The sequence below is a fragment of the Paenibacillus campi genome (genome assembly GCF_034659835.1).
GTDB classification, from domain to species: Bacteria; Bacillota; Bacilli; order Paenibacillales; family Paenibacillaceae; genus Saccharibacillus; species Saccharibacillus campi.
The window spans coordinates 57,672-115,342 of the sequence record NZ_JAXSQZ010000008.1; the positions used below are offsets into that span (position 1 = coordinate 57,672).

The following is a 57,671-nucleotide window of genomic DNA, read 5'->3' on the forward strand; positions in this document are numbered from 1 at the left end:
TGCTGTTACAGGAATATGTGCGCAATCGCACAGTGCCAGGCGAATTTAACAGTGCGTTAAATATTGAAGCAAGGGAAATGAAACCGCATATTGGCGGTGATTATCAACTGACGGCACGGTTTGAGTCTGAGCCGCAGGAGAAATTGTTTGGCATGGGGCAATATCAACATCCGTATCTTGATCTGAAAAATTGTACATTGGAGCTGGCGCATCGTAATTCACAGGCAAGTGTGCCGTTTGCTGTGTCCAGTCTTGGATATGGCTTTTTGTGGAACAATCCGGCGATCGGTCAAGTTACATTCGGCAAAAACGTGACCGAATGGCTTGCTTATTCCACTAAAGTGCTCGATTACTGGGTTACGGCAGGTGATACACCAGCGAATATTGTGGAAGCGTATGGTGCTGCAACCGGTACGGTGCCGATGATGCCGGATTATGGGATGGGCTTTTGGCAATGTAAGCTGAGGTATCAGACACAGGAAGAACTGCTGTCGGTAGCACGGGAATATAAGCGCAGAGAGCTGCCGATTTCCGTCATCGTAATCGACTTTTTCCATTGGCCGAAACAAGGGGATTGGCGGTTTGATCCGGAATATTGGCCTGATCCAAAAGCGATGGTACAGGAATTACAGGAAATGGGCATCGAGCTGATGGTGTCGATTTGGCCAACTGTCGATAAAACGAGTGAAAACTACAATGAAATGTTGCGCAAAGGCTATTTGATCCGGACGGAGCGCGGTATTCGCACATCGATGGATTTTGTGGCGGATTCGGTTTTTTACGATGCGACTCATCCTAAAGCGCGTGAATTTGTGTGGAGCAAAGCGAAAGCTAATTATTATGATTACGGTATTAAAGTGTTTTGGCTGGATGAAGCAGAGCCGGAATATACGGTATATGATTTTGAAAATTACCGTTATCATCTGGGGCCGAATGTGCAGATTGGTAATATTTATCCAGTATATTATGCGCAGACATTTTATGAAGGCATGACGGCGGAAGGTCAGGAAAATGTCGTCAATTTGCTGCGTTGTGCTTGGGCAGGCAGTCAGCGTTATGGGGCGCTTGTCTGGTCAGGTGATATCGATTCCAGCTTTGCTTCGCTGCGCAATCAGTTTAAAGCAGGACTGAATATGGGATTGGCGGGCATTCCGTGGTGGACGACCGATATCGGTGGCTTCCACGGTGGTGATCCGACCGATCCGGCGTTTCAGGAGTGCGCGATTCGCTGGTTCCAATATGGCGCTTTTTGCCCGGTATTCCGTCTGCATGGTGATCGGGAGCCGCATTCCGAACCACTTGGTACAAGTGGCGGTGGATTGTTTGGCAGTGGGGCGGACAATGAAGTGTGGAGCTTTGGTGATGAAGCGTACGATATTTTCAAAAAGTATATGTTGCTGCGGGAACGGTTGCGTCCGTACATTACGGAATGTATGCGTGCTGCTCATGAAAAAGGCACACCACCGATGCGTCCGTTGTTTTACGATTTCTCACAAGATCGCGAAACATGGAATATCGAAGATCAGTTTATGTTTGGGCCTGATCTGCTCGTGGCACCTGTGCTATATGAAGGGCAACGACAGCGGAAAGTATATTTGCCTGCCGGTGCGACATGGAAGGCAGTCACTACGGGTGAGACGCATGCAGGCGGGCAATGGCTCGCATGTGATGCGCCGATCGATAGCATTCCGTTATTTGTGCGTGATGGTGTGGAGTTGCCGTTGTAATCGTCATAGGAATACTATAGTAATCGATCATTTGAACAAGCTGCTGGATCAACTCCGGCAGCTTGTTTGGTTTGTAGAACGTATCAGTATGCATGTAATGATGATCGGAATGTGTATGCATACTGCCAATATAATTCCTTTTATGCATGTGTATGAATGTGTATAACTGCGTTGGGCTATTTTGTATGATCATATGTTATATGACTTACACTCGACGTATTGGATTGGCATCGACCAGACCATAGCGGGACAGGCATAATCTGCCCAACCATTGCACGATCCGATCGGTCGTAAAGCCCATCATACCGAGGCAAATCAAGCCGACAAAAATCCAGTCTGTACGGAAGTACAGCCGTGCATTCCAGATGAGAAAGCCGATGCCTTCGTTGGCGGCGATCATTTCCGCTCCGATAATCGCCATATACGATGTGCCCATCGCTAGACGAATGCCGCTAAATATATAAGGCACTGCTGTCGGAATTAGCACATGCAGCAAAATTTGCCATTCCGATGCGCCCATACTGCGAGCGGCACGGATTTTATCTTCTTGCACCGCCAGCACACCGGTCAGTGTATTCATCACGACAATGAACACGGTCGCATAGGTGATCAAGGCGATTTTGGACTGTTCGCCAATCCCGAACCAGACGAGAAACAATGTAATAAAGGCAATCGGCGGAATAAAACGGATAAAATGCAGCACAGGTTCAGCGAACAGCCGAATGATCCGCACTTTGCCAATGATTAAGCCGAGCGGAACCGCAATCAGACTGCCGAGCAGCCAACCGCTAAGGACGCGGTAAAAGCTAATGCCGACATATTGCGCCAGTGAACCGTCTGCCGCCAATTCTACGGCACCTTGCCACGTTTCGATCGGGCCGGGCACAATGTCCGGGCCATATTGCCATGCCGCCACCTGCCAGACGAGCAGCACCAAGATTAGCAACAACGGCATGCGAACCCATTGATTGGACAAGATCGATAATAAACGATGGATCATCATAACACCTGCCTATTACTCATCAAAATGAGCCTGAATATGTTGCAAATGTGCATAAAATTCCGGTAACGACAAATCGCGTGGATAGGGCAGCGGAATATCGTGCAATTCCGCAATGCGGGCGGACGGGCCTTCTGACATAATACCGATCCGTTGCCCCAGCAGTACCGCTTCTTGAATGTCATGGGTTACAAACACAATCGTTTTGCCGGTTTGCCGCCAGATATTCACCAGTTCACGCTGCATCGTGCGTCGAGTCATCGCATCAAGTGCGCCAAACGGCTCATCCATCAGTAAAATATCCGCATCATTAGTCAGCACGCGTGCAAGTTGTACCCGTTGCTTCATACCACCGGATAGCTCGCCCGGATACTTGTCCGCATGTTGCGCCAGTCCGACCATGTGTAAATAATGGTCGGAATATGCACGGCGACGTGCGCGGGGTACTTTTTTCATTTTCAAACCAAACTCGACATTTTGGCGTACGCTTAGCCAAGGGAATAGCGCGGCATCTGCCTGCTGAAACACGACCGCACGATCGCTGCCTGGCTTGTGAATATCAACGCCGTTCGTTTGCAAAGTGCCGGATGATTTGCTTATAAAGCCGGCGATCATATTCAGCAATGTCGATTTGCCGCAACCGCTTGGACCAAGCAAAATGAAAAATTCGCCACTGCGCACCGTCAAATCGATATCTTTAAGTACATAATGCACATCGCCTGTGCGCGGCAGATAGCTTTTGTTCAACTGCCGAATCGTGATAGTGCTACCGCAAGCGACCGCTTTTGGCGCCACTGTAGCTGTAGAGGTCGGATAAGTGTTGGGCTGTGCTTGTTGAAAGGCGGGAGTCGTCATAGTTGCTGATTCTCCTTTGTTTGTAAAATAAAGCGAAGCGTTATGTTCAGCATTATCCGGTTGTAGATGTGTACTAGACCGTCTGCGTTCAAAACCGCTACCCGAGAATCGCCTCGGGCAGTCGGTTGAAGTCCATCTACACGTTTAGCTTGCTTCCGTTGCTTGTGTACGTTACGCGATCTGGAAATGCTTGTTGCAGCGGTTTTAAATTCAGTTTGTCATCGAGTTTAAAGTCATATTTAATGATGCCTGTGCGCACCATATATGCTTTTTGCCGGGTTAGACTTTGGTAAGCTGCCGGGGTAAAGCCTAGCTCCCAGGCATTCGTTTTTAAATCTTGCAGTGTCGCTGCACGTGGTTGTTTCACTTCGGAATACAAAATGTCCGCTGTTTTGTCCGGATTGTGGTCGATAAATTGCTGCGCTTCTTGCACGGCAATGAGAAAACCTTTTACCGCTTCAGGATGAGCTTGGATCAATTCATTCGGTGCAATCAAGCCGGAAGCAAGTCGCAAACTCGTTTTGGACATATCGCTTAGTTCATGTACGTCCGGCAGCTGTTCAAATTTGGCTAACATTGCGGCATTGGTTACCCAGGCGGCATCAATTTCGCCTTTTTGCAGCGCCACATAAGCTTCGTCAAAACCACCTTGACCGATCTGCTGCACATCGTTAGCCGTCAGCCCATGTTCAGTTAAATACAATTCCCATAAATAGGGCAGAAATGTTCCGCGCAGAAAACTTACCTTTTTGCCTTTGAGCTGGGACGGTTCGGTAATATCGGAGCGCACGAACAGTTTCCATTGCGCGGCATTAGCGTCTGTACCTGTACCGGTAGAGGCGATGATCGAATACGCGCCTTTGCTGACGGCGTTGAGCACCGGATAATCGGCACCAAACGCGATATCCGACTGTTTAATAAAGAGCGAATTAATACCTTCGGCTGGTGTGGCAAATGTAATAATGTTAGCATCAATACCTTGTTTGTCGAAGAATCCTTCTGTTTTGGCGATCCGGAATACCGGATTGGATAGCGTATCTGCAATATTCAGCTTTAACCTACCGTCTGCGCTCACTTGCTGTGAACCGCTATTGGCACAGCCAGCCAGTACCGGCAGGAGCAGCAGCAACGTCAGCGTCACAGACCAGCTGTTCAAGCTGTTCCAGCGACGTCGGTAGTTATCGATCAAAAATACGAATCGGCTCATGCGCTTGTCTCCTCTAAGCGTGGTCGCTCGTTAATGTCGGCTACGCAAAATGCGCCATCTCCATAAGCTTGTGTGCCTGCCACAGCAACGACAACTTCGTCCTGTCGCCCGGCAGGAGCGGCACCCGGTACGCGGAATGTAGCGACATCGAGCCGTTCAATCGGCTGTTCTGCAGGCGGCTGTAATTGTGGAATCCAGTGATATGGTACACGATATGCACGATAAACCATATTGGAGTTCCGTTTGTTTTTGTAAGGGGAAATGTATTCCCACACTAGCTCATGCTCGGCAGTCACTTCCAAAATTCGTCCGTCCGCACCTTCGGTAATGAGTGTATTTCCATTTTCCAGCCGTTGTGCCGAGCTAATATACGGGCTATAAAATTGATAAGAATCTAGTGGAGCAGTAAAGCCTGCCTCGGTTGGTGTAAACTGCCATACGATTTCCAGTGTAACCGGATTGATTTCCAGTACACGTGAATAATCACGTAACGCATGTTTGACCCCATCTGGTGAAGAAGGATTCGGCGCCCCATAACCGCCCCAGCCGCCATTATCAAAGACGAGCAAATGACCTTCACCCGGTAATCCTTTCGGAATAATATGCGCGTGATGTTGCCCGATAATCCAGCCGAGTTGCTGTAATTCCGGTGCGGAATAATCCGGGCCGAGCTGCCAGACAATGTTGCCAGTACGTTTGTCGATAATGGCGATAATATTCGTTTCCCGCGCATCCCAAATAATGTTATCGGGATGGAAACGCTCATCACCGGCATCATAAAATTTGTTCGGCCCGACCAATGACATGGAATTGATATGCATCCAATCCCCGGCACCGGAAGCCTCGCCAAAATAACGTGTATTTGGATCACGATACAATGTTTCACGCGCTGCCGGATCAAAGCCCAATTCCTCAAAATGTTCACTGCACACCCATTCCCAGACGATATTGCCGTCGGCATCGACTTCGATAATAGCATCGTCAAGCAGTTCTTTGTCCGAAATGTCCGGGTTGTGTACATTTTTATGGACAAGAATGAGTGTATTGCCGCCTTGCGTTTTCGGCTCCTGACCTGGTGCATAATAGCCGACTGGACTGCCTTCACGCTGATAATCATGATGGGCACGCGCCATCCACTGAGGCGTATTGTCCGGGTCTTCAATATACTCGTAACTGTTAAAACGCCAGACGATATTGCCTTCCCAGTCGACTTGCACCAGATCGGCTTCATCTTGAAATGAATACCGTGGATCACGCTCTGCCGTGCTGCCTAGCACATAGCCACCTGGCAATATTTTGTTCGGAAAACCGCGTAGCCCTTGCCATAGCCGGACTTCGCGCCCACTCATATCAATTAATAGTGCCCCTGTATCAGCCGCTTGATAAATCGTATATCCGCTAGCCGCTTTGCTTGGGTTATACAATGTCGTGCCTGTCGGATAAATGCTCGGATGTCCCATAATTCAATCGCTCCTCTAACGTGAATAATCTGCCAATCTTGTATTTACTTCATCTATACGCTAATGCAACTAGGCGAATGCAACGACACCGACCGATCAACCAATTTGCAAATTTCTAGCGGTCTTTAATAACTGAGAAAGCGCGGTTTCGTTTGTGTAGTTTGCTTGCGATCCGTTTGAGCGGTCACTACATTGTTTGCTATCGGTGTGCTCGATCGAGTATCCGTTGTCGCCATATCAGCTGCCTGTCCATTAACTGCTGCCAATTCCAAAATAGCCTGTGAAAATCCATCCAAACGTTCGGTCATCTTACGATACAGCGCACTTTGCTGTTCCAGCTCCTCCCGGCGCAAATCGCCAAAGAGAAGCGTCATACACGCGGCACCGATATTGCGATGCCGTTCATAAAAGGCGCGACCTTCGTCCGTAACCGTCAGCAATACGGTACGGCGATCCGCAGGCAATCGTTGCCGTATCGCTAGTCCGCGATGTTCTAACTTATCGCTAACTGCGGTCATCGCGCCGGAAGTGAAATCCAATGTCTCGGCAAGATCGCTTAGCCGCTGCTCGCCATGCTCGATAATTTTATGGAGAATAAACATGCCTGGTAGCGTAATGCCTTCGATCGTAATCCGATCACGTTCTTTGACAAACTTGCGTACCATTTTGCGAAAATACCAATCGGCTTCCGCCATCAACTCCAAATCAGATAAGCTCATCGTGTTGCCCCCCTATATCGCTATACATACAATTTAGCGTTAATTAAATGAACGTTAAAATAATGAGTGGTAAACGATTGGACTTATTCTATGATTAAGTATTCCAAGTTGTAAAGTGGGTTTAAACGCGTTGGAGCACAATCGGATGTGTGTATAAAAATAATCTATAGTACGCATAAATATGCACAATTACTGTACATACCGCGCTGAATCGACCATTGGCGCATCGTCTACATGTATAAATGATGCGTCCATAGCGATTCCTATCAAATATTTCAATAACAGCAATCGTGTAAAATAACGCCCTAATCTTCCGTATGCAAAACGAAAAAATATAGGCGCGATTAAAGGTAATACTAACGGTGATACGTCCGCATATTTGATTTATTATTAATAAAATACATGCGCAAAGAAGCTGCCGACATATGCCCGGCAGCTTCTGGAAAATGTTGTTTCAGATATCGTTTATCATTCCTTATTAGAATGAAGACTACAGCGCAAGTTCACGCTAAAGCCTATGACACTTGCTCTTTCACCAGCGCCGTATCTGCTGCATGCAGTGTGCTCTCGTTCACCGTCGGCTTGGATTTGCGAAACGATAAATGAAAAAACAAATTCAACACAATCGCAGTCAAGCTACCTGTAATTGTGCCATCGCTTACGATAATACGCAGTGCGGATGGCAAGCCAGCGAACAGCTCCGGTACAACTGTAGCGCCGATACCGAGCGAAATCGAGCAGGCGACGACGAGCAGATTACGCTGATCTTTAAAATCAACTTCGGTCAGCATCCGAATGCCGGAAGCGATCACCATGCCAAACAGGATGACGGTCGCTCCACCGAGTACGGCGGGCGGGATAATAGTAGCCAGTGCCGCGATTTTGGGTACGAAGCCAAGCACGATCAAAATGCCGGATGCCATAAAGATGACATTGCGGGTTTTAACACGGGATAGCTCGACCAGACCGACATTTTGCGCAAATGTATTGTACGGAAAGGCGTTAAACAGACCGCCTAACACAATCGCCAACCCTTCTGTACGATAGCCGCGCGTCATATCTTGCGGGGTCAGCTTCTGGTCGCAAATACGCCCCAGCGCCAGAAAAACGCCAGTTGACTCGACTACAATGACCATACAGACGATTATCATCGTAATGATCGGTGCAATCCGAAATTCCGGCATTCCAAACGCGAATAGCTGTGGCAAATGAAACCAGGACGCTGTGGCAACCGGTGCTATATTCACTTTGCCCAGCAGTGCCGCGACTAGCGTACCGGCGATAATGCCAAGCAGCACGGATAGGGAGCGCATAAAACCTTTAAAAAATCGATTAATGAGCAAAATGAACGCCAACACACCAAATGACAACAAAAAGTTTTGCAAGCTGCCAAAGTCAGCGCGCCCGACGCCGCCTGCCATATTTTTAATCCCGGTCGGCACGAGCGACAGTCCGATGACCGTTACGACTGTGCCGGTCACTACTGGCGGAAACAGACGAATGATTTTGCCGAGCCAGCTAGCGCAGATGACGATAAACAAACCTGCCGCAATAATCGCACCATATACCGCACCAAGTCCATACTGATTGCCAATGCCGATCATCGGTGTAATGGCGACAAACGAGCTGCCTAGCATCACCGGCAAGCCGATACCGAGATATTTCGTTTTCCACGCTTGTAGCAATGTGGCAATGCCACAGGTGAGCAGATCGATGCCAACCAAATAGGCAAGCTGTTCACTGGTCAAATTTAATGCGCGCCCGACGAGCAGCGGTACGAGAATCGCACCAGCATACATCGCCAACACATGCTGTAATCCGAGTGAAAATATTTTGCCGCCACTAATTTTGTTTTCCATGAACAACGCTCCTTTAATGATAGATCATTATTATATGTGAGTAAAAGTATCAAAATCCGAATGATTAACGTAATAGTAGCTTTATTTAGATGAATTTAAGAGATTTTTTACGAACATTTGTAAATAAATATAATTAAAAGTTCTGATATTATGCAAAATATATAATTTGATGTTACATAATATTACATATTAGAGGGTGAAAACGAACTGGAAGCAATGATGATCGATCATGATGCGATTCAATCGGTTATTTGAACAGTTCAACCGGATATTTGCACACGTGAATCGCAGAACAATTTTATAATAAAAATATCGGATCGATGCATCTGAGCTACAGCCGCCACGTAATATGGAACGGGTGTAGAGGGGGATGCTAGAAATGCGTCGAATCTATCCATTTTTGTAAGCGTTACCAAAATGAACAGGGAGCGTGAATAGGGTGAGCAATAAACAGCATCGTTTGACGACTCGGATTGTCGCTGCGGCATTAGGCATCGTACTCGTACTGCCGATTACGGAGCTTGCGACTGCGGCGGAAGGAGCGATTATGACGGAGCATGTTTCGTCCGCTACGAGTAAGCAAGCCGTACAGTTGGAGCGGCTGGATCGTGGACTGGTGGCGGCACATACGGGTGACGGCAATTTTTTAAGCTGGCGTCTGCTCGGTGATGAAGTGACCGGTTATTCGGATACAGGGCTGACGGGAACCGATTTTGCCGTTTATCGTAATGGCACATTTGTGACGGTTGTGCGTGACAGTACGAACTATTTGGATCGTTCAGGTAAGCTAAGCGATCGTTATCGCCTGTTGCCAATCATCGCTTCCCCACTGGCAAACGCTCGGAAGCTGAATGATCCGACAATGAACGATCAGGCAACCGAATCGGTGTATGCATCTGTTACGGAACCGATGCCTACCGTAGCCACTGCTACATACGGAACCGACAACGGTAGTAACGATTCGGCTGCTGAAGCTGCCCGGCAATACGGCATACCGCTCAATACTTTGCTGAAGCCGGATAAAAGCAAGCTGACCGCGCCGGTGTCCGTCTGGAATGACACCTATTATGATCTGCCGCTGCAAAAGCCGGCTGATGGCGTAACCCCTGCGGGAGAAAGCTACACCTATTCCGCTAACGATATGAGTGTCGGTGATGTAGATGGGGATGGCGAATATGAATATTTTGTTAAATGGTACCCATCCAACGCCAAAGACGTTTCGCAAAAAGGGTATACCGGCAATACGTATATCGATGCTTATCGCTTGGACGGATCATTGCTGTACCGGATCGATCTAGGCGTAAATATTCGCTCCGGAGCGCATTATACCCAGTTTCTCGTATACGATTTTGATGGGGATGGCAAAGCCGAGCTGATGATGAAAACAGCACCAGGCACCAAAATTACGCGTTACGGCGCACGCGGCAATGTCGTATCCGAGCAATACATTTCGTTGCCAAAGGCGGATCGGCAAGCAGGGTACGCCAATACCGACGATTACCGTATGAGCAGTGCGGATTATTACGACCATCTTGTACAGATGTTCCAAGGCTGGGATCAGCATCCTGAAGTGAAAAATGGTCATTGGCCTGCGACGCTGGAGCAAGCGTTTGGCATTGCCCCGAAATATAGTTATCCGTTATCATTGACCGACGCAAAAGCGCTAGCCGATTATTTTATCGATGTGTATGCACCCGCGCGCAGCACACGCAACAAACTGCGCGATTTTGAAGGTTTTATCGTGAGCGGGCCTGAGTATTTAACCGTATTTGACGGACGCAGCGGTAAAGAGCAGCAGACGGTAAATTATGAGCCGCAGCGTTATGATGATGGCTTAATGTGGGGCGATTATGCGATGAGCCGGATCGAGCCGGGCAATCGGGTCGACCGTTTCCTAGCGACTGTCGCTTATGTAAATGGGACAACACCGTCAGCCGTATTTGCACGCGGTTATTATACGCGCGCAGCGCTCGTATCGTACAGCTGGGACGGCAAAAAGCTAAGCAAAGATTGGACGGCAGATACCGGCTGGACGATTATGAGCAATCCGTTTAACGATGGCCCGCACGGGCGTGATGGCACCGATCCGAATCTGGGCGCACTCGCCGGACAAGGAGCGCATTCACTGACCGCCGCCGATGTGGATGGAGATGGCAAAGATGAGATTGTGTACGGCTCCGGTACGGTCGATCATGACGGTACATTGCTGTATAGCTCTAGCGATATCATGCCTGCTGGAAGCGCTATTCCAGGGCAAATCGCCAAGCTCGGACATGGTGATGCACTGCATGTTGCCGACATCGATCCGAATCGCCCAGGACAGGAAATTTATATGGTGCATGAAGGTGGGCCCTATGCGCCATATGGATATGCACTACGCGATGCCGCAACTGGCAAAGTGATCTATGGCGCATATACCGGTAAAGATACCGGGCGCGGCATGATCGGTGATATCGATCCAACTCGTCCTGGTATCGAGACATGGGCAACCGATCTGCGCACCGCGACTGGCACACTGATCGGTAAAAGCTATCCAGGCACCAATATGAATATTAAATGGAGCCCAAGTTTGACGACGCAAATTATCGACGGCTCGCTAGAATCGACACCAGCGATCAAAGACTGGCAAAAAGGCGTTGTGCTCGTTGCCAACGGTACGTTAAGCAATAACGGAACAAAAGGCAATCCATCGCTCGTCGCTGACATTTTCGGGGATTGGAGAGAGGAATTGCTGCTGCGCACCGCCGACAGTTCAGCGATCCGTATCTATCTCAGCTCGGAAGTGACCCAGCACAAGTTGTATACATTAATGCATGATACACAATACCGCACCGGCATTGCACGTCAAAATACGACGTATAATCAACCGAGCTACCCAAGCTTTTATTTTGCCTCGGATATGGATTGGTCGAAGGTACCTGTGCCGCAATTGAATTTTAATAAGCAACAAAAATAAAAGATTATTGCTGTTTTCATTTCATGAACCAAGTAAGATCGGAACGAGATGCGATTCCGATTTTACTTGGTTCTTTGTACCTAGTATCATATGTGTTTGAACTGTTTTTTGTAGACAAATATCCCTAAAACCGTATGAATAGTCGCTCTGATATCTAAAATAAGAAATATAAAACTTAAGTCCCATTTTAAATTTTGAATTTACGATTTAAGATTTAAATACAAAAATAAGGAAAAATTGATCTTCGGAACATTTATTCCTTTTTTTTGTAATCATGAACTGGAGGTGGAGAAAATGAAGAAAAAAGTGCGTCGTATCGTTCTGTCGAAAAAGTAATCAGTCATTAGCTTAGTGTACTTAATTAGATTTCTAAGATCGGGTATAACGTTCTGATTGGTTTAACATTCAGAACGTTATGCTCTAACAGCGAATGGAGGACATTAGCGTATGGTAAGTCGTATTAACCGCATGTCTTATAATCAATATGAAAACGTTATCTTAGCAGGCGATACGAATGGGCAAGTACATAAATATGATTTAGATTTGAATCTAATCATGTCTTCTCCTGCTACTGGCTACTCAGCGAAAATTATTTGCATGACCACAAATGACAAATACGTAATTACTAAAAATAAATATGGTGGCTTAGCAAAATGGGACTTGAAGACATTGCATCCATTGGATGTATTGGACGAATTTTACCTTAGGGATGAAGATGATCTTATGGAAGATGAAGAACCGTCTCCTTCTAATGCACGCGGGATCAATATTTATAACGGTCATATTTATTGTAGTAATGGTTACGGTCAAAATTTGGTAGTAGATATCGAAACATTTCGTGTAGTGGAATTTAGAAAAACGCTGACTGAAGGGGCATTTATTGATTGTGTAAATGTGGAGTTGCCTGATTTACATGCAATCGGTACGACAGAAGGTACAGTATTTTTAGGAGATATTGAAAAGAACTCATTTCCTGTTCAGATTAAAGCGGATGGAGGAAATATCCACGTGATCAAACACGATCAACGACATGATCGTTTTGTAGCGACACAGGATTACGGATTGGGCGAAAATGCAAATATACAATGTGGGATCGTAACTTTCGACAAACAAGGAGAAAACGTCAAAAATCACTCTTTTACTTTTGATGATGTTGAAGACCTGGCATTTGATCATGATTACAAAACGCTATATGCGGGCGGGTTTGATTGTTATCTGTATGTTTTTGATAATACGTATGCAGAACCTTCTCTGAAGCATGTGTACGGCCCTTTTGCTCATCAAATTAAAAATATTGTGTACTTGAGTGAAGAACAGATTTACTGTTTGTTGCAGTCAGGAGAAATCGTACAAATTAATGCCAAAGGTGAAATTCAAACGAAAAACGCATTCGTTACGAAATGCATTTGGGATATGAAGCCACATCCAATTAAAAAGGATACTTTTTATTGTGGAAAAGACGACGGAGTGCAAATATTCTCTGTAAAGTCGGATAAACATGGTGTCATTTCGATGCAGAGCGCACCAGCCATTTATCATGGCTTCGGATTGATTAATGCGATTCGCCCATTACCTGATGATTCGTATATTGCTATATCGAGAACAGGCAAAAAAGTGTTTAGAGCTAGACCTGACGGTACGCTCATATGGAATAGAGACGTACTAGGTATGCCGCGTGAAGTGAATCTTAATCAGGAGTATTCAAAGTTGTTGCTTTGCACAGATAAAGGTTATGTGTATGAGCTGGATGTGGAAAATGGTAATGAACAGGCTCAATTTAATTTTAACAGTAATCCGGTATTTTCCACCGGTTATACGTCAGATGGTCGCCGCATTGTAGGTTTCAAAAATGGTGTGATGCATATTTATGATGCGCAAAAACAACAGTTGCTAGCAACGATGGAATTGACCGACGATATGGAATACCCGAAAAGATGGCTGGGAGAAAAAGATGGTTTCCATTATATTGTCGGTGCTTTTGGTCTGCTGCAACTCGATCTGGATGCTTACGAAATCAAAAAGCAGTGGCTTGAACTGATTTATAATACGAAGGAAAATGCAGTGATCGTTGATGATTATGTGTATGTGTTAGGGTATGGAGAACAGATGGGCGTATACCATTTTGAAACAGGAGAAATGGTCGATCTATTGGAGCATTTTCTAGATTATCCTAAAGCGATTTCCACTTACCGAACAGAAGATGGTAGTGATGTGCTGTTTGTAGGCGGACGAGGCAATTACGTAAACGTTTATAAACTTGAAGGTAGTCAAACATTGAAAATTAGAGAATATTATTTGAACTAATTTATTTGCATAAACCACTTAATTATAGAGAAAGTGAGTTTGCGTGTGTTAAACAATTTTAAAGATATCCGTTTCTGTCTGTTACTGTTAGCCACTTTAACGTCTTCGATTGGTACCGGAATTTCATCGATTGCCATTCCGTGGTTTATTATACGAACAACGGGACAAGCTGCGTTAGGATTTGCGATGATTGGGATTACGGCGGTGATGTTTTTACTATCGCCTTATTTAGGTGGAATTATTGATCGTTTTTCACGTAAAAAAGTGCTGTTAATTACGCATAGCTTATGTGGAGGAGTTTTATTAACGATGGCAACGATCAATTTGTTTCGAGATGGGGTGCCATTATGGACATTGATTACAACGAGCTTTATCGGACAATTGTATTTCGCATTACATTTAACCGCTTTTCAAGCATTTATCCAAGAAATATTTAGTGAGACGCAATTTCGCTCGATTAATTCGATTTTTGAAATTGTGAACCAAACGGATACGATTATTGCAGGCGCAGTGGCAAGTGTGCTGATTGAGAAACTGCCGATTGCTTATTTATTGTTCATCAATGCCGGTTGTTATTTACTGGCATTGATGTTGATTTCGATGATTCCGTATTCGTTTCAAGCTGCTCATACCGATCAAACAGGAACGAAAAAAAGCCGTTTTTTTTATATGGCGGAAGGATTTCGTTATATTCAGCAAAGACCGGTTATGTTCATATTTTTGCTAAGTATTTATATTCCATTTATTCTCGTGATGGTTGATAATTTTGTGCTGCCTGTACACGTAGCTACAAATTTAAAACAATCCGCTAGTGTGTATAGTTATTACAATATTGTTTATTCGGCTGGTGCGATCGCATCTGGATTTGTGATTTCATATTTCACTTCAAAGTGGAAAGATACGAATATTATTTTGCTTTGTATGGTTTTATTTTGGCTTAGTTTGCTCGGATTGTTTCTTTTCAGATACACGCCATTGTTTTTGCTATGTGGTTTGTTTGCTGGTATCGGCAACTCTGGCACCAAAATTACAAGAAATACATTAATGATGAAAAATGTAGCGCCTGACTATTTTGGACGGGTAAGCAGTTTTTATAGTGGTTTAGGATTGTTAATCCGCACATTGTTGCTGCTTTTTTTTACGATCTTATCAACAAGTGTATCTACGACGGTTATTTATGGGATTATGGTTATTGTGATGGGCGTTGCGATTGCGGTGATGCTGTTATTCAGAACGAGACTTCAAGCCAGTTTGGACGATAGCCACAATCTACAAACTGAAAAGGAGTTGTAATCGTATGGAGGTAAAACGATGAATAGCTTTGCCGAGCAAGTAATCGAACAATTAAATTTTGTGCAAATTCCTGGTGGGGAATTTGTGATGGGCACTTTATGGGATGAAGATCATTTTAATTATTTGATGCATAACTATACGGTGTTTGTAGATTGGTTTATTAAAGAAGTACCGCAACGTTTGCTTCATTTACCGACATATGATATTTCGGAAATCCCGGTTACGTTTGCGATGTTAACGTCTTTTTTGCATGAGACGGAATATAATGTGGATCATTTGCCTGCCATATTACGACAAAACCTGATGAAAGAACCGGGGGATTTCCCGGCTTATCCAGTTACCGCGCCATTAGCAGAAGCATTCTGCGCTTGGCTAAATGAGCATAACAGCGAGTATAGATTTAGTTTGCCGACGGAACCGGAGTGGGAGAAAGCAGCTCGAGGCACAGACGGACGAGAGTTTCCGTGGGGCAACGAACAACAGCCGCCTTTTATTAATATTCGTGGTGTAGGCGACGGAAAAGTCATCGCTGTAAGGCATACTGCCAAACATGAATCACCTTACGGTCTATATGATCTGGCTGGAAATGTTGAAGAAATGACGTCTTCTTTCAATGCAGTCTATGAAGGGCTGCCTATTCAAGTACCGGATTATTTGCGTTACCGCATATTACGAGGCGGAACGGCAGAACATGATCTTGATCTGACAAGATGCGCACGGCGTCATGGGAAGCATCCTAGTACGTTCACAGGCTTTCGAGTTGTACGTAAACAAGCGGTTCCTTTACTTGCTTTGGAGCCGCAGCCTTTTTTATTACAACAGCATGATTGGGTGTTTGCGTCTATTAATAAAGTGACAGAGCATGATGTGTATATGGATTTGGATCGATATGGTGAAGGGATCGTGCCGATTCATCAATTTAGTGAACATGATCTGAAAGTGTTCAAGCGGTTGCATAGTCGTTCTGAAATTATAGTGCAAGTGGTGAGCATGAACGATGAGCAGATCATTTGTAGACGACCGGATATGACAGAAATTTGCAATATGATGTGTACACTCGGTTTTGAGCATATTCAAATGGGAGGTTTTAACGATGACAACGAGCAAATTTTGGGTTAGTGATAAGCATCAGTCTGTTATTCGAGCAGTAGCTTGGTCGCCAGATGGTCGGTGGATCGCAACAGGTTCTTATGATAAAAAAGTAAAGCTATGGGATGCCGTATCACTTGAAGTCGTGAACACATGGGAAATACATACAGATTTGATCGAAGGGTTAGACTTTTCGCCAGACAGTCGATATTTGGCATCGGCAGCGGCGGACTTTTCATGTGCGATTGTAGATTTGGAGACAGGGCTTTTATATCGTCGTTTATGGGGACATACGGACGATTTGATGTGGTGTTCTTTCTCACCAGCGAACGATCGCTTAGTGACGGCTTCTCTTGACCATACAGCCAAAGTATGGGATTTTCATTCAGGCACATTACTGTTCACACTAGGTGGACATGATAATTATCTGAATTCTGCTGCATGGTCACCGGATGGCAAGTATATTGCGACATCTGGTGATGATTCGCTCGTGATGATCTGGGATGCTGCTACAGGCGAAAAAACGTGTGAGCTTTCCGGTCATAAAGGACATATTAATTCCGTTGTGTGGTCTTCGGTAGATTTAAATCTAATTGTAACGGGCGCACACGATGGCAGAATCGTACTTTGGAATCCATTCCGTTCTGAAGTTGTTGGCGAATGTGTAGGGCATAAAAGTGCAATTAAGCGTTTAGCGTTAAGTCCAGATGGCAAATATATTTTAAGTGGTTCGTACGATCGTACGATCAAATTGTGGGATATTGCTACCGGACAGGAACTCAATACAATTGTAGGTGCGCATAAATGGGAAAATTCATTAGCTTGGAATAAAGATAGCAATGCATTTATTTGTGGTTCTTTTGGCGAATCGTTCCGTATATTTGATCCGTTCACAGGCAACGAAAAGAAGACTTCCATGCGAAAAACACATGGTGTTAATATTGTTAAGTATTCTCCAGACGATACAAAAGTATTTGCTGGAGGGGACGATTTTGTGTTGCGCGTATTTGACAAACAAAAAGGTAATGTTTTAGTTGAAAAATTAGCGCATGATAGCATTATTCAGGGCTTGGCGATTTCTCCAGATCAAAAATGGGTGGCAACTAGTTCTTATGATGGAACAATGCGTATTTTTGATGTTAACCATTTGGAAATGGTGATGAAAATCGATGCGCATGATGGCATTATTAATAGCATTACGTGGAGCCCTGATTCGACTAAAGTGATCACCGCTGGCTATGATGGCGATATGAAAATATGGAATGCTACAAATGGTAAACAACTGTTGACTTTAGTTGATGGCACAGGGTTTAAATGTAAAGCGGTCGTATGGGTTAACAATGAAATATTTTCAGGCTATAACTCCGGCTACATTCGTATTTGGGATGCGACTACTGGTGAGAAAAAAGAAGAAGTTAAAATGCATGATGCCTTAATCAATTCGATTGATGTTACATTAGACGGTAAATATGTCGTTTCCGTTTCACGCGACCTTTCGGTTCGAGTTTTTAATGTGGATACAAGGCAAGTGACTATTTTCCAAGAAAATGCTCATCGCAAATCGATCAAGTCAGTCGCTTTCTCGCCAGACAGCAAATTTATTTTAACCGGTTCTTATGATCATACGGCTACGCTTTGGGATTTTGAAACACGAGCGCCGCTACACGTCATCAGACATCATCATAGCGGTATCGCCTATGTAGCTTGGTCTCATGATAGTAAGGAGTTTCTCACAGCCTCCTGGGATACTCAAATCGGACGTTGGAATCTTCAAGGCAATATGATAGGGGTGTATCATAATTCGATCTGCTTGAATGATGCTTCTCAATATTTTGTAGAACAAGTGGAGATCAATAGCTAACGTATTGAATAGGGCAAGCTAACGATTGTGTAACCCGATCAAGTCGAAATAAGCTGGGCGCTGCTTACTGTAATAGTGGCGTCTAGCTTATTTGAGTTTGGGGAAGTGAAATGAGTCGTTGTTAATTTCTTTGAGCGCTAAATGATAGTTAGTTATATGTACAGTTTTTCATCGTTCATTTTCATTGAAGTGATATGAATACGCTATCAAATGCTACGGATCAATCTTTATTTTGAGATTGTATGTTGTAGGAAGCTAACATCTTGAAAATCGGGAAAGTTGTTGCAAGCTTTTTCAATTATGAACTTTCGCGAAAGGTTGTAATTTTCATTTGCTTTTTTGGTGCGAAAGCAGTAAAGTTTTATACTTGAGTGTCCACATTGTGGAGTGGTAAAGCTTCGGATTTTGAAGGCAAAAATGGAAGTTTGAGTAAAAAGCGATCATACAATATATAGTGCGTCAAGCGAAATATTTTTTCGTTCGTACCGATCCGGGGGAAGGGTGGGGACGGATGGCGTAGCTATGCCATTTCAAGGAAAATCGGTGCTGGAACGCTCCTTTTTCGACCGTTTAGGTAGCAGGCAATCGACCTTGACAACACAATATATAGAGGGTAAAATCAATTCCACTCCCTATATATTGAGTCACGGTGTTTGAATGTGCAGTATATGGGTAATTGCTACGTAAGAGCGCTACGGCAGCGGGTTAGCAGCGGTTTGGATCGTGCGGAACGCTTGAAAGTCCTGCAACATGGCACTACATACAGGCACTATATATTGAGTTGAGAAGGAGATGTCACCTATGCTGATTGCGTATGATTCCAAAACAGGTAATGTGAGACGGTTTATCGGAAAATTGAAACATTCATCCGTACAGGCGGTGCAGATTGACGAAGCGCTGCAACTTGATGAGCCGTTCGTATTGATTACCTATACGACCGGGTTTGGGCAGGTGCCTGAAAAGGTGAATCATTTTCTGGAACAAAATCACTCGCGTCTGCTTGGAGTTGCCGCCAGCGGTAACCGTAACTGGGGTGACAATTTCGGCAAAAGTGCAGACTTAATTTCGGAGCGCTATGGCGTTCCGGTTGTGTATAAATTTGAACTGTCGGGCACTACAGGGGATGCCCAACGATTCGTACAGGAGGTAGAAAAAATTGCGACACATTGAATTGAACAATCTATTGATGCAACGCGACGCGAACGGTTTTTTCCGATTGGATAAAGATAAAGAAGCGGTTCAGGAATATATGAAGGAAGTTGACGAGAAAAGTATGCATTTCACGGACACTGCGTCCAAAGTGCGCTATATGATCGACAACGACTACTATGAGGACATGTATGAGCATTACAGCCCGGATGCGGTTGAAGCGGTGTACGAGATTACACATAGCTATGGCTTCCAATTTCCTTCCTATATGGCAGCTTCGAAGTTTTACAAAGATTATGCGGTCAAAACGAATGATCGTGCCCAATATTTGGAGCATTACCCGGATCGCGTAGCGGTGGTCGCTTTGCATCTCGGTCGCGGTAACGCCGACAATGCCAAGACGCTGGCACGTTCGATGATGGAGCAGCGTCTGCAACCGGCAACACCAACATTTCTGAACGCAGGCAAAAGTCGTCGCGGTGAGATGGTATCGTGTTTTCTGCTGGAAATGGACGATTCGCTCAATTCGATCAACTATGTGTTAAACACTTGTATGCAGCTGTCCAAAATCGGTGGCGGTGTAGCGGTTAATCTGTCCAAGCTGCGCGGGCGCGGCGAACCGATTAAAGGAGTAGAAGGCGCAGCGAAAGGCATTATGCCGGTGCTGAAGCTGATGGAAGATGCATTCTCATATGCCGATCAAATGGGTCAGCGTAAAGGTTCCGGTGCAGCGTACTACAATATTTTTGGCTGGGACATTTTGGAGTTTCTTGATAGCAAAAAGATCAATGCCGATGAGCGTACACGTCTTAAAACATTGTCGATCGGTCTGATTGTGCCGAACCGCTTTTACAAACTGGCAGCGGACAATGAAATGTTGCACGTCTTTGCTCCGTACAGCGTATTTAAAGCATACGGCAAACATTTGGACGATATGAATATCGATGATATGTACGATACATTGCTCGCTGACGAGCGTGTGAAGAAAAAAGCGATTATGAGCGCACGTGATATGCTGACCAAAATTGCCAGCATTCAGCTTGAATCCGGTTATCCTTACATTATGAACAAAAGTAATGCCAATAAATTTCATGCTTTGAACGGAATCGGCTCGGTTAAGATGTCCAATCTGTGTACAGAAATATTCCAGTTACAAGAGACAACCGAAATTACCGATTACGGTATGGACGATATGATCCGCCGCGATATTAGCTGTAACCTCGGTTCCTTGAACATCGTTAATGTGATGGAGCTGGGCAAAATTCGTGAGTCGGTGCATGAAGGCATTATGGGACTGACCGCTGTGAGCGATATGACGAACATCGCTAACGCGCCAGGCGTCGCCAAAGCGAACCGTGAAATGCGTTCCGTCGGTCTTGGTGTAATGAACTTGCACGGCTATCTGGCGAAAAACAAAATCGCTTACGAGAGCAATGAGGCAAAAGAGTTCGTACGTACGTTTTTTATGATGATGAACTATTATTCATTGGAAAAAAGTATGGAAATCGCTCGCGAGCAACAGGCAACATTTATAGACTTTGACAAATCCGATTATGCGAGTGGTGTATATTTTGACCGTTATCTCGCTACGGATTATCGTCCGGGCAGTGGACGTGTACAGGAGCTGTTTGGCAGCATGTACATTCCAGGCCCTGCCGACTGGCAAAACTTGAAAGCGGACGTGATGAAACACGGTCTATACCATGCGTACCGGCTGGCGATCGCCCCAACGGCAAGCATTTCTTATATTCAAAATGCAACATCAAGCGTCATGCCAATCGTAGAACAGATCGAGACACGCACGTATGCGAACTCGACCACATATTATCCGATGCCTTATATGCAGCAGGATAATTTCTTCTATTACAAATCCGCTTACCAGATGGATCAATTTAAAGTGCTTGATCTGATCGCTGAAATTCAGCAGCATGTCGATCAAGGCATTTCGACCGTATTGCACGTTAGCAGTGATGTGACAACACGTCAATTGGCTCGTTATTATTTGTATGCGGCGCATAAAGGCTTGAAATCATTGTATTACACACGTACAAAGCGTCTGACTGTGGAAGAATGTATTAGTTGCTCGATTTAAGCTTAAGCTAGAGCTGCCAACGTAAATCGAATGCAGGCACAAGTGATGCTATTACATGAATAGCCAAAAAATATGCCTGTACGATGGCGTTATAGATCGGATGATGATAGGGACTATGCGGTAGGTCATGCTCCGCTAGCGTCGTCAGTATCGTCATACGTTATAAATATGTGATGACAGCATAGCCAGCAACTTGCTGACGGAAAGTGTGCAGATGATGATTCAAGGTATTTTTGAAACGCATATTAATGTTAGCGATGTGGAAGTGTCCGCCCGGTTTTATGAACGATTGCCGGGCGTTACGCTTTTGCATCATGATCTAGAGCGCAAAAGTCGTTTTTACTGGATCGGAGCGCCTGGCACATCGATGTTGGGCATTCGTGAGAACTATCCGTCTGCGCTCGTACAGCGTCAGCATTTTGCATTTGCGACAACTGTGGAGCATTTGCATACGGCTGCCGATGAGCTTGCCAGACTGGGCATTATCGCTCAAAATTTTCATGGCGAGCCAGTACAACATCCCGGTAAGCTGATCGTTTTTCCGTTTATGCCGGCGGTTTCGATTTATTTTGATGATCCTGACGGGCATTCGCTGGAATGGATTGCGATGTTGCCGCATCCGGCAAGACCGGAGCAGCCGCTGATGACTTGGGACGAATGGGAACAATTGCCGCGTTCAACATGAACGGAATAGCCCCTATTTATTTTATACAGCTTGCACAAGAATGATCGTAAGCGCGAAGCGTTACTGACTTCTTTTGCATGCTGTTCTTATGTTGCGCTTATAACGCTTTTATGCGAGTTAACATAAAGTTTTATCGTTGCTGGACATAATCATTTACGATTCAAGATTTGGCTGGTTTTAAGAACCGGTCTATAGGAAAGGGGCAACTTGCTAATGAGTGAGCCAATTAAGGCAGTCAACTGGAACCGTCCGGATGACGATTTTACGATGATGTTCTGGAACCAAAACATTATGCAGTTTTGGACGGATGATGAAATTCCGCTGTCCGATGATAAAATGTCCTGGATTCAGCTAAGCGATACTGAGCGTGAGACGTATATGAAAGTGCTAGGCGGTCTCACATTGCTTGATACGATTCAAGGCGGGATCGGTATGCCGCAAATTTTGGAGCATGTGGACGGCTTGCAGCGTAAAGCTGTACTTGGCTTTATGGCGATGATGGAGCAAATTCATGCCAAATCGTACAGCAGCATTTTCACCACATTGTCATCGACTGAAGAAATCGACAATATTTTCAAATGGGTGGAGGAGCATCCGCGTCTGCAACGTAAAGCGGAGACGGTGCGTCAATATTACAACAATATCAACACACCGAAAGAGCTGTTTCTAGCGATGTCGGCTTCCGTATTGTTGGAAAGCTATTTGTTTTATAGCGGCTTTTTCTATCCGCTCTATCTGGCAGGTCAAGGCAAAATGACGTGCAGCGGCGAGATTATCGACCTTATTTTGCGTGACGAAAGTATCCACGGTGTATATGTAGGTGTATTGGCACAAGAAATCTACAATGATCTGGACGAGCATGAGCAAAAAGATGCTTATGAGACGCTGGAAGGGCTGTTCCGTTACCTGCATGAAAATGAGGAAGGTTATACCGCCGAAGTATACGATCCGATCGGTTTGACCGCTGAGGTGAATGTATTTCTGCGCTACAATGCGAACAAGGCATTTATGAATTTGGGCTTTGATCCATTGTTTCCGGAAGAAGAAGTGAATCCGATCGTATTTAACGGCATTAGCACCCATACGAAACAACATGACTTTTTCTCCAAAAAAGGAAATGGTTATGTGCGTGCGATCAATGTCGAGCGTTTAACCGACGATGATTTCAAATTCGATCTGTAAGTTTGTTTTATAAACAAGCTTGATCCCGCTGTGGATCGATGCTCCGCGGCGTTTGATCCTAAACGATTGCGATGCAAACGAATAAAAATGAATGAATAAACGACAAAAACACTAAACAACAGGCAGCCAGTGGCCGATAAAAATAAAAGCCGATCACATAAATAAACAGGCGCCTTTAGAGATAAAAGGTTAGGTAGAGGTAGACAAAAGGGGATAAGAGAAGGCTGTTTTGCCGCGTTATAAGCGCTGGTGAAGCAGCCTTCTTACGTATGGGCAATAATAATACGTACAATTCCAGATTGTGGCATGATAGGATGATTATCCATAATGAGCTGCCTGATTAACGATGACGATGCTGTACCTGAGCGGAGAGGAGAATTGCGGAGCGATCGCTGTAATAGCAAGCGCTCTTGTCGTTTGCGATAGAATCAAATGAGCGCCAATAGCGTAGTTGCCGCAGGGATTGCAAGCACGACAAACGGTGTGAGGCAGTGCGCTATTCCAATATAAGTAAATTATGTATTGTTGGATACGGGGAGTTATGCCATACTAAATCGTGTACACTATCATCTATGCACATCATGATTCATGTATATCATGGCTGCTCAATGAGCGCAAATAACGGCAATGGTGAACGAACATAGGCGATCATAGGAAGTCGACTGGATCGGAAAAAGCGATTTCACTCGAACATAGACTGCACACATACAATAGAAACCAAACAGATACACTAAACGAACTCAATCAAAATCGGACAGGCGGTGATCAGACATGTACAGCGTAATAGTAGTCGATGATGAACCGATGATGCTGGAAGGCTGGCAGACGATGGTGGATTGGGAGGCATACGGATTTAAGCTGTGCGGCATGGCAACCGATGGGCAAGAAGGGCTGGAGCTGGCAAGACGGCTGCGTCCTGAACTGTTGATTACCGATATTTCCATGCCTGTACTGGATGGAATCGGCTTGATCAAAGCGTTGCGTGAGGAACCGGATTTATCGATGCGAACGATTATTGTAAGCGGTTACTCTGAATTTGATTATGTGCGTCAGGCGCTGCAATGCGAGGTCGATCATTATTTGCTCAAACCGGTGCTTGGCGAAGAAATGCATGAGCTGCTTGCCGAGCTAAAGCTGGTGCTCGATCAAAGTTATGCCGAGCAGCAGCGTATGCGACGACAGACGGAAGCGGCTGCTGCTGCGGCTATTTTGCGGCTGCTGCGCGCTGAGGAAGCGGTCGTACCGGAATATATTGTTCGTCTGTTAAATATGTCACCGACAGCGCAAGTACGCATCGTTGTCGGTGCAGCAGTGGAGGAGCAAGAGACGGCACAAGCGGAAGCATCATCCGTACCGACACATCAAGCTGGAAAAGAATCAATCGTACCGTTAGCGGGTGAAGCGATTCCTGCGCTAACGATACGGTCTGATGAGCATCATACACATTACGGCGACAATGAGCATGAAGCGGCTATGCTATCGTCTAGCTTGCATGTGCGACGCAGCCAGCGACAGCGTGAAGCAACGCCTGCAATCATTGCTGCTGCCAAACGTTCTAGTCAGCGATTGTCAGACGGTACGACAGCGATTGTGGATGTACATTATAAGGCTGGCGAGCACGCCCGCATCATTACCGCTAGTGTAAAGCCGAAGCCGCTTGCCCAGCATACAGCCGAAATTCGGCGCTATCAGTTGGATGAGGTCGAAGTGAAGTCGGCTGCCAATCGCTCCATCGGCATCGGGCATCATCTGGACGGAACGAAGCTAGAGCCAATCGGTTATCGTAGCGGACATATACTACATGATATGGAAGATGACAAATCTTCCGATCAGCCGCTGCGCACTATGGTGGATGATTTACCGTATGTCGCACCGATGGTAAAGCTTGCCGCCGCTTGCCGTGCCGCCGGGTATACGGCATGGACATTTGCCGATCGTCCAGGGCATACCGGATTGCTACTCATTACGGAGCCGTGCGGTCATACGCAGATGGCGTCTATGTTGGAAACGTGCAGACAGGCTGCGATATCGTCCGCTGAAGATGGTGAACAGCTGGCAACGTTGCGGCTGTATTGCAGTCATAGTGCCAGCCGATTAGACGAATTGCCCGGTTTATATGCACGTGCGATGGAACTGCGTCGCTGCTGCGGTTCTACACGCAGCATCGTAATCGATGAGGAAGTTGCTGGCAAGCGTGCGGGTATGGCAGCAGACTGCCGTCTGGATGAAGTGCAGCAGTGCGCGCTTCATTTGCTGCAAGCGGTGCAGCATGGCACTCCGGAGGAAATACGGACGGCGATCGAGCAGCTTCCGCAGCGTTGGGACGGGCAAGCCGTGCCGGACAGTATGTTGCGTGTGCTCATTCGTCACGTATTAGGTGAGCTGCTGCGCTATGCGCAGCGGCATGAGCCGAACATAGTGCTGGACAGTGCCGATTGGCTGTATCGATTGCTCGGCTCGCAAGCCGATGATCCGGCTAGTTGGAGTCTGGATACACTTAAGCAGCTTTGTTTACGTGCCGCCGAACAATGTCCTGCTAAACCTCGCTCCGCCAGAGGCACCGCCGTCAGCATCATTTCGGAGGCGAAGCGGTATATGCAGGAGCATTATCGGGAGAAATTACAACTGCAGGAGCTGGCACAGCGCTTTAATTTGAATGCGGTCTATTTTGGACAGCAATTTAAACGGGAGCTTGGTTGCAGTTTTAACGATTATGTCCACCGCCTGCGCATTGAGGAGGCGCAAAAGTTGTTGCGGCGTACCGATATGAAAGTGGCGGAAATTGCCGCTTGGCTCGGCTATCATGACAGCGACTATTTTACAAATAAATATAAAGCGCTTACAGGTGAGCTTCCATCCGTTTACAAATCGAGAAAGCAAGGATGATGCACAATGTGGTCAAGCCACAAGCCGAATCCACGGCGACAAGGAGGACGAAAACAGAGGCGGCGCTGGACGGAATCACGTACGACCGAAGTCGATAGTAGTGCGGACAAACCGGTGCGCGGATGGCGGCGATTTCTGTTTCACCGAGTGAATGATATTCCGTTAAAATACAAATTTTTGCTTATTTATTTGCTCTGTGTGCTGTTGCCGATTATCGCGATTAACAGCTTTTTTTACCAGCGCAATTCCGCGGACATTCAGGCGCGTGAAGTGGAAAATTTGCGTAAGTCGATCGATCGCGCTTCCGGCGAATTGCTAGGCATGATCAATGAAGGAATCGCGCTCAATCATTCGATCGGTATGGATAACTCGATCTATGAAGCGCTAGATCGTTCTTATGCTTCACCATCGGCTTATTATGACGAATATTATGGCTTTTTGCGCGATAAGTTAACTCGGTATATGTCGGCTAACATTACCGAAGTGCGTGTGTATACAGATAATGGGACGATTCAGACCGGGGCAAATTATTATATGCTAAGCGGCAGCACGCTCGGCAATGAGCCGTGGCTGAAGCAGCTTGCGCAATCCGGCAGTAAGATTACGGTCGCTGCCTATGATGAAACGTCCGGTTTGAATCCGGGTAAACGCATTAGCATCGTCAGTAAAATGAACACTTATGTTTCGCATGCCCGGTATGATAAATATTCTAGAGTCGATCTGGCAGTGAGCAAAGTGTATGATATTTTGAACCGGGAGCGGGACAGTTTGCAATTGCGGCTGGTCGATAACCAGAATCGTGTTGTTGCTGCTAGCGGGGAAGACAGTGTGCAAAATACAGCAATTGTGCCCAATCCGCCGTTACCTGAGCATGAAGATCATACCGGTTATGTAGTGGAGCGTAGTTTGGGCGAATTTAATTATGTAAAAGGCTGGAAATTGATCGGAATTGCTGATACGCGGCGCATTGACAATTTGTTGAATGAAGCGCATCGGTCGATTTTGCTGTTGGCGATTTTCAGTACGGTCATTCCGTCGCTGCTTATTTTTGTTATTTTGCGTTCATATCATGATCGGGTGAAACGTCTGTCTGATCATATGGAAAATATACGGCATGAGCGTTTTGACCGCATCGATATGCCGGAAGGCAGCGATGAGATCGGTGAGCTCATTCGTACATTTAATGTGATGACGATGCGGATTACGACATTGATCAATGATGTGTACAAACTGGAAATTCGGCAAAAGAGCTTTGAACTGGAACGTGTGCGCACCGAGCTGTCGATGCTACAAAGTCAGGTGAACCCGCATTTTCTGTTCAATACATTAAACGCATTGCTAGTGGTGTGTACGAAAAATGGGTATACCGATGTGACCGGCATCATTAAAAATCTGTCGCTCATGATGCGGCAGCTTCTTAGTCGTGCGGACGGATTGGTGCTGCTGGAAGAAGAATTGCAATTTACGTCGATGTATTTGCAAATTGAAAAGTTTCGCTTTGGCGATCTGTTTGATTATACATTTGATATTGATCCGGCAGCGATGCAACAGCGCATTCCGCGTATGAGCATTCAGCCGTTAGTGGAAAATGCGTGCAAACACGGTTTGCAGGCGCGCAAAAACGACCGTAGCATTCGCATTACCGCCCAGATGGACAAATACGGTCTTCATGTGATGGTGAGCGATAACGGGATCGGTATGCCGCCAGAACGATTAGAGCAGCTATTGCAAAATATGAAGTCTGACGAAGCGATGGAAGGGCATATCGGCATTCGTAATGTGTACCGTCGGTTAGAGCTATTTTATGAAGGAGAAGCGGATTTTATGCTGCATAGTGAAGCAGGCGTAGGGACAGAAGCAGGTTTTCGTATTGCCCGTGCGGAGCTGGACGGGGAAGGACATTTCCGGCGCAGACAGTCAGGATAAAGGTTACAGGAGGTGCGCTATGCACGATGTGTTACTAGTAGACGATGAACCATTTGCACTCGAAGGGTTAGAGCTAATGATCGATTGGCATAAATACGGTTTTCGCATCGATGGCGTTTGTTCCAATGGGGAGGAAGCGATCGCTTATTTGCGGGATCATACACCGGCACTGATCGTAACCGATATTTGTATGCCGGTCATGGATGGACTTGATTTGATTCGTACGGCGCGGCGGCTTGGCAATACGACGAGCACATTTGTAATCGCAAGCGGATACCATGATTTTGAATATGCGCGTCAGGCGATGCGGCTTGGGGTATCGCATTATTTGCTGAAGCCGGTAATCGGGCCGGAAGTGGATGGTGTGTTGACACGTGTGCAGCAGCAACTAGCAGAACAAAGTCGCCGCGAGCTGATTTGCCGTACGGCAGACGAATATACGATCCGTCAGCATCTTGCTACCTTGATCGCTGCGCCGGACGCGGGAGTATATGCCTACACCGAACAGGAGCTGACACAGTTGTTCGGTGCAGCGCGATGTTGGTGGAGTTATGTGTATTTGCAAAGTGGCGCGGGAAGTGGCAGTGCAGCTTATACTGAAGCGCTGCGACTCGCTGCCGAGCAAACCGATTGTTATGTACTGTCCGACCGATCCGGCTCATTCGGTATCGTCAAAGGCTGGCATGTTGATGAGGCGGCTACAGCCAGTGAGCAGACAGGGCAACTATGTCAACAGCTCAAACGATGTCTGCCTGACGACACGCGGATTGCGGCAGGGATTCCAGTGGATGATCTGCGGCAACTGCATGAATCGTATGGAGATGCACGCGCGCATAGCCGCTTGCTATTTTTTGACGAGCATAATGATAAAGCTGCTGAGACGAAGCAAGTCACAGCGGCGGAGCCACCTACCGTATCGTCGTCTTTGCTTGCCAAAGCGGAGGCGATTAGTGAAGCGGTAGAAAATGGCGATGCGACGCAGCTATGTCAGCAACTGCAACAGCAATTTGAACATTTTCGCACCGACCGCACAGCACCGGAATGGATTAGCATTTTTAGCAATGAAGTTGTGCTGCGCTGTGTATCACTGTATGCGGAACTAGGCGGAGCAAGCAGTGAACTGCTAGTACCGTCCGAGCTGGAACAAATTACGTGCGTATATAGCGGATTAAAGCTGTTGGAAGAACGGCTAACCGAATTTTGCTTGCGCTGTCAGCAAGCTGTAGCGATGCAGCAAGATACACAAACCGGTGGCGTACAAGCACAAGTAGCCGATTTTTTGCGGCAACATTATACCGAGACATGGACGATTCGCGAGCTGGCGGAGAAGTTTTATATTCATCCGGTCTATTTGGGGCAGTCTTTTGCGCGCCGTTATGGGATGAGCATTCTTGATTTCGTACATGAGCTGCGGATCGAGGAAGCGAAGCGACTGCTGACCAGTACGGAGCTTGCTTTTTGTACGGTCGCTGAGCAAACAGGTTATCGCGGGTATCAGCATTTTTTGAAGCAATTTGAGAAGCGGACAGGGTATCGACCGAGTGATTATCGGCAGCGGTATGAAGGGGTGGAGTGAGTGTTAGTGTTATAGTGTTGGTGTTATTTAATAGCTGAGCGATGTACAGACGCCATCTTTTACTGCGATATGTGTAGCGATAACGGGCATAATAGGTAGGCAATGCGCTTTGTACATCGTCAAAAGCTAAAGTGGCTATACTCGATCCGTGTAAACGGAAGGGATAGCCTTTTTGCGATGGCTATATAAAATGCGAACTTGAAAGTACATTCATCTCGTGTTTGCGTTCTTCAAACACAAGGTGCAATAAAAAGAGGTTTTTGCGCAGCAAAATACCGTACCTCTTTTGAGCACAGGAATCTACAAATTTCAACTCATCGGTAGCTTCCTGTGCGAAACGGGAGTCCGCCCCCTTATTCCTTCCCACAGTGGTGTCCATCCCACATCTCCTGCTAACACCTTAAATTTCAGGTGCACACTTCTTAAATCTGATTATTCTGAAAGCGTATACATTTAGGCATAATAAATCTAAGCAATATGCAATGCGATTCCATATCAAGGGGGAGCAAATGAATGAAAAAGATGAAACGACGGGCCTTCTTTGGTTCCATGTCGCTCGTGTTGGCACTGGGCATGGTGCTGGCAGGCTGTAACGGTGATAAAGACAATGCCGCTTCGGATGACTCCGGGCCGTTCACGATTACCGCTTTTATTAGTACGCCGAACCAGGCACCTGCACAGGATAACCGGATTTACAAAAAGATTCAGGATGACCTGGGCGTGAAGCTCGATATGGAATTTCTGGTCGGTGATTTGCAGCAAAAATTGGGCGTTATGATCGCTGGTGGTGAATATCCTGATCTGATTACAGCTGATCCGAAGCTGGTCACTGCCGGAGCAGTCATTCCGCTGGAAGACTTGATCGACAAATACGGACCAAACTTGAAAAAGCATTACGCTAAATACTGGAACCGTATGAAAGATTCCAGTGATGGACATATTTATTGGTTGCCGAACTATGGCGCCTATTCCGGTGAATTCCATGCCAACTCCTACTCGGGTCCGGCATTTTGGGTTCAAAAGGATGTACTTAAAGATGCAGGTTATCCAACTCCGAAAACATTGGACGATTATATGACGCTCATTCGCAATTATGCGAAAAAGCACCCGACGACAGATGGACAGCCGACGATCGGTTTTACGACACTCGCTTCCGATTGGCGCGTCTTCCCGCTGTTGAATGCACCGGAGCATCTGACCGGGCATCCGAATGATGGCGGCGTCATCGTCGACAACAATGTGGCAAGCGTATTTGCGGACAAAGACATCGCTAAACGATATTACAAAGAGCTGAACGGCTTGTACAACGAAGGCTTGATGGATAAAGAAGCATTTGTGCAAAACTATGACCAGTACTTGTCCAAACTGGCGAGCGGACGCGTACTCGGTATGTTCGATCAGCACTGGAACTTCTCCCAGGCGGAAGACACATTGATCACACAAAAGAAAATCGGCAAAACGTATGTTGGCTTCCCGCTCGTCTACGATACAACGATTAAAGATCATTATCTCGATCGCCCGGTTATTAACCTGAACAACGGCTTTGGCATTAGCGTCAACGCCAAAGACCCTGAACGTATTATCAAATTCCTCGACGCACTGATGGCTGAAAAATATCAAAAGCTGCTGTCTTGGGGTGAAGAAGGCGTCGATTACAAAGTCGATGACAAAGGCAAATTTTATCGCACCGCCGAGCAGCGTCAACAACAAGAAGACCCGGCATGGAAACTTGCTAACCGTGCGGACGCTTTCTACGGCGCAGCACCTAAAATGCAAGGTACGTATAGCGATGGCAATGCAACCGATGCCGGCAGTCAGCCAGAGGAGTTCTACGCTTCATTGAAGCCGGAAGATCGCGCTTTGCTGGATGCATACGGCCACAAAACATGGACGGATTTCTTCTCACCAGCACCGGAAAATCCGGTCTATTACCCGGCATGGCAAATCGATCTGATCGACGGCTCCGAAGCATCGATCGCCAACAAACAGATGAACGATGCTTCACTGAAATTTCTGCCGCAAGCGATTATGGCTGGAACATCACAGTTTGATGGTGTATGGGATCAATATGTAAACGCCTACAAAGCGATTAATGTTAAAGCTTATGAAGATCGCATTAACGAACAAATACAATGGCGTCTGAAAAACTGGGCGGAGAGCAAGTAAGCAAGGCGACACGCTGATCTGCCATCATGGCAGATCGGCTGTCCGCCGTTGCCGGCTCGTCCATCATAATACAGTCGCATGTGCCTAACTGGAAAGGGAGTGGAGTATGACTGATTATCCAAAAAGCATCCGCGCCAAGGGAGAGAAGGCGAGATCGCTTAACGTACCGAAGGAAAGTTTGTGGCGGCGCATGAAAGGGCAACAGCAGCTAATGTGGATGTCGCTGCCAATCGTACTGTATGTGCTTGTATTTTCGTATTATCCGATCTGGGGCTGGACGATGGCGTTTCAGAACTTCAAGCCTGCTCGTAGTTTTATGGATCAGGAATGGGTCGGCTTTAAGCATTTTAAATTTTTGTTTACCGACCCGACCTTTTTGAATGTGTTACGCAATACGCTGGCGATGAGCTTGATCAATATGGTGCTCGGCTTTGCAACCGCGATTGTGTTTGCGATTTTGCTGAACGAGGTTAAAACGCGCTTTTTCAAGCGTACGATTCAGACCGTTTCGTATTTGCCACACTTTTTGTCATGGATTATCGTGACCGGGATCGTCGCCAGTTCGCTGTCGGTCGATGACGGGATCGTGAACATCGTGCTGATGAAGCTGGGGCTGATCAATCAGCCGATTATGTGGCTTAGTATTCCGGAATATTTCTGGGGCATTGTCGGTGCCTCTCATGTATGGAAAGAAGTCGGCTGGAACGCGATTATTTATCTGGCGGCGATTACCTCGATCGATCCGTCACAATATGAAGCCGCCGAGATCGATGGTGCCAATCGTTATCAGAAAATGCTGTATATTACGCTGCCAGGCATCAAGTCGATTGTGATCATTTTGATGATTATGAATGTGGGCTGGATTTTGGAAGCCGGGTTTGAAGTACAATATTTGCTCGGTAATGGTGTCGTTGTCGATTGGTCGCAAACGATTGATATTTTTGTACTCAAATACGGTTTGCAGATCGGTAACTATTCACTTGCGACCGCAGCCGGTATTTTCAAAACGATTGTCAGCATTACACTCATCTTCGCCGCCAATACGATCGCCAAGCGCTTCGGCGACGAGCGGCTGATCTAAGGGGGGATACAGATGAAAAAGAAACCGTTACAGCTAGAGCCGATTGTTTTTAATACGTTTAATGCGATCTTCATGCTGTTAATCGCTGTGGTGACGCTGTATCCATTTCTGAACACATTGGCGGTGTCGCTTAATGCCGGGAATGATACGATTCGGGGCGGTATTTATTTATGGCCGCGTGTATGGACAGAGCAAAATTACAAGGCAGTATTTGCTGGAGGAACGATCTTTAATGCGTTTCTGATCTCGGTGGCACGGACGGTAATCGCTACCGTTGTCAGTCTGTTTCTGACATCGATGCTCGCCTATACGATCAGCCGCAAAGAGTATGTATTTCGCAAACCGATTACGATTATCGTTGTATTGACGATGTATTTTAGCGCCGGTCTAATTCCGTATTACTTCCTCATTCGTGATCTGCATTTGCTGAACAATTTCCTCGTCTACATTATTCCGGGGCTGGTCAGCGCTTTTAATATGATCGTTATTCGTACGTACATTCAGACGTTGCCGGAAGGTTTGATCGAATCTGCCAAAATTGACGGAGCCGGTGATTTCCGGACGTTTATCTCGATTATTTTGCCGCTTTGTCAGCCGGTGCTGGCGACGGTGGCGCTGTTTATCGCGGTCGGACAATGGAACTCATGGTTTGATACATTCCTGTTTGCTTCGTCCAAGCAAAGCTTGAGCACATTGCAGTTTGAGCTGATGAAGCTGTTGTCGTCATCGATGAATACGAATAGCAGCGCATCGGTCGCGAATGGTGCCGATCTGAACGCCGTGCAAAATATGGTCACCCCGGTATCGATCCGGGCGGCGATTACGATTGTCGCTTCCTTGCCGATTTTGATCGTGTATCCGTTTTTGCAAAAGTATTTTGTACACGGTTTGCAGCTTGGCAGTGTGAAAGAATAAGTGGATGTTGGCGCGGACAGCAAATGCAGTGTCGCGCTGCTGCGCTAGGTTTGCCTAGCGGCGTATCGCCTTATGAACGCTGATATGAAATGATTTGGGATGTACATTATATCAAGGCAACTGTAAGGATGCCGCTGTATCGGAGCGTGGCAACACGGCAAAGAAACGCGGTATCCTTTTTGATTGCATATTTCAGAACGAGAAAGGTGAGGGATTGTATTGGTACATATACATTGGCGTAAAGTTTGGATGGCAACATTCGCAATCTTGTTATTGCTGCCGTTGCTCATTCCTGCCGCACCATCTGTGTCCGCAGCGGATGCCGATCAGGCGGTGCTACAGGCAAATTTTGAAGATGGCACGACGATGGGCTGGTACGGACGCGGTGGTGTGGAGCAGCTGGCGGCAATTCCGGCGGCGGCACATGACGGTCAATATGGATTGGAGATCAAAGGTCGCACCCAAAGCTGGCACGGCCCACAGCTTGAACTGACCCCAATATTGGAAAAAGGACGTTCGTATACGATCTCGGCATGGCTGCGTTTGCCTGAAGGTACACCAGCGACAAGCATTTCGATGTCGGTGCAGCAAAGCACATACGGTAAGGACAATGAATACAAAACGTTGACCAGTCAAACGATCAGCGCGGATCGCTGGACAGAACTGAAAGCCGATTATGTATTGACCGATACGCTAAATGGAGCAGCGCTTTATTTTGAAGCCGGATCATCTGCAAGCGCTTCCTTTTATCTAGATGATGTGGTCATCAAACTAGCGGCGGTGAAAGAGCCGACGTCGATTCAACGCGATATCCCTTCGCTCAAAGATGTGTATGCCAACGATTTTAAAATCGGTTCCGCACTGCTCGTCTCCGAAATTGCCGATCCGAACGGCGCGGATGCACAATTGCTGGAAAAGCATTTTAATATGCTGACTGCTGGCAATGAGCTGAAATGGGATGCGACTGAGCCAAAGGACGGGCAATTTGACTTTACCCGTGCTGACAAAATCGTCAAGTTTGCAATGGATCATAGGATGGATTTTCGTGGACATACACTTGCTTGGCATAACCAGACACCAGACTGGGTATTCCGTGACGATCAAGGCAAGCTTGTCAGCAAAGAAGTGCTGTTGCAGCGTCTGAAACGCCATATCGACACGGTTGTAGGACGTTACAAAGGCAAGATTGGCACATGGGACGTAGTGAATGAAGTGATCGATCCGTCAGGACCAAACGGGTTGCGCAACAGTCTCTGGTATCAGATTGCCGGTGAGGAATTTATCGAAAAAGCGTTTATTTATGCACATGCAGCCGATCCGAGTGCAAAGCTGTTCATTAACGATTACAACACCGAAGAACCTGCTAAACGGGACGCATTGTACGCATTGATTAAACGTCTGCAAGCTAAAGGCATTCCGATCGATGGTGTCGGTCATCAAATGCATATTAGTACCGCTTATCCGTCAACAGCCGCCGTCGATGCGATGTTTAGCAAATTCGCTGATCTGGGCATCCAGCAGGAAGTTACCGAGCTGGATATGAGCGTATATAGCAATGATACCGATTCATGGCAGACATTCCCTGAAGATCAACAAATTCGGCAGGCGTATCGTTATCGTGACATGATGAATGTGTTTTTGAAACATAAGGATCAGATTACAGCGGTAATTTTCTGGGGCAAAGATGATGGCAATACATGGTTAACTACATTCCCGACTGTACGCAACAATTGGCCGTTATTGTTCGATGCACAGTTACAGGCGAAATACGCGTACTGGGCACTGGTCGATCCATCCAAAGTGCCAATCGAACCGAAACAGGCACAAGCTTCACAAGGCACCGCACGGATTGATGCTCGTATGGAACAGGCATGGAACCGTTCGGCACGCCTACCGATAACACGAGCAGATGGAAGCGAAGCAGGTAACTTTCGCTTAATGTGGGATAACAAATTTGTATACGTATGGGCAGATGTGAACGATACAACGGTAAACGGTAAAGACGGCATCACACTGTATATAAACAACGGCAATGCCGCCAAGCCGGACAGCTATGTGATGCAGCGCAGCGGTGCGCAAAATAATGCTAAATGGGCATATCGCTCCGCACGTACAACGAATGGCTATACGATTGAAGCGAAGCTGCCAGTCACCGGCAATGCGCTTGGACGTGAACTTGGACTTGATCTCGTCTTGTCCGACTACAAAGGCAATGTTGCTACACGCACATTTTGGAGCGATACGACAGGTGCCCAAGCAAACAGTACGGCGAATTACGGCAAAATTAAACTGGAGCAAGGCCCACAGATCGCCGCTGCTGTGAAAGGGACACCGACGATCGATGGAGACGTAGACGCGATCTGGCAAAAAGCAACCGCGATCACCACTTCCCGTCAAGTTGTTGGCACTGGCGGATCGGTAGCTGAAGTGCGTACGCTATGGGATGCTAATCGTCTGTACATTTTGGCAGAAGTGAAAGATAAGTTATTGTCAGCAAGCAGCCCGAATGCATATGAACAGGATTCAATCGAAATTTTCGTTGATCCGAATTTGGGCCGTACACCATATTTTGAACCGGGGGATGACGGGCAGTATCGCATTAATTACAAAGGTAACGAAACCGTCAATCCAGCGGATCAGAAAAGCCGCTTAACATCCGCTACTACAATCATTCCGGGCGGTTATCGGATCGAAGCAGCAATCGATTGGCCGCAAGGCGTTACGCCACCGGTAGCTGGACAATGGATTGGCTTTGATATTCAGGTGAACAATGACGATACCGGCAATGGCAAACGCGATACGGTGACGGTCTGGAATGATACTTCCGGTCAATCGTATCAGAACACCGCCGGTTATGGGCTGCTGCAATTGCAATAATCGATCGTTTGAGCTGGAACTATCTTTTGGATGCACAATCAAATTTTACCGAAAAGAGGGAATTCTATGAGCAATCAGCCGCATTCCGCTTCACAGGCGCAACGGCAATCCGCTGCATCGATTTCATCAACAGCCGTATCCCAGCCGCAACAGACGACCGATATTCGCCTGGCACAAACGTTCCGCAATGACTTTCCGATCGGCGCAGCGGTCAGTGCGCAGACGATTCATAGTCAGCGTGATTTGCTGCTGCAACAATACAGCAGTCTGACCGCCGAAAATGAGATGAAATTTATTAGCGTGCATCCGCATGAGCATCAGTATACGTTCGAACAAGCGGATAAGATCGCTAACTTTGCCCGGCAGCATGAATTGGAGCTGCGTGGTCATACGTTTGTATGGCATAATCAGACACCGGACTGGGTGTTCCACAATGAGCAGGGTGGCAAAGCGGATCGTGCTACATTGCTTGCCCGTTTGCACCAGCATATGGAGACGGTTATGGGGCGATACGGCGATGTGATTCGCTGCTGGGATGTCGTCAACGAGGCGATTAGCGATGAGGATGGCACATATTTGCGTCCGACGCCGTGGCTGGAAGGTGTAGGGGAAGATTATATCGCCCGTGCGTTTGAAATGGCACATGCGATCGATCCGCAAGCATTGTTATTTTACAATGATTATAATGAATCTCATCCAGGTAAATGTGAGCGTATTTGTCGTCTGATGAGGGAGTTGCTTGATCAAGGGGTGCCTGTGCATGGTATCGGTTTGCAGGCACATTGGAATATTTATGATCCAAGCCTGGATTGGATTCGCGCGGCGATTGAACGCTATGCGGCACTCGGTTTACAGCTGCAAATTACCGAAATGGATGTATCGATGTTTGCATTTGAAGATCGGCGTACTGATCTGAAGGTGCCGACAGCGGAGATGCTGCGGCTGCAAGAGCAGCGGTATCGCGACTATTTCCGCCTGTTCCATGAGTATCGTGACGTGCTGACCAGCGTTACGTTTTGGGGAGCGGCGGATGATTATACATGGCTGGACGGCTTCCCGGTACGCGGACGCAAAAATTGGCCGCTATTGTTCGACGAACAGCAGCAGCCCAAGCCGGTTTGTTACGAGATTGTGCGTGAACGTCAAAGTATGGAGAACTAATAAGCGTAAACGATCGTAGCGGGAAGCGCATAGCTAGTAAGACAAACAGCGACATTATCGATGATGATCGATCGGAGTCAATCGCATCGCAACAGTGTGTTCATAGTGCTTCGACAAAGTTGCTGCTGTGCTGTTTAAACGATATCGTCCCATTTTCGCTCCATAATGACATAATCTTTGCCGCCTTTACGAAAAGATTCGCCTGTAACATGCATGCCGAATCGTTCGTAAAAGGCGGCTTTTTCCGTGCGTGCATTGCAATACAGGCGGCGCAATGCATGCCGCTCCGCTTCGGCAATAATAAACGCCATTAGCTTGCTGCCATGCCCTTGTCTTTGCCATGCCATACGCGTAGCGAATTTACGAAACTGCCCTTCGTTATGATGGACAAATAAAGAGATGACCGATAGAAGCTCATCCGCTGCAAATAAGCCGTAATGTCGCCCGACATCATCGTCTGCAAGCTGCACATATTCTAGCTCGCGCTCAGGCCACATCACTTCATGCCTGATTTGCCATGCCTGTTGTTTCGTAATTTCACGAATCATACGTTTACCACCTTTCTGAACCGAATAGATTGCGGACATACAGTAGTCGTGTGGATGTTCGTTTGCTAGTGTGCTGCCGCCTGTTTTTCATTATTGCGGCTAGCTGTAATCCTGTCTACCGTTACAGCATAGCATATTCGTTACTTTTGCTACTCATTCTTCGTACCACTTTCTGATTACTGCCTGACGATCCGGTACAATATTGCGGAAGACGCGTAGTATAATTCGGCAACTTTTATACATAACACTGAATTTTAAACAATGGACACGGTTTTATAGCTTTTCTTATTTGACGGGAAGTCGATATGATCAATATGTAAGCGCTTCAATTATGAGGAGGAAGGGATGGGATAGAAGATGAGTCGGAATGTACGTATCGTATCGAATGGATGGATAGCGCTATTGTTGCTAGTCGGCATATGGTGCAGCAGTGGGACAGTAGCAGGCATGCAAACCGCTACCGCTAACAACGATACAGCAGCGAATGAAGGGGCGTCAACAGATGGAGCGCGTATTCCGGTCGTTTATTTGGCAGGCGATTCAACAGTACAGACGTATCGATCTGCCCAACGTCCGCAGGCAGGTTGGGGGCAAATGATCGCCGGTTATTTTGATGATGGGGTACAGTTTAGCAATCGCGCGATCGGCGGACGCAGCTCGCGTTCTTTTATTGAACAAGGCAGATTGGATACGATTGTATCGCTGTTACAGCCTGGTGATTATTTGATGGTACAGTTTGGACATAATGATGCCGATTTTTCCAAGCCGGAGCGTTACACACCGGTTAATGATTACCGCCAATATTTGAAAACGTATATCGACCGTGCGCATAGCAAAGGCGCAACCCCGATTTTGGTGACGCCGGTATCGCGTCGTGATTATAATGCGTCAACCGGGCAATTCAATCCAAGCTTTCCCGACTATGTACAGGCGATGAAACAAGTAGCAGCGGAAACGAATACGCTGTTGATCGATCTGAATGCTCGTAGTGTAGCGTTGTACAATGAAACTGGAGTTGAAGGCACCAAATCGATCTTCCTGCACGTTGCCCCAGGCGAATATTCCGCCTTCCCGAACGGTGTGCAAGACAATACGCATTTTCAAGAGCAAGGTGCTGTCAAAATTGCCGGGCTAATTGCAGCAGGCATTCAGGAGCTGAATATCCCACTATCCGGACATATGATCCATCCATAAGCAGCACATACAAGGACAGTTTTCCATTTTAAATTACTTATGCAAACACGAAGCAAAGACCACTTGAGCAATGGGAGGTGGTCTTTTGCTGTTGGTTACGGTACAGAGTGAACGGCTGATTTTGGGTAAAGGAAATAAGTTGTGTCTGTATATGAAATTGCTGCTATTCATACATCGTTGCAAACAAAGCGTAGTGTCAGCACATTTTGTAAGCGTATCAGTGCTAGTTGTATTTAATAAAAAAACTGACTTTATAGTAACTATTTTTGCTGAATTGTTTAAATTTGAACAATGAAGTCATAAATATTAGCGTCATTTTACCGATATATAAAGAGGCGCTAAATAAGTAACCGAGGTAATTGTAGACGTGGATAACATGAACGAATGGGTACATAACAACCGGCTGTTCATAAAAGATCGTTGTCGCTCGGGCAGACGTAATAATGATACTTTGCAAGCACTGTTCAACGTATTTGTATTGAGCAAACAGTTATCTCGTTTTTCGAGGAACAACGTACATATGAAGCATGCTGCTGTGTATATGTTATATGGCTTTACCATGCACTCATCAATGTTACGCCAATGGTCTCAGTATCTGCGCTCATTATCGTATAGCCTATGAAATTTATTACCAGGAGGATGTACTATGAAATTGCTTAATATGAACAACTGGAGCCTTACTATCAAAATGTTAGTCCCGGTCATCGTACTGATGAGTGCGCTGATCATTTTGTCCATCCTGTCCGTACGCAATCTGAATATGATGGAAAATCAACTCGTTTCTTCGATTTATGGCAATGCCTATCGCATCGATTATCTTGTGCTTAATGCGGATCGTGATTATTATCAAGCTATGATCGCCCAGATGAAGCTGTTAAGCACATCCAATGAACAGGAAATCCAAGAACAAACGACGTACTATACTGAAAATACCAAGCAAGTACAAGATCGGATGCAAACTGTCAAAGCGATTATCATAGCACAACAGCATGTGCTGTCCGATTACAAAGACCCCAAAAGCGGCAAAACGCTGCTTGAACTGATCGATGCTTTTATAAGCAACTATACCGCCTGGCAACAAGAGTTTAATATCAATGAGCGCAAACTGAACAGCAACACAAATGCAGATGCGCAATTTAATGCTGCCCGGGCAGATATGGCAGGCATTGAAGCGATTGTAGAGCAGTATACAAACAACGTGCTGGACGATAGCACCGCTTTAAAAAGTCGCATGTATGTACTTACACTGGTGCAACTAATATCGGCAGCGATCATATCGGCAGTTATCATTTGGTTCGTCATGCTGAATGTGCGCAGACGCACCAAAGATACACTCGATCTAATCGAACGCACGTCCAGATTTGATCTCGTATATGTGGACAAATTCACCCCGTATTTATCGCAAAACGATGAATTTGCGACCATTTTCAAAGCGCTTGGCGAAGCGCGCAAACAGTTCCGCTTAACATTTAGCGAAGTGATTGAAAAGAGCGCCAATTTGCAAACGAAAATTCAACTAGTCGAATATGAAATGAACACATTGAGCACAGCGATGCACGATATTTCGTCAACGACCGAGCAATTGTCTGCCGGTATGGAAGAAACGGCAGCATCAACACAGGAAATGAATGCGACTTCCAATGAGATGGAAGCTGCTGTCGATTCGGTTGCTTCCAAAGCGCAGCAAGGTGCAGTGGCGGCTGATCAATTGACCGGTCGTGCCGCCGAGCTGGCGCTTCAATTCAAAGCATCCTACGCCGACAGTGAGCAAACATTTAAAGTAGCTAGCGAGAATTTGCTGCAAGCGTTGGAAGATTCTAAGTCGGTGGAACAGATTCGTTTGCTCGTATCTTCCATTATTGATATTGCTGCCCAAACGAATCTATTGTCGCTAAATGCCAGTATTGAAGCGGCACGTGCTGGCGATGCAGGACGAGGTTTTGCTGTTGTGGCAAGTGAGATTAGCAAGCTGGCGTACGATTCCAAACAAGCTGCTGACCGCATTAACGAAATTACCGGTATCGTTACTAGCTCGGTGAACAATTTGTCATCGCATTCAAACCATTTGTTGCAGTTGTTTGATACGAATATTTGGAAAGATTATCGGATGATGCTCGCTTCTGCCGAGCATTATGCAACGAGTGCACAGGAAATTGATTCGATTGCTGGTGACTTGAGTACAACGTCAGAGCAGCTGCTTGCTTCAGTAGGTGATGTTGTCAAAACGATTCATGAAATCTCCGTCGCAGCCGATCAAGGCGCACAAGGAACCGGTCTGATCGCAGCCAAAACGGATGATATCGTACAGCAAACGAATCGTGTAAGCGAGCAACTCGACCTGTCCAAACAAGATATCGAAGGTCTGGCACAATCCGTATCCAAATTTAAGCTTAGCTAAGCCAATCGAAGTATAGGTATTGCATTTTATGTACAATCATCTACAGACTTTAATTAGCTTCAAGACATAAAATCCTCCTAATATATGCAGAGCCGGACTTCTTAGATTTAAAGATGTCCGGCTCTTTTGTTAAATCATTCAATAGAAAGTCATCCAGCAGCGTCTGTACTTCAGCGCTCGATCGCGCAATCATGCGTACAGATTTAGCGGTATCATTGCCCATCAAGTCAGCTGACGCTGCATATACAAAACATAAGGAATCAATACAATTAAAAAAAAGACAGAAATGATCAAGACCGCTAGCAGACTTGTGTAAAATAACGACCAGGCTCCTAGCGCTGCACCTATTACAAACGCAAACCAGGATAAAGCGAGTATGAACGACTCTGCTGCTGCTGCTTTCCTCCGCAAACACTTCGCCAATGCTTGCCCAACGCCAAAAAGTACGCCAGAAACAAATCCTTTCCCTACGTCCACATGCGATACCATCTGATGCAATGTGTTTTGCATCCCCATAGCGATTGCAATCGGGAAAAGAACTTCCTGCTGCTGATGAAGTAGTTCCAGTATAATCGCGCTAATAAATAGCAAAACTTCCACGCCGAGTATGACAGCCACCTTGTTTTTAACAAATTGATCCGTAATGAGTGTCCCCAAAAATGCACCTGTGACAAACAGCAAAATGACAAGACCGATATGAATGATCGTGGCATACTCTCCTTGAAACAAAGCAATACCAAGCTTGGTACTGTTCCCGCTCATAAACGAAAGATACACTTTCCCCATCTGCAAATAGCCAATGGAATCAATATAGCCCGAGAATAGCACCAACATGCAGGATAAGAAAAGCCGGGAAAGCCCCGGCTCTAATCGTTCAATCGTATATTGTTCTTGTTTTCGCTCACTCACGGAATGCGGAGTTGAAGTCATCGCCTAACCTCTTTTCCATTGTGAGGATTAGTCTGCATAGTATAGGCTTATTCACAACGTTGTTTGTTGTAGATGTAATCTGTTCGTTTCTCAATCTCCCTATTCCTGCTTGTGCGTGTCAGGTACCATAAATAGGCTGTGTTTGGGAAGCTGCTGTACTTCTTCTCTTGATATATGCAGATTCGTGGACAATACATCGTCTGGATTGCCGCCCAACCATTCACTCATATCAATCGCTTCATAGTGTCCGCTATTAAATCCGATCAGAATGCGGCATACGTCATCACCGGTATTTTTGATATAGTGACCTGCACCCATTGGTACATAACCTACATCCCCCGTTTCAAATTGCTCGGTGACCGCATTGCCTTCAGCCAAAAACACCATCACTTCAGCTTGTCCACTAATGTAATATTGCCATTCATCGGCATTGGGATGCCAGTGCAGCTCACGCATCGCGCCAGGTTGTATTTCGAGCAGCGAACCCGCCATTGTTGTCGAGATTGGGAAATCTTCCACAGTTACCGTACGCTGTGTGCCTCCACCTGGTGCACGTTTAGGTTGCTTGGCGAGAAGTGGGTAACGGTGCTTAGTTATCAATTCTGAATGCTGCCGATACGTAGCATCCATTGAACTGTCATCTGGAACTGGTCCTTTGACAAAATAAGCTTCACCTTGATATAAATTTGCCGCTTGTTCTTCTGTAATACCGAGATTTTGTGCAACAATATTGTTCGGTGTCTGCGTCAAAAAGTCGGTAATACTGAAAGTATGATCCTCGGAGAAATCGCCATTATCAAAAATCAAAATAAAGTGACATTCATCCGGTCCAAGCCCTTGAATAGAGTGACCGAATCCACGTGGAAAGTACCACACATCACCCGGTCCAAATGTATCCGTATACGCCTGACCATCCGGATGAATGACTGTAGTACGGCAGGAGCCACTGATGACATATGCCCACTCTGCCGCATTCGCATGCCAGTGAAGTTCACGCATCCCACCTGGTTCCAAGCGCATGGATACACCTGCGATACCGATCGAAGCCGGAAAGTCACGAACGGATGCACCTCGTGTAATGCCGCCTGGGCCTGTACGAGGCTCTTTTTTCTCAAGTTGATACTTAAATGATGTCATGTTTTTTCTCCTCTTTTCCAATGATTTATAAGTAAATAATTCAATATGGTTCTTTATATATTTTACCCAAATTATAATAATGATATACAATTTTATTAAACATATCGTAATTTTTATATATTAAAAAATTACATATTGAATTAATTGATGCTAATAAATATTCAAAACGTAAGTTTTAAAGCTTATTTATAACTATTTGTGTATAGGAGATTGATTGTATCCATCCCTATTTATAGTATTGTAAGTAGCAAACATACAAAACAGCTATAAGAAGCACAAAGCATCAAGCTCCTTATTGTTATAGCCGTCTTAACATGCTAGGAGAATACGAATAGCTTGACGATGATTCTCAATAAACAGCAAGGACAGCCGCAATTTTCGCAGGCTGTCCTTATTTTTATAAAGTATAATGATCGAGTAGACATGTATATGTACGCATACAACGCTGCTATGACGGGAGTTTTAAATATTCTCAATCTTTTCTCAACAATTTTGCAAAACCTCTTGATAATAATAATCATTGTTGATAGAATATAAAAAGAAAGAAGGAACTCGGCAAAGTCCCTTCTCTCAATCAAGCTTATTTCTTTTCGAATGTTTGACAATCTGTTTCTTGTGCTTCAGTCGCTTCTTGTTTAGCGTGGCTAACAACAAAGATCGTTTCAGCAGTGCATTTGTTTTGCTCTGCCCAGTGAGTGCAGGAGTTAACTTCACAAAGTACGCCTTGTGCCATGAGGATTCACCTCCTAATAAGAGAATACAGATGCAACGTTACAGTCCCTTCGGCAAAAGGGGCTATTTGTGTTGCGCCCAAAGTGTATACTTACATTGCCAGTATACAGGATCATTACCCACTTTGGCAAACTATTTCACCTTATTAAACGAGAAAAAGAAAAATGATCCATCTATAATGAATGGAATTATCCCTATACGTATGATCCTCCCTGTTTTGCTCGTTGTAACGTTACCGATCGGCAGGATAGGAAACATCAGTGTCGGATAGAGGAAAATCTGCTCCTCAACATTGTAAACGATAACAGCGATTCGCCATTTACAGTGCGGTAATGCAGACAGCCTTCCCATCAGAAGTTAAAGCTTCGTGGGAAGGCTGTTTGCGTATAACATAGTCGCTGAATGCGTACACTCATTATTTACGCAGCAAGCTGAGATCGAATTTTGGCACAAGCCCTGCACTCGCGGCACGACCGAGCAGCGCTTCGATCGCATGATAACCGTCCTCGCCTAACTCGCGTGTAAATTCGTTGACATACAGTTCAATATGCGAGTCGGCAACATCAGTGTCCATCTCCTGCGCATGTTCCAGCACATAGTCGCGTGATGCTTGCGGATGTTGCCAAGCGTATTCGACCGAAGCACGCGCCCAATTCGCAATCTGTTCACGATCAAGCGAACGGCGGGCGATAATCGCACCGAGTGGAATGGGCAGCCCGGTATCTTGCTCCCACCAACTGCCCATATCTTGCAGCAATGTGAGCCCATAGTTTGGATACGTAAACCTGGCTTCATGAATCACAAGCCCGGCATCGATCTGTCCGTCACGTACAGCCGGCATAATTTGGTCAAATGGCATAACGACCACTTCACCAATCCCGCCGGGTACATTTTGCGCTGCCCATAGTCGGAACAGCAAGTAGGCGGTAGAGCGCTCGCTCGGTACAGCAACACGCTTGCCGGACAGTGCGGAAGCGTCGCGCGCTTCCGGATTAGCGGTAAGCACGAGTGGGCCGCAACCGCGACCTAGTGCGCCACCGCACGGGATCAGTGCGTAATCTTCCAACACCCACGGCAGCGCGGCATAGGAAATTTTGAGCACTTCCGGCCCTGCGCCGGATGCCGCCCAGTTATTAGTAATATCGATATCCGCATACGTGACTTCCAGCTCGGGCGCACCGTCGATCAGACCGTGTACCCAAGCGTGAAATACAAACGTATCGTTTGGACATGGAGAAAAAGCGATTTTCATTTAGAGCACCTCCGTTAACATACGGGTTGCTTGCCCAAGTGATTGTAGCGCATCAGCGATTTGCCAGCGATCACGATCACGCGGCCCTACAAGGTTGGAGATTGCACGCAGCTCCATAATCGGTATATGAAATAGCTGCGCAGCACTGGCAACGCCGAAGCCTTCCATCCCTTCTGCTGCCGCATCCGGAATCCGTCGTAACAGCGCCGCTGTTGTAGATGCCGAACCCGTTGTAGTGGATACGGTCAGCACAGCACCGACATGTATCGGTATATTCGATGCTTGCAGTACGGCGGCAGCGCGCTCGGTATACCCGCGATTCGCCTGGATCACCGAGCGACCAAAGCCTAGCTCATCTACCGATATAAAGCCCTGTTCCGGTGTTTCAGAGCCGAGATCGGCGGCGATGATGCGGTCGGCAAGCACGATGCTGCCAATCGGCGCATGGGGTGCAAAACCACCGCCAATGCCTGCACTAATGATGAGCCGATAACGATCGCTTCGTGTCGCCAGATAAGCGGCAGTACTGGCTGCTGCTGTTGCCGGCCCGACGCCGGCGATATGCAGATCGACACGATCTGCTGTATGTGAAGACATGACGCGGCGTATCGCCTCATATTCGGCAAGTACCGCAGTTACGATCAAAATGCGTGAGCTAGAATGGCTGTAATGTGAAGCTTCCATCGAATCAAACCTCCTTGTCGGTCACTGCCTGGCAGCAAGCCCATCCTTTAACGTTACTCCGAAAAAGGAATGATGTAAAGCACTTGACTCGAAGGGGCGAACGAATGGAGATCGCTGTCTGCTTATTCTGTTCGAAGCTGATGAATTACTCTTTTCAAACCATCTGAAGCTGCGGTAAGCGAGTGTGCGACCCGAATCGCTTCTTGGTTGCAATCATGCTGATTTTGAGCGGTTCCTTGCGCTTCAAGCGAATTTTGCGAAAACACCGTCGCGATATTGGATATTTGTGCAACCGAACTGGAAATATGACGGGAGGAGTCCGAAACAAGCTGGCTAGACTGTAAAATATGCTGCACCCCTTGCTTCACATCTGCACTATGCTTCCAAATATGCTCCAATGTTTGGCGCGTTTGTTCGGTCGCTTCTACGCCAGCATCCAGCCGTGTATTCACTTCTTCCATTGAATCGGCAGAGCGAATCGTCTCCGCTGTCATTTCGGACAGGAAGGAGGTGATTTGTGCAGCGGAATTAGCGGACAGATGAGCGAGCTTTTGAATTTCTTGCGCAACAACAGCGAAGCCGCGTCCTGCATCCCCTGCGCGCGCGGATTCAATCGATGCATTCAGGGCAAGCAATTGCGTCTGCGCGGCAATTTCCTGAATAAAACCAGTAATTTGCGAAATATGTAACGAATGCTGCTGCAAAGCGCGAATATGCGCTCGCGATTGCTGAACCGCTGTTAACAACAATTCCATTTCCCGATTCAATTGCTGCAAAATCGTATTGCTTTTTTCGGTAAAGTGATCGGTTTCGTCTGACCGTTTTAACACGAGATCGATCGCTTCCGTAATGTGTGCAAGCTGCTGATTGTTGTGCGCTACCGCTTCCATCGCCTGACTTGCCTGATCTTGTTGCAGAACGGAACCTTTGGCAACATTGCTAATGCGCGTATTCATATCGTCTCCGTACAAGGCGGCTGAAGATGCGATATGCATCAACTCCGATGAGCCTTTTACAATGCCGCTCACCACTTCATTGAGGCGCTGTGTTAACGAATCGATAATGCGCTGTCGTTCTTGGCGCTGTTGTTGCTGAATATTATGTTTGTAACGTTGATTTGTAATGATTTGGATACTGACTGCGGTCGATGTACATACAAGAAAAAACGCATGCACAACCAACATACCAAGCAAATATGTATCCGTGCCAAATACAAGATGTGGAAGCCAAAAAAAGCCTACCAGATGCTGCACCGTAAATAACAATGTCGCCAGCGTAATCAGACGTACATTTTCATAAAAGCATAAAATAGCGATGACCATAAAAATAGAAAAGTGGAATACGACATCCCCATTTCCACCGGCAACCATCGACATGCTGCTAAATACCATCGATAACGTGTTAAAAATAGCGACCTTTGGATCAGCAGGGCGTCGTGCATACATCCAGTACGCGATAATTAGCATGACGACTGGAAGCAATAACATAAAGTTAAGTGCCTGCGGACTCGTTTGCATCATCATGCTAGCATCATTATGTCCGTGCATGTCACCAAAAAGATGCACTTGTCGAGCCAAAAAATGTATCAACAGCGAAATGACCAAAATTGCTGCCGAAATGTACAGCATGATGTAATTCTTTTGTTTGCTCATCTTCATTTCCCCCTGATACATAATGAACAATAGCAAAGCATGATTCTATGAAGTTGTGTATATACCTGAATGAGCTCGCATTCATGCTGCTTTTATTTAATATTATATCGGTGAAATAATGCTCAATTGATTATAGTTAAAATTTAAATTGCCCCATTTTTTTAAAAAAAGTATGGACGCATGCAAATGGATACGAAAATGTACGTTCAAACGATAACAAATGAAGCGCCAAAGCAGTTTTTACTGGTAGGACTATACCGAAATAGCGATACATGTAACGATAAGCATAATTGAAGTATAAAGATAAGCATAGCTAAAGCAAACGACATAGCAAGCTTGAATATGTAACTACATAAATAATAATTGTTACCGGTAAACTGCTTACTTTTAAACAAACGGGGTAATAAATTTCAAAAAGCCGTTCTTGTAAAAGTGTATCCCTACCCGTATCGATATACGTATCTATGAGCAATGCTGCTATATATTCGCTTGTCATTCGCTTGTAGTAGTCTGTCTCAAGTGGAAATTGTGTTTGAATGTACCTTAACCTATTCATCATCAAGCAATGGTTAGATCGACAAACCGTCAATGTATTTGAGACAAGCTAGTAGTACCTTGCCCGAGATTAATTTAAGTTTTAAAGCGAGTTCAAGTTGTTATTGATCACGATGGCAGTACACAATCAAAATTAAAATAAAGTTGAAATGGAACTTGGTTTGCGTAATAGGGTGGGGCGCTTGTTCAATAACGGCAAGTAGGTAGCGGTAACATAGACGTTGTTAGTTACAAAAACCGCAAACTGAATGAAGCGAAACACTCGCTTCAGGTGAATAGCGGTTAGCTTGCCGATGACCGTATAGGCGGAATCGTATAACATCGCTATGAAGCAAATGAAGCAAATGAAGCAAATGAAGCAAATGAAGCAAATGAAGCGTTATTCCGCTACACAGATCGATTGCAAACGATGAACTTATTTTGCAGAGCAGAGGTGAACCGACATGACAAAAATGGATTCCAATGAAACGTGGACGATTGAAGTAGATGGACGTTCGGTTGTCGCTCATCCGGGCATGATGATCGTGCAAGCGGTCAATCAAGTGCCAGAGCTGTACATCCCGCAAATTTGTTATAATGAGCAGCTTGGTCCGATCAATACGTGCGATACGTGTATGGTTGAAGTGGATGGCGAGCTTGTGCGCGGTTGCAGCACTGAAGTAAGGCAAGGGATGCGCATATCAACACAGACCGATCAGGTGAAAGCGGCACAGCAGGAGTCCATGTCCCGTATTTTGCGTAATCATGAGCTGTATTGTACGGTCTGTGACAACAATAACGGAAACTGTGTCGTACACAATACGACCGAGCGGCTCGGGATCGAGCATCAAAGTTATCCGTTTCGTAAAAAGCCATATGAGATCGACAATACGAATCCATTTTATCGTTATGACCCGGATCAATGCATTTTGTGTGGACGTTGTGTGGAAGCATGCCAGGATTTGCAAGTGAATGAAACGCTGTCGATCGATTGGAGCCGTGAGCAACCGCGTGTCGTTTGGGATGATGATGTGCCGATCGACGAATCGTCATGTGTCTCTTGCGGGCATTGCGTGACAGTCTGTCCGTGTAATGCGCTCATGGAAACGTCGATGCTAGGCGAAGCAGGCTTTATGACCGATATTGACAGCCGTTTGATGGAGCCGCTCATTGAGCTGACCAAAGCGGTCGAACCAGGTTACTCCAGCATTTTTCAAGTGTCCGAGATGGAAGCATCGATGCGTAAATCGCGTATTCAGAAAACGAAAACCGTCTGCACGTATTGCGGCGTAGGCTGTAGCTTTGAAGTGTGGACAAAAGGGCGCGATATTTTGAAAATCGAGCCGTCTGTCGATGCGCCGGTCAATGGCGTGTCCACCTGTATTAAAGGCAAATGGGGCTGGGATTTTGTCAACAGTGAACAACGTCTGACCACTCCGCTTATTCGGCAAGGAGATCGTTTTGTAGAAGCTTCATGGGGGGAGGCGTTAGCGCTCATCGCTAACAAGCTGGGCGGCATTCGCGATCAACATGGAGCCGATGCGCTCGCTTATATCGCATCGTCCAAATGCTCGAATGAAGAAAATTACATTTTCCAAAAGTTTGCCCGTTCGATTATGGGCACGAACAATGTAGATAACTGTTCGCGCTATTGTCAGTCACCAGCGACATCTGGTCTGATGCGTACTGTCGGTATGGGCGGTGACTCCGGCACGATTCACGATATCGAGCAAGCCGAACTCGTACTGATCGTTGGCGCGAATCCGGCAGAATCACATCCCGTACTGGCAACACGTGTAAAACGTGCCCATAAGCTGCACGGACAAAAGCTGATCGTATCGGATATTCGTAAAAATGAAATGGCAGAACGTGCTGATCTGCATTTGCATCCGCATCCTGGTTCTGATCTCGTCTGGCTGTCAGCCGTTACCAAATATATTATCGATCAAGGCTGGGAACAGCGCGAGTTTCTAGATCAACATGTGGAAGGTTTTGACGCTTATCGCGCATCGCTCGCTCCGTATACGCTGGAATATGCTGCGGAGAAATCAGGACTGTCACGCGCCGAACTCATTCGCACCGCCGAAATGATTCATCAATCTGGCAGTACATGTATTTTGTGGGCGATGGGTGTGACTCAGCATCGCGGCGGTACGGACACATCGACCGCGATTTGTAATTTGCTGCTGACGACAGGCAATTTTATGCGTCCGGGTACAGGCGCTTATCCGCTGCGTGGTCATAACAATGTGCAAGGGGCATGTGATTTTGGCACGATGCCGAATTTCTTCCCAGGTTATGAAAAGGTAAGCGATGAGGCTGTGCGCAGCCGTTATGAACAAGCATGGGGCGTGAAGCTGCCGGATCAGCCAGGGCTGGATAATCATCAGATGGTTGATGCGATTCAAGATGGTCGAGTTAAAGGGATGTATCTGTTTGGTGAGGAGATGGCATTTGTCGATTCCAATTCTAATTTTGTGGAGGAGATGTTTGGTAAGCTGGACTTTTTTGTCGTACAGGACATTTTCTTCTCGCGTACAGCACAATTTGCCGATGTGATCTTGCCAGCTTCACCAAGTTTGGAAAAAGAAGGCACATTTACGAATACCGAGCGCCGGATTCAGCGTTTTCATCAAGTGTTCGAACCGCTTGCCGATTCGCGTCCAGACTGGCGCATTATTCAAGATGTGGCGAATGCACTGGGTGCAGGCTGGAATTATCGTCATCCATCTGAAATTATGGCGGAAGCGGCAAGTCTTGCGCCAATGTTCGCCGGTGTAAGTTACGAGCGGTTGGAAGGCTGGAACAGTCAACTATGGCCGGTAAAACCGGACGGTAGCAGTACCGAGCTATTGTATACTGATGGTTTTGCGTTCCCGAATGGTAAAGCACGTTTGTATCCAGTCGACTGGACATTGCCGTATGAGCCAGCAGCCGAATATGATCTGCATTTAAACAATGGACGTTTGTTAGAGCATTTCCATGAAGGCAATATGACTTATCAATCGGAGTCTATCCGTCATAAAGTGCCATCGACTTGGTTGGAAGTGTCGCCAGAATTGGCTGCCGAGCGTGGGATCGAAACAGGTGCAAAAGTGCGCCTCATATCGCCGTTTGGAGCGGTCAAATTGTCGGTCGTCGTCACGGATCGAGTGAGAGGCAAAGAGCTGTACTTACCGATGAATACGCAACAGGCGAGCGAAGCGGTCAATCGACTGACAAGTAGCGAGACCGATAAAGTTACCCATACGCCAAGCTATAAGGAAATTTCGGTACGGATGGAAGTGCTGGAAGATCGCGGTATATCGCCATTGCCACAGGTAAATCATCGTTTTGCCCAGCGCCGTCCACAGCTAAGCGTCCGGGTAGATGACAAATGGAAGCGTGAAGATTACGAGCCGATTGCCGATACGATACGGAAGGAGCGTGCCCAGTATGGCCAGAGCCATTAACCGCATTGAACGCCATGAACCGACCGCAGCAGAGCTGCAAGCCGAATCGCTTGGTCAAATTATCGATGCGCTTGCTAGCAACAAAGAAGCGATTTTGAAAACGATCGGAATTGTGAAGGAATTAAACGATGCCGGGATGCTCGATATCGCCAGCGCTGCCCTAGAAAACCGCACCGAGCTAGGTATGCATGGCGTGAAGCTGATCAATACGCTGAATATCCCGCCACTTGTGCGCAATCTGTTAACGATGGTGGAGATGTTTGGCAGTATCGATCCGCTCGAAATGAACCGTCTCATTCATGCACTCGGCAACAGCCTCGGTCAGATTAGCGAGATCGATCCGACCAATCGCCAATACGGTGATCATATCGATAAAGAGCCGCCTGGCATGCTGGCATTGCTAAAAATGATGCGTGATCCTGATGTGCGTACGACGATGACATTTGGGTTGCATTTTCTAAAAGCGATGGGTGGCGAGTTGAACAAGCCAAAACCGGAGGAAGAAGATGTGTATTCCGATCCACGCGGCAAACAGAACGGGAATTACCCCGAAGTTTAAACCGATTAAAGTTGTGTAATTATACGCTAGTATAAAACAAAAAAAGGGTACTGCTTGAATGAGCAGTACCCTTTTTTGCTATGATGATCGAACATTAACCAGTGCATGAATTAGTATACTTTTACTGCTTTGTAGTCGCTAGCGTTTGCTGCCAGTGTTGTTTTTTTGCCGCTTTGTTTCACTGTTGCATCAACCGTAGTGTCAACAACAACCCATTTGCCGTTCAGCAATACTTCGTTCCAAGCATGGTATTCTTTAACTTTTGTCGAAGTTCCCATATCCAGCTTGGTTGGGATGCCTACGCTGCGCAGCATAGCTGCATTCAGGGAGGAGTAGTCATAGCAGATACCTTTGTTCGAAGTCAATGTTTGAGCAGGATTTGGAACATATACCGCTGGCAGTGCTGCAGCCAGATTGTAGTCGTATTTTACTTTGGACGTGATGTAATCGTAGATCGCTTGTGCTTTTTCAGTGTCTGTTGTTGCATTCGCAGTCAGCTCACGCGCTTTAGCGATGACAGCCGAGCTATTTTCCCAGTTGATGTTTTGAGTGGAAGCGAGGTAGACGCTGTTTGGGTTGCTCAGTGTTACATTCAGCGAATCCGAGCTTACTTTGCGATAGCTGTTACCGGATGTGTTCTCAAGCAGGGTAACTTCATAAGTACCGTTACCAAGTTGCAATGGGAAAGTCGATGCTGCACTAACAGCGTTCAAATCGTAAGTGTAAGTTGTGCCGCTTTTAGCGATCATTACTTTAGTGCGTGCCGATGAAGCAGGAGTATATTTAACAGCGATATAGCCGCTAGTCATATTCGAAGTGTCGAGCCATTCGGAGCTGGAGTTAGTTTCAGCTGCAAATACAGAAGTTGTTGCGCCGAACAAGAAGGATACAGCAAGGGAGCAAGCAAGTACGAGTTTTTTCATGGGTAAAACTCCTTTCGGTAGCTGGCTGCCAACTTGTGAGAAGCAAGTAAGGCCCTTTAGCTTTGCGTCACTATCTTTCAATAGTTTTGCCATTATCGTCTAAGTTTTATAAAAATTGGTAATTATAGCGTACAAAAAAAGCTTATCCATTCGGTAGCTGGCTGCCAACTCATTCATTAATGAGTAAGGCCCTTTAGCTTTGCGTCCCTGCTTTTCAACAGGTTTGCCATTATCGTGCAAAAGCTTTGACTATTCATTCAAGCGATGCGATGTGTACGGGTGTATACGATGTCAACAATATATACATTCATGTTTATTGAAATTGGCGATTTAATAATACTAAAGTCACTGAGTTACTATATTAACTATAATAGCACTTTTGAACGAAATAACAAGCCCTATTTATCAAAATACGCGAAATGAATAATACTTTAGTCCTGATTGACGAAATTAACTTTGATGATCGGTACGATGAGCATGCACAATGAGGCGATGGGTCGGATTGATGAGCGGATCACACGTAACGAGCGTCAGCTCCTGCTCTTTGCCATTTGCATTCAGTACCGCTACATCGGTCGGCTCTACAATCTGAATATGATCAACCGTATACGTGTACATACGTCCTTGCGCTTCGATCTGGATCACATCGCCAAGTTTCACTTCTCCCAGACGATTGAACAATCGTCCGTATTTGTGTGCGCGATGGGCAGCAACTGCAAAATTGCCGATCGTGCCAAGCGGACTCGTCTCGGAAATGTGCACGGCAGCGCTACGCATATTGTCGCGTGTCGCTCCTTCGATAATCGGCAGCTTCACATCGATAACCGGAATCGTAATGATGCCGATAATATCGCCCTGAGTAGCGGTGTCATCGCCGCTATCTTTATTATCGGCAGCCGCCCCCTCATTAAGTAGAGCATTTACACGTGAATATTCATTATTTAAATTATTTTTGGCGACCGGATGTACCGATTGCTCACTTTGCTCGGCTTGGGCAAGCAATCGTTCCTGCTGCCAATCGGCATACCACTCGGAAGCTTGCGGATAAATCAGCACAACGATGCCGAGCAAAATAAGCAGGTAAGACCATTTTTTCACAGATTTTTCAGCCTCCTTGCGGGCAAAATCATATCGATAATATGTTTTCTGGCATTGATCAGGGAAATATTAAGCTTCTTATATACTATTAAAGCGCTTTTTGATGGATGATTCAAATTATATCGATGAAATGGAAAATAATATAAATTATACTTATCATATTAGGCTGTTCTTTCATCAACTTATTTTGCAGATTTTTCTGTATAAGCAGGAATAGCTAAGTAAATTGCCGAATTATCCGTTGTAGGAAAATTTTATATTACATGGTATGTCATTACTTATAAGTGATTTTTATGGATGATTTACATTGTTTAAAATTCCAGAAAATTTTAAAAGGGGTGAGCTGATATGGTTTTTCCAGAAAACGTGAAGACGATTTTTGAGCAAATGGTTCAGGGACGAAACAATATCGATTTATACTTAAATGAGCTGACAATGCTTGTAAAATCCGGTCAACTATTATCCGTTGAGAATAGCAATAGCCTTATCGACGCGATGAAAATTGTTCTAAACTTGCAGGATGAGTGTCTGGCAATACTATCACCAATCAAAAACCAACCTTCCACAATAATGGAGATTACGTCATTAATAAACGAACTAGAGCGCTCTCATTCGCTTGCTACTCGACTGGAAGCAGCCAAGGAATCTATACGATTGTTTAACCTTCTTAAATGTAAAAATGAAGAGATAGCAGAAGATTTTATAGTGCAGCAAGATAGAGTACGAAAGTTCCTACAGGAGTTTGATGGTGAGGAGCTAATTAACACTACAGAGATTTATTCAATTGTAGTTAGTTTGGTACGCGAACCTAATGAATTAGAGGATAAGCAAGAAACCTATCGGAGGATTACGCGTGAAATTAGTTATGGAACTCGTGAAGCACTTGCAAATAAATGGTTATTTTGGCCGGATGATTTAACAAAATCGATTGCTGATGAATTACTACAGAGTAAACAAAATAATCACTTAAACAGTAGCAAGATTATAGTGAATGATTTGAAGTTTGACACTACAAATCTATCGAGTATTCCTCAAGGAATATGTATGGATTTTAGTCAAGCGAAATATACTGTACAAGAAAAGCGGATTAATAAAAACTACTTCTCCGCAAAGCAATTTGAAGGAGATATTAGAAACATGGGAGTTAGTCCAATAATCCCTGCATTTTTGATGGGTTATACGTGTCATTTTGGAATGATTTCACTTCAATTGCTTAAGAAGTCAGAACCAAAGTGGTGGAACGATCAGATAGAAGCGACAAATGAACAATATCAATTAGTACTCCAAAAGTTGGTTCAAAAAGGATATTTTGCAGAATATCACATTACTATAGATGAAGATTCTGATATTTATTATGCACTTACTGAGTATGGTACTGGGGCTTTTCGCAAGGAAACTAGTAGGAAACTAATACAATCTAGCTTTAAATTAAAATTTCGTATGTCGGAAGACTTGATTCGATTGGAATCCGACATTGTTATAACCACAATAACTAGATTGAAGTTTCTTGATCAGGTTTTTGATAACCTTGAAAAGGCAGTAGAAGAAATCAGTATTACTTCAACAAGTGCTACTCCTTTCCCACATCGAATTATTAAATCTCAACAAGGAAAAACGGTTGTTTTTATTCCAGGCATATTGGAGTTGTTATACTATGAGCAAGATTTGGCGCGTATTTCAGAAACTTTAGTTCAATCTAACAGTCCTATAGCTTTGATTGCTGTTTCTTCTGAAGCGTCAGGTCAATTTTTGGCGAGCAAATTTTCTAGGCGCGATTTTTTAGTTTATTACATATTTATCGATGAAGAACTATTATTTATCGGTGATAGTGAGGGGAATGATGTACTAACTTTTTTATTTCAATTAAAATCATTTGCACTTAATGAAGAAACTCAAAAATCAAAGAATGAGCAAAAGGCTTTGGAATTTAACATTGAGGATGAGGCTTCTAATGAATCAATTGAGCGTAAAGATGTCAAAGAAGTTCAAATCTTTCCGTCAATTGATAATATTATTTTTCAGGAGAATAATCGCATTTTAGTATTAGAAACAAATGAGACAACTACTGAATTGGACGAAAGAATACAAGAAGGAATACATTCTATCATTTCGGAAACAAAAATCGATGAACCCGAACCTCCACAGCCAATTAAACCAGAAGTGTTACTTCAAGTTATAAATACTTCTCTTACCATGTTCACTGAGAATAAAAAAGCTGAAGCAATGTTATTATTGCATTCGGTTGCTGATTATTCGGAAGATATCGATGTATTGCGCAGAAAAGCATCTTTTGTGTTAGAGGATCCATTAAAATCGAATGAAGATTGGTTTTCGTTGGTAGATACTGCTGCAAGCTTGCCATTTAATGAAGGAGAAGGATCGTTAAATGACTATTTGAATACAGCCATGTGGCTCAGGATTTTCTTTGATCCGGACAATGTTAATGATCATCGCTTAAATAACCGTTGGCGCCAGATTAATGATGACCTTTCCAGTCAGGTACTTAAAAATCATCCTGCGATCAAACAGCTAATTAGCTATTTCTGGAATTT

Annotated in this window: 38 protein-coding genes and 2 riboswitches (2 of these 40 cut by a window edge); of the genes, 23 read left to right on the top strand and 15 right to left on the bottom strand. The window is 45.7% G+C overall.

What is annotated here, in order from left to right; translation table 11 throughout:
- Positions 1-1,727: the 3' portion of a glycoside hydrolase family 31 protein gene (locus U1I11_RS17490; protein WP_322907415.1), read on the top strand. The gene continues 271 nt to the left of window position 1, outside the view; 1,727 of the gene's 1,998 nt are visible here — the last part of the coding sequence; its start codon lies beyond the left edge, outside the window; the stop codon is at positions 1,725-1,727.
- Positions 1,728-1,932: 205 nt separating this feature from the next.
- Here the strand turns inward: U1I11_RS17490 and U1I11_RS17495 are convergent, their stop codons facing one another.
- From U1I11_RS17495 to U1I11_RS17520, 6 genes are all read right to left on the bottom strand, one after another.
- Positions 1,933-2,682: an ABC transporter permease gene (locus U1I11_RS17495; protein WP_416235499.1), complete on the bottom strand. Its 750-nt coding sequence runs from the start codon at positions 2,680-2,682 to the stop codon at positions 1,933-1,935.
- A 60-nt stretch (positions 2,683-2,742) separates the two neighbouring features.
- Complete coding sequence (locus U1I11_RS17500; protein ID WP_322907416.1) at positions 2,743-3,582, bottom strand: ABC transporter ATP-binding protein; 840 nt, start codon at positions 3,580-3,582, stop codon at positions 2,743-2,745.
- A gap of 136 nt (positions 3,583-3,718) precedes the next feature.
- The gene (locus tag U1I11_RS17505) at positions 3,719-4,789 is read right to left on the bottom strand and encodes an ABC transporter substrate-binding protein (protein WP_322907417.1); all 1,071 of its coding nucleotides are present in this window, start codon (positions 4,787-4,789) and stop codon (positions 3,719-3,721) included.
- Complete coding sequence (locus U1I11_RS17510) at positions 4,786-6,249, bottom strand: aryl-sulfate sulfotransferase (RefSeq protein WP_322907418.1); 1,464 nt, start codon at positions 6,247-6,249, stop codon at positions 4,786-4,788. Before U1I11_RS17510 ends, U1I11_RS17505 begins: the two co-directional genes overlap by 4 nt.
- Positions 6,250-6,374: 125 nt before the next feature.
- Entirely contained in the window at positions 6,375-6,968 is a 594-nt protein-coding gene (locus U1I11_RS17515) for a MarR family winged helix-turn-helix transcriptional regulator (RefSeq protein WP_322907419.1), read from the bottom strand.
- 515 nt (positions 6,969-7,483) lie between these two features.
- Positions 7,484-8,827, bottom strand: a complete 1,344-nt coding sequence (locus U1I11_RS17520) for a nucleobase:cation symporter-2 family protein (protein ID WP_322907420.1) — start codon at positions 8,825-8,827, stop codon at positions 7,484-7,486.
- 547 nt (positions 8,828-9,374) lie between these two features.
- Between U1I11_RS17520 and U1I11_RS17525 the strand changes: the two genes are divergently transcribed.
- From U1I11_RS17525 to U1I11_RS17605, 17 genes are all read left to right on the top strand, one after another.
- Positions 9,375-11,783 carry a rhamnogalacturonan lyase gene (locus tag U1I11_RS17525; protein WP_322907537.1) on the top strand — a complete coding sequence of 803 codons (2,409 nt, stop codon included), beginning with the start codon at positions 9,375-9,377 and terminating at the stop codon, positions 11,781-11,783.
- Positions 11,784-12,230: 447 nt separating this feature from the next.
- The gene (locus tag U1I11_RS17530; RefSeq protein ID WP_322907421.1) at positions 12,231-14,087 is read left to right on the top strand and encodes a WD40 repeat domain-containing protein; all 1,857 of its coding nucleotides are present in this window, start codon (positions 12,231-12,233) and stop codon (positions 14,085-14,087) included.
- Between the two features lie 45 nt (positions 14,088-14,132).
- A complete protein-coding gene (locus tag U1I11_RS17535) occupies positions 14,133-15,380 on the top strand; it encodes an MFS transporter (RefSeq protein ID WP_322907422.1) in 1,248 nt (415 codons plus the stop codon).
- A gap of 18 nt (positions 15,381-15,398) precedes the next feature.
- Positions 15,399-16,499 (top strand): formylglycine-generating enzyme family protein, encoded by a 1,101-nt coding sequence (locus U1I11_RS17540; RefSeq protein ID WP_322907423.1) that lies wholly within the window; start codon positions 15,399-15,401, stop codon positions 16,497-16,499.
- Positions 16,474-18,330, top strand: a complete 1,857-nt coding sequence (locus U1I11_RS17545) for a WD40 repeat domain-containing protein (protein ID WP_322907424.1) — start codon at positions 16,474-16,476, stop codon at positions 18,328-18,330. Before U1I11_RS17540 ends, U1I11_RS17545 begins: the two co-directional genes overlap by 26 nt.
- A gap of 801 nt (positions 18,331-19,131) precedes the next feature.
- Positions 19,132-19,500 carry a class Ib ribonucleoside-diphosphate reductase assembly flavoprotein NrdI gene (gene nrdI / locus U1I11_RS17550; protein ID WP_322907425.1) on the top strand — a complete coding sequence of 123 codons (369 nt, stop codon included), beginning with the start codon at positions 19,132-19,134 and terminating at the stop codon, positions 19,498-19,500.
- Complete coding sequence (gene nrdE / locus U1I11_RS17555; RefSeq protein ID WP_322907426.1) at positions 19,487-21,571, top strand: class 1b ribonucleoside-diphosphate reductase subunit alpha; 2,085 nt, start codon at positions 19,487-19,489, stop codon at positions 21,569-21,571. The genes nrdI and nrdE overlap by 14 nt, the downstream gene beginning before the upstream one ends.
- Before the next feature lie 214 nt (positions 21,572-21,785).
- On the top strand, positions 21,786-22,256 hold the full coding sequence (locus U1I11_RS17560; protein WP_322907427.1) for a VOC family protein: 471 nt from the start codon (positions 21,786-21,788) through the stop codon (positions 22,254-22,256).
- A gap of 213 nt (positions 22,257-22,469) precedes the next feature.
- Positions 22,470-23,438: a class 1b ribonucleoside-diphosphate reductase subunit beta gene (gene nrdF / locus U1I11_RS17565; RefSeq protein WP_322907428.1), complete on the top strand. Its 969-nt coding sequence runs from the start codon at positions 22,470-22,472 to the stop codon at positions 23,436-23,438.
- 771 nt (positions 23,439-24,209) lie between these two features.
- On the top strand, positions 24,210-26,324 hold the full coding sequence (locus tag U1I11_RS17570) for a response regulator (protein WP_322907429.1): 2,115 nt from the start codon (positions 24,210-24,212) through the stop codon (positions 26,322-26,324).
- A 6-nt stretch (positions 26,325-26,330) separates the two neighbouring features.
- Entirely contained in the window at positions 26,331-28,250 is a 1,920-nt protein-coding gene (locus U1I11_RS17575; protein WP_322907430.1) for a sensor histidine kinase, read from the top strand.
- 19 nt (positions 28,251-28,269) lie between these two features.
- Positions 28,270-29,826, top strand: a complete 1,557-nt coding sequence (locus U1I11_RS17580; RefSeq protein ID WP_322907431.1) for a response regulator transcription factor — start codon at positions 28,270-28,272, stop codon at positions 29,824-29,826.
- 513 nt (positions 29,827-30,339) lie between these two features.
- Positions 30,340-31,992 (top strand): ABC transporter substrate-binding protein, encoded by a 1,653-nt coding sequence (locus tag U1I11_RS17585; protein ID WP_322907432.1) that lies wholly within the window; start codon positions 30,340-30,342, stop codon positions 31,990-31,992.
- Positions 31,993-32,182: 190 nt separating this feature from the next.
- Positions 32,183-33,073 (top strand): ABC transporter permease, encoded by an 891-nt coding sequence (locus tag U1I11_RS17590; protein ID WP_416235498.1) that lies wholly within the window; start codon positions 32,183-32,185, stop codon positions 33,071-33,073.
- Positions 33,074-33,085: 12 nt separating this feature from the next.
- Positions 33,086-33,988 carry a carbohydrate ABC transporter permease gene (locus tag U1I11_RS17595; protein WP_322907434.1) on the top strand — a complete coding sequence of 301 codons (903 nt, stop codon included), beginning with the start codon at positions 33,086-33,088 and terminating at the stop codon, positions 33,986-33,988.
- Positions 33,989-34,237: 249 nt separating this feature from the next.
- A complete protein-coding gene (locus tag U1I11_RS17600; protein WP_322907435.1) occupies positions 34,238-36,865 on the top strand; it encodes an endo-1,4-beta-xylanase in 2,628 nt (875 codons plus the stop codon).
- 66 nt (positions 36,866-36,931) lie between these two features.
- Entirely contained in the window at positions 36,932-38,026 is a 1,095-nt protein-coding gene (locus U1I11_RS17605) for an endo-1,4-beta-xylanase (protein WP_322907436.1), read from the top strand.
- A 134-nt stretch (positions 38,027-38,160) separates the two neighbouring features.
- On the opposite strand, the gene U1I11_RS17610 is transcribed toward U1I11_RS17605, so the two are convergent.
- A complete protein-coding gene (locus tag U1I11_RS17610; protein ID WP_322907437.1) occupies positions 38,161-38,574 on the bottom strand; it encodes a GNAT family N-acetyltransferase in 414 nt (137 codons plus the stop codon).
- Positions 38,575-38,931: 357 nt separating this feature from the next.
- Between U1I11_RS17610 and U1I11_RS17615 the strand changes: the two genes are divergently transcribed.
- Entirely contained in the window at positions 38,932-39,768 is an 837-nt protein-coding gene (locus U1I11_RS17615; protein WP_322907438.1) for a rhamnogalacturonan acetylesterase, read from the top strand.
- Between the two features lie 646 nt (positions 39,769-40,414).
- Positions 40,415-42,166 carry a methyl-accepting chemotaxis protein gene (locus tag U1I11_RS17620; protein WP_322907439.1) on the top strand — a complete coding sequence of 584 codons (1,752 nt, stop codon included), beginning with the start codon at positions 40,415-40,417 and terminating at the stop codon, positions 42,164-42,166.
- Between the two features lie 222 nt (positions 42,167-42,388).
- On the opposite strand, the gene U1I11_RS17625 is transcribed toward U1I11_RS17620, so the two are convergent.
- The 6 genes from U1I11_RS17625 to U1I11_RS17650 all read right to left on the bottom strand — a co-directional run bounded on the left by U1I11_RS17625 (position 42,389) and on the right by U1I11_RS17650 (position 48,553).
- Positions 42,389-43,096: a YoaK family protein gene (locus U1I11_RS17625; RefSeq protein ID WP_322907440.1), complete on the bottom strand. Its 708-nt coding sequence runs from the start codon at positions 43,094-43,096 to the stop codon at positions 42,389-42,391.
- Positions 43,097-43,195: 99 nt separating this feature from the next.
- A complete protein-coding gene (locus U1I11_RS17630) occupies positions 43,196-44,233 on the bottom strand; it encodes a cupin domain-containing protein (RefSeq protein ID WP_322907441.1) in 1,038 nt (345 codons plus the stop codon).
- Positions 44,234-44,813: 580 nt separating this feature from the next.
- On the bottom strand, positions 44,814-44,966 hold the full coding sequence (locus U1I11_RS17635; protein ID WP_322907442.1) for a DUF1540 domain-containing protein: 153 nt from the start codon (positions 44,964-44,966) through the stop codon (positions 44,814-44,816).
- Between the two features lie 414 nt (positions 44,967-45,380).
- Positions 45,381-46,217: a 1,4-dihydroxy-6-naphtoate synthase gene (locus U1I11_RS17640; protein WP_322907443.1), complete on the bottom strand. Its 837-nt coding sequence runs from the start codon at positions 46,215-46,217 to the stop codon at positions 45,381-45,383.
- Positions 46,218-46,901, bottom strand: a complete 684-nt coding sequence (locus U1I11_RS17645; RefSeq protein WP_322907444.1) for a futalosine hydrolase — start codon at positions 46,899-46,901, stop codon at positions 46,218-46,220. It lies immediately after the preceding gene.
- Positions 46,902-47,023: 122 nt separating this feature from the next.
- Positions 47,024-48,553, bottom strand: coding sequence for a methyl-accepting chemotaxis protein (locus tag U1I11_RS17650; RefSeq protein WP_322907445.1), 1,530 nt, complete (start codon positions 48,551-48,553; stop codon positions 47,024-47,026).
- 1,007 nt (positions 48,554-49,560) lie between these two features.
- Between U1I11_RS17650 and fdhF the strand changes: the two genes are divergently transcribed.
- Both fdhF and U1I11_RS17660 read left to right on the top strand, forming a co-directional pair.
- The gene (fdhF, locus tag U1I11_RS17655; RefSeq protein ID WP_416235634.1) at positions 49,561-52,539 is read left to right on the top strand and encodes a formate dehydrogenase subunit alpha; all 2,979 of its coding nucleotides are present in this window, start codon (positions 49,561-49,563) and stop codon (positions 52,537-52,539) included.
- Positions 52,523-53,098: a helical membrane plugin domain-containing protein gene (locus tag U1I11_RS17660; RefSeq protein WP_322907447.1), complete on the top strand. Its 576-nt coding sequence runs from the start codon at positions 52,523-52,525 to the stop codon at positions 53,096-53,098. Before fdhF ends, U1I11_RS17660 begins: the two co-directional genes overlap by 17 nt.
- Before the next feature lie 110 nt (positions 53,099-53,208).
- Here U1I11_RS17660 and U1I11_RS17665 read toward each other — a convergent pair whose 3' ends face one another.
- Together U1I11_RS17665 and U1I11_RS17670 are read right to left on the bottom strand one after the other, a co-directional pair.
- On the bottom strand, positions 53,209-54,021 hold the full coding sequence (locus tag U1I11_RS17665; protein ID WP_322907448.1) for a transglutaminase-like domain-containing protein: 813 nt from the start codon (positions 54,019-54,021) through the stop codon (positions 53,209-53,211).
- A gap of 13 nt (positions 54,022-54,034) precedes the next feature.
- Positions 54,035-54,122: riboswitch (cyclic di-GMP riboswitch) on the bottom strand.
- 48 nt (positions 54,123-54,170) lie between these two features.
- Positions 54,171-54,259, bottom strand: a riboswitch (cyclic di-GMP riboswitch).
- Between the two features lie 212 nt (positions 54,260-54,471).
- A complete protein-coding gene (locus tag U1I11_RS17670) occupies positions 54,472-55,119 on the bottom strand; it encodes a class D sortase (protein WP_322907449.1) in 648 nt (215 codons plus the stop codon).
- A 348-nt stretch (positions 55,120-55,467) separates the two neighbouring features.
- Here U1I11_RS17670 and U1I11_RS17675 point away from each other — a divergent pair, with 348 nt between their 5' ends.
- Positions 55,468-57,671, top strand: the 5' end (the start) of a protein-coding gene (locus U1I11_RS17675) for an ATP-binding protein (protein WP_322907450.1). Its footprint extends 3,229 nt past the window's final position; the window shows 2,204 of its 5,433 coding nt (coding positions 1-2,204); its start codon is at positions 55,468-55,470; its stop codon lies off the right edge, out of view.

What these genes read in the sequence shown, in the direction of transcription:
- U1I11_RS17620 (WP_322907439.1), top strand. Translation starts at nt 40,415, where the DNA reads ATGAAATTGCTTAATATGAACAACTGGAGCCTTACTATCAAAATGTTA.
- U1I11_RS17520 (WP_322907420.1), bottom strand. Translation starts at nt 8,827, where the DNA reads ATGGAAAACAAAATTAGTGGCGGCAAAATATTTTCACTCGGATTACAG.
- U1I11_RS17645 (WP_322907444.1), bottom strand. Translation starts at nt 46,901, where the DNA reads ATGGAAGCTTCACATTACAGCCATTCTAGCTCACGCATTTTGATCGTA.
- U1I11_RS17615 (WP_322907438.1), top strand. Translation starts at nt 38,932, where the DNA reads ATGAGTCGGAATGTACGTATCGTATCGAATGGATGGATAGCGCTATTG.
- U1I11_RS17560 (WP_322907427.1), top strand. Translation starts at nt 21,786, where the DNA reads ATGATGATTCAAGGTATTTTTGAAACGCATATTAATGTTAGCGATGTG.
- U1I11_RS17650 (WP_322907445.1), bottom strand. Translation starts at nt 48,553, where the DNA reads ATGAGCAAACAAAAGAATTACATCATGCTGTACATTTCGGCAGCAATT.
- U1I11_RS17625 (WP_322907440.1), bottom strand. Translation starts at nt 43,096, where the DNA reads ATGACTTCAACTCCGCATTCCGTGAGTGAGCGAAAACAAGAACAATAT.
- fdhF (WP_416235634.1), top strand. Translation starts at nt 49,561, where the DNA reads ATGGATTCCAATGAAACGTGGACGATTGAAGTAGATGGACGTTCGGTT.
- U1I11_RS17635 (WP_322907442.1), bottom strand. Translation starts at nt 44,966, where the DNA reads ATGGCACAAGGCGTACTTTGTGAAGTTAACTCCTGCACTCACTGGGCA.
- U1I11_RS17525 (WP_322907537.1), top strand. Translation starts at nt 9,375, where the DNA reads ATGACGGAGCATGTTTCGTCCGCTACGAGTAAGCAAGCCGTACAGTTG.
- U1I11_RS17610 (WP_322907437.1), bottom strand. Translation starts at nt 38,574, where the DNA reads ATGATTCGTGAAATTACGAAACAACAGGCATGGCAAATCAGGCATGAA.
- U1I11_RS17570 (WP_322907429.1), top strand. Translation starts at nt 24,210, where the DNA reads ATGTACAGCGTAATAGTAGTCGATGATGAACCGATGATGCTGGAAGGC.
- U1I11_RS17540 (WP_322907423.1), top strand. Translation starts at nt 15,399, where the DNA reads ATGAATAGCTTTGCCGAGCAAGTAATCGAACAATTAAATTTTGTGCAA.
- nrdI (WP_322907425.1), top strand. Translation starts at nt 19,132, where the DNA reads ATGCTGATTGCGTATGATTCCAAAACAGGTAATGTGAGACGGTTTATC.
- U1I11_RS17595 (WP_322907434.1), top strand. Translation starts at nt 33,086, where the DNA reads ATGAAAAAGAAACCGTTACAGCTAGAGCCGATTGTTTTTAATACGTTT.
- U1I11_RS17585 (WP_322907432.1), top strand. Translation starts at nt 30,340, where the DNA reads ATGAAAAAGATGAAACGACGGGCCTTCTTTGGTTCCATGTCGCTCGTG.
- U1I11_RS17665 (WP_322907448.1), bottom strand. Translation starts at nt 54,021, where the DNA reads ATGAAAAAACTCGTACTTGCTTGCTCCCTTGCTGTATCCTTCTTGTTC.
- U1I11_RS17545 (WP_322907424.1), top strand. Translation starts at nt 16,474, where the DNA reads ATGACAACGAGCAAATTTTGGGTTAGTGATAAGCATCAGTCTGTTATT.
- U1I11_RS17515 (WP_322907419.1), bottom strand. Translation starts at nt 6,968, where the DNA reads ATGAGCTTATCTGATTTGGAGTTGATGGCGGAAGCCGATTGGTATTTT.
- U1I11_RS17530 (WP_322907421.1), top strand. Translation starts at nt 12,231, where the DNA reads ATGGTAAGTCGTATTAACCGCATGTCTTATAATCAATATGAAAACGTT.
- U1I11_RS17495 (WP_416235499.1), bottom strand. Translation starts at nt 2,682, where the DNA reads ATGCCGTTGTTGCTAATCTTGGTGCTGCTCGTCTGGCAGGTGGCGGCA.
- U1I11_RS17575 (WP_322907430.1), top strand. Translation starts at nt 26,331, where the DNA reads ATGTGGTCAAGCCACAAGCCGAATCCACGGCGACAAGGAGGACGAAAA.
- U1I11_RS17600 (WP_322907435.1), top strand. Translation starts at nt 34,238, where the DNA reads ATGGCAACATTCGCAATCTTGTTATTGCTGCCGTTGCTCATTCCTGCC.
- U1I11_RS17630 (WP_322907441.1), bottom strand. Translation starts at nt 44,233, where the DNA reads ATGACATCATTTAAGTATCAACTTGAGAAAAAAGAGCCTCGTACAGGC.
- U1I11_RS17660 (WP_322907447.1), top strand. Translation starts at nt 52,523, where the DNA reads ATGGCCAGAGCCATTAACCGCATTGAACGCCATGAACCGACCGCAGCA.
- nrdF (WP_322907428.1), top strand. Translation starts at nt 22,470, where the DNA reads ATGAGTGAGCCAATTAAGGCAGTCAACTGGAACCGTCCGGATGACGAT.
- U1I11_RS17510 (WP_322907418.1), bottom strand. Translation starts at nt 6,249, where the DNA reads ATGGGACATCCGAGCATTTATCCGACAGGCACGACATTGTATAACCCA.
- U1I11_RS17590 (WP_416235498.1), top strand. Translation starts at nt 32,183, where the DNA reads ATGAAAGGGCAACAGCAGCTAATGTGGATGTCGCTGCCAATCGTACTG.
- U1I11_RS17500 (WP_322907416.1), bottom strand. Translation starts at nt 3,582, where the DNA reads ATGACGACTCCCGCCTTTCAACAAGCACAGCCCAACACTTATCCGACC.
- U1I11_RS17640 (WP_322907443.1), bottom strand. Translation starts at nt 46,217, where the DNA reads ATGAAAATCGCTTTTTCTCCATGTCCAAACGATACGTTTGTATTTCAC.
- U1I11_RS17605 (WP_322907436.1), top strand. Translation starts at nt 36,932, where the DNA reads ATGAGCAATCAGCCGCATTCCGCTTCACAGGCGCAACGGCAATCCGCT.
- U1I11_RS17580 (WP_322907431.1), top strand. Translation starts at nt 28,270, where the DNA reads ATGCACGATGTGTTACTAGTAGACGATGAACCATTTGCACTCGAAGGG.
- U1I11_RS17505 (WP_322907417.1), bottom strand. Translation starts at nt 4,789, where the DNA reads ATGAGCCGATTCGTATTTTTGATCGATAACTACCGACGTCGCTGGAAC.